Source organism: Flavobacterium cellulosilyticum (assembly GCF_004349355.1).
In the GTDB taxonomy this organism is placed as follows: domain Bacteria; phylum Bacteroidota; class Bacteroidia; order Flavobacteriales; family Flavobacteriaceae; genus Flavobacterium; species Flavobacterium cellulosilyticum.
Genome location: NZ_SMFK01000004.1, coordinates 113728 through 171398, shown reverse-complemented (window position 1 = coordinate 171398; position 57671 = coordinate 113728). Strand labels below are relative to the sequence as shown.

Below are 57671 nucleotides of genomic sequence, written 5' to 3'. Positions count from 1 at the left end.
TCATTATTGAAATGAAAATTACAGTGTACATACTATTAATCTTTGGATGCCTTGTTATGGGATGTAACGCTAAAAAGCCATTAATTACAGACAAAAAAGAAAATATCAAGACCATACAAAGTGATACAATTCGAATTGCTAATGATTCACTACAGTATGAAGTAATTATTATAGATCCAGGTTTTAGTACTTGGTTGGCTTCTCGCGCCTATTCTCGAGGCTATCTTTCTCAATCGTACATGGAAAATAAGAATAGATTATATATTATGGAGTGGAACAATCGCGTGCTACAACCTCAACTTTACAATCCTAATTTGTATGAAATGACTATTAATTATGATCCAAATATTGACTATGGCTATGAAGTGAACTATTTGATTTATAATTACATGATTTATTTTCAAAACACTTTCAAACAAACGCTGTATGGTTATGTTCCAACGAGATAATGTTTTACATTTGCTTTCATTTTAAAGCCAAGATGAAGAATTTAAAAAAACGTTGGGGAATTGATTCCAATTTACAATTTGTAATTATCTTTGTGGTTTTTGCCATAAACGGTTCTTTATCGGCAAAACTATCTGGATTTGTGATGAATTTTTTTGGTATAAATTATGAAAACACACATTGGATTCCTTATTATATCATTTTGTTACTTTTGGTTTTACCCGTATATCCCTTCTTATTAATGTTCTTTGGATATCTCTTTGGTCAATCAAAATTCTTTTTCCCGTTTTCCAAAAAAATGTTGAGAAGTATGGGATTGGGATTCTTTTTTAAAAAGTGATTTTTTGTAATTATTCATCTTTTTTTATCCAATAATTGTAAATCCATGTCAATGTAAAGGATGGTACAATATCTGTAAAGGGAAGGATCTCTTCAAGAAAAGAGAATGTTCCAGCTATTTTTCCAATATTTCCTTTATACATCCACATCATTAAGAAACCAGATAAAGGTGCCCAAACTACATCTGAAAATTCGCCTAAAAACGGAATAGTAAAGGACAACATTCCGATACCATCAAATAAAATTCCTAAAATAAGATCTCTTGTTTTAGTATCGACAGCTTCTAATTGACTCTTTTTTTTCATTTTAAATAATTTATTAAACTTAGATACAATTCCAATGCCAAAAATTATTTTAGATTGTAATATAAAGGTTCTGGATTGAAGTTATACATGCAACTTTTGTTTTAACACCTATATTTGAATGAATTCATTTGCCTATAAATACAAACGAATTGTATAGAAGGAATAATTTTCGATAAGAATAAAATAATATCAGATTTAGAAATTAAATGAATGCAGTCGTAACTTATTTTTTTTTTGCATAGCACTTTACTACCCACTAATTTGTCCGTCAACCATCACTAATTTTCTGTCAGCCATATTAGCGAGTTCTTCATTATGAGTTACAATCACAAAGGTTTGTCCAAATTCATCTCTTAATTTAAAAAATAATTGATGTAAAATTTCGGCTGAATGAGTATCCAGATTTCCCGAAGGCTCATCGGCAAATATGACAGCTGGCTTGTTAATCAATGCTCTTGCAACAGCTACACGTTGTTGTTCTCCACCAGAAAGTTCGTTTGGTTTATGATTTAAACGGTGCGAAAGTCCAAGGTAATCTAATAATCTTTTAGCTTCGACTTCAGTTTCATTTCGAGATTTATTAGCAATATAAGCAGGAATACAAACATTTTCTAAAGCAGTGAATTCAGGTAATAATTGATGAAATTGAAAAATAAAACCTAAATTCAGATTTCTAAATTTAGACATTGTTTTGTCATTCATCGTCAAAATATCTTGATTATTGATACGTAATTCTATTCCATTAACTTGATTTATCTCTCCATCCCTAGATTCAGAACTTGATTTATCTAATGTACCTAGGATTTGCAAAAGTGTCGTTTTTCCTGCCCCAGAAGCTCCAACTATTGAAACGATTTCTCCTTTTTGAATGTGTAAATCAACTCCTTTAAGAACGTGAAGTTGGTCGTAATATTTATGTATATTTTTTGCTTGTATCATGAATGGGAACTGTTTTTACAAAGAAACAAAGATTTTTGATGATTCCTAAAATTATCTTTTGTCTTTGAATTAATAAAGTTTTTCAACACTTGAAAATTGATGCAAAAAAGTAAATTTTTCCTTTTTAAGCTAACAAATATTTATGCTTAATTTTTGTCGCTCCACAGCTTTTGGGATTGATCCATGGATCCGTAATATTTGTATGGGTACGTTAGGCAACAAAAAAAGGAGTAAACACCTTAAGGCTATTTACTCCTTTTTATATCATTTATAAGAGGATATTTTAAGTGATCTCCCATAAGGCGGATGCTTATTTTAATACTACATCCATATATACTTTTCAAAACGGATAACAACTACCTCCTTTTTATTCTATTTACAATATCTAAGGTTTGTTTTGTTAATGATTCTATCCCCAAATAATCATTTCTTTCCATCAAGTCTTTAGTAATTAGATCACCACCTAACACTAATGCACTTGCGCCACTTTTAAACCAACTATCCAAATTTTCCTCCCTTACTTCTACACCGCCAGTAGGCATAAACAACAAATTTGGAAATATTTCTTTCATAGCCGTTAGGTATGTAGGCCCCAATAAACTTCCAGGATAAAGTTTTACCAATTGAGCGCCCAAATTATCTGCACGGATAAACTCAGTTGCAGTCAAACAAGCCGGCACCCAAAGCAAATCGTTTAGATTCGCCAATTTAGCAATAGCTTTTATTACGCCAGGGCTAGCAATAAAATCGGCTCCCAAATTAATAAATTCAGTTGCCTCTATCTTATTTCTAATCGTACCAGCACCCAAAAGTAATCCAGGCAATTCTTTATCCGCAAATTTTCGCAGTTGCAAAAAATTATCTAATGCCGTTTCGCTCCGATTTGAGTATTCTAGTACGCGAATACCTGAATTGTACAATGCTTTCATTATTTGCAAACTCTCGTCTGCATCTTCATGAAAAAAAAGAGGCAAAATACCTTGTTCAACAATTTGATTTAATGTCTTTTTCTTTCTGTCCATAATATTTAATTATTAATTACATTAATTAAACTATTTTTTATTGTTAACCTTCAGGGTTTATAACACGGTTGCCAATAATAAAATCAGCATAGAATTGAAACAGATCATTAATTTTTATGTTTAAATATTTAGTTATCACGCATAGTTTTTAGCAATATAAATCCGCTGATAACTATGTACTATTTTTACTAAAACTCAATACTACGCACAAATGATAAAAAGCGTAATTACAATCAAAACTATTGCCAGAGATTTCAATTAAACATTTTTTGCTCTAACACAAATGTTTTTTGAATTGGATCAATCCACTTAATAATAAGACACCAAAATAGTAATCTATTTCAATTTCATTTGAAAGACGATTTAATCCCTTTTCATTTAATTAAAGCGTTCAGGAGTCAGTTTAGAGAGCTTTGTAAAATTGATTTTTTTATTTTTAGATTATCCAAACTTATTATCAAATCTCCATCATTCGAACTTGATTCGCAGTTTCATGAGAAAGAACGTGTTAGCCAACATAAATATACGAAAAAAGGAGTAAAAACCAGATGGTTTTTACTCCTTTTTTAAGAAAGAACTTTTTAGTGTCCTCGATTATTTTTTATAATAGAAAACTAATATTACAATTTAGCTACTTGCTTTGTCAATTTAGATTTCAAATTAGATGCTTTATTATCATGAATGATATTTTTCTTAGCTAATTTATCAATCATAGATATTACACTTGATAATTTAGAAGTAGCATCTACTTTATCAGTTGCAATTCTTAATGCTTTGATTGCATTACGAGTAGTTTTATGTTGGTATCTGTTTAAAACTCTTCTTTTCTCGTTACTTCTAATTCTCTTTAATGCTGACTTATGATTTGCCATTTTATTATTTTTTTATCTTTATTATTTCTTTTTTGTAGTCCGTAAGGGAATCGAAATCTTGTTACCCTATCCCCTAGAAGTACGAACCAGTATCTTCTAAGTTTTATCAATCTAATCAAAAATTGAAATTTGTAGCCCGTAGCGGAATCGAACCGCTCTTACATGGATGAAAACCATGCGTCCTAACCGATAGACGAACGGGCCATTTTCCCTCTAAGTTCGGGATAACTTTAACTTGCATAAAAAATAGTAGCCCGTAGCGGAATCGAACCGCTCTTACATGGATGAAAACCATGCGTCCTAACCGATAGACGAACGGGCCCTGCTTCTCTAATGCGGATGCAAAAATACAACTATTTTTGAGACCTACAATAGTAGATATAAAAAAAGTTGTTTTTTTTTAATATGCTTTTGCAAATAACACCCTTCCAACTGACGCAGCTCCCGAAAACACACAGCTTCCTGCCTCTTCTAGCCTATCCAAAGGTATACATCGTATTGTTGCTTTCGTTAAATCTTTAATTTTTTCTTCAGTAGCTGCGGTACCATCCCAATGTGCTGAAACAAAGCCTCCTTCGGTATTTAAAACCGATTTAAACTCATCAAAATCATTAACTTCGGTTATATGAGTATTTCGATAATTTAAAGCTTTATCAAATAAATCTTGTTGAATTTGCGCTAACAATTCACTAATGTAAGTTATAATTCCGTCTTTAGAAACCACTTCTTTTGTCAAAGTATCTCTTCTAGCTACTTCAAAAGTTCCATTTTCTAAATCTTTTGGTCCAACTGCTATACGAACTGGCACTCCTTTTAATTCCCATTCAGCAAATTTGAATCCTGGTTTTTGAGTAGTTCTATTATCATATTTAACTGAAATATTCAATTTTTTAAATGTTTTTATTAAAACATCCACTTCGTTTGTAATTGCTTCTAATTGTTCATTCGTTTTATGAATAGGAACAATTACCACTTGAATTGGCGCTAAATTTGGAGGTAAAACCAATCCTTGATCATCAGAATGAGTCATCACTAAAGCCCCCATCAAACGAGTAGACACTCCCCAAGAAGTTCCCCAAACATATTCTTGTTTCCCTTCGGAATTTGCAAATTTTACATCAAATGCTTTTGCGAAATTTTGACCCAAAAAGTGCGACGTTCCTGCTTGAAGCGCTTTTCCATCTTGCATCAAGGCTTCAATACAATAAGTTTCTTCTGCACCAGCGAATCGCTCCGTTTCGGTTTTTAAACCTTTTATAACTGGCATTGCCATAAAGTTTTCGGCAAATTCAGCATACACATGCATCATTTTTTCGGACTCCTCAATTGCTTCCGCTTTTGTTGCGTGTGCTGTATGTCCTTCTTGCCATAAAAACTCTGCAGTTCTTAAAAACAAACGCGTTCTCATTTCCCAACGAACTACATTTGCCCATTGATTAATAAGCAATGGTAAATCTCTATAGGATTGCACCCATCCTTTATAAGTTGACCAAATAATAGCTTCACTTGTAGGACGGACAATTAATTCCTCTTCGAGTTTTGCATTTGGATCAACAATTAACTTCCCTGGATTATCAGGATCATTTTTTAACCTGTAATGAGTCACAATGGCACATTCTTTGGCAAAACCTTCCGCATTTTTCTCTTCGGCTTCAAACATACTTTTTGGAACAAATAAAGGAAAGTAGGCATTTTCATGTCCTGTTTCTTTAAACATTCTATCTAATTCTGCTTGCATTTTTTCCCAAATTGCATATCCGTATGGCTTGATAACCATACATCCTCTAACTCCTGAATTTTCAGCTAAATCGGCTTTCACAACCAGTTCATTATACCATTTTGAATAATCTTCTGTTCTTGTAGTAAGGTTCTTGCTCATATTGAATAATTTGGCATAAATTTTGTTCTTATAATTTTAACTAAATAGTTCCGCAAAACTAACTATTTTTGTAATGACCAACAATAAAAAACCTTATTGATATGAAAACTAATATTTATTTATCGCGACAAACTTCAATAGCACTACTAATTGGATTTATTAGTATCCTTCTATCATCATGTGGTTCTTATCAAAACAGTTCCTATTATGACAGCGATGGCATATACGGAAATAGCCCAAATGAAGTTCAAAAAAACTCAAGAATTCAAAACAATTCAAGTAATCAGTACAAAGAGTATTTTAGTTCTTTACAAAATGAAAATTTATCTAATGATAGTTTTACTGATGTAAATAATTATAATAATCAAAACTATTCTGACGAGAACAGTTATCAAGACTACCCTGCTTGGGGCAACAATCCAAGTTCAACATCAGTTTACATCTATTCTAATCCTTGGAACATGTCAAGTGCTTATGGATTTGGGTTTAATTACCCTTATTATGGCTATGGATTTAATAACTATCCCTATTATAGTTATGGATGGGGTTATCCAAGTTATGGCTGGAACTATCCAGGTTATTACTGGGGGTATTCGAATTACGGATGGGGCTATCCAAGCTATGGATATGGCTATTCAAATTATAGATACGGTTATCCAAGTTACGGAAACAACTACCAACACTCCTACAGTCCAGGTCGAAGAGGCGCATCCAATTCAAATGGCGTAAGCAGCAGTAGATATTCTCAAAACGGAATTTATTCAAATGGAGGAACCAATTATTCAACCTCTAGAAGAAGTAGTACAAACGACAGTTCAAATAGAACCAACGCTACTTATTCAACAAGAAATAATTCTCAAACTCAAAGCAACTCTGCTAATTCCAATGTCAGAACAAGATCAAATACAAGCTCTGACAATCGTAGAAACGATAGCTACACCCCATCAAGATCTTATGATAATTCCAGTTCTAGTAGCTCTAATTCAAGTAGCGGAAGATCATCCAGTAGCGGATCCTCAAGTGGTGGAGGTGGTAGATCCTCAGGCGGAGGTAGAAGATAATTAATACTGCAATAACTAAAATAAAACACAAACTAACTTGTTCTAAAGATGAAAAAATACATATTCCTATTGATTGCTGGTTTCACAATAAGTGTTTCTCAATCACAAGAAATTTCAGATGCAATTCGATATTCTCAAGATAATTTGAACGGTACGGCACGTTTTAGAGCTATGAGCGGTGCCTTTGGAGCCCTCGGAGGAGACTTATCGTCCTTAAATGTTAATCCAGCAGGTTCTTCTGTATTTAACAACAACCAAATTACCGCTACCTTAAGTAACTTTAATGTTAAAAATAATTCTAATTATTTCAACACAGCAACCTCTACAACTGACAATTCATTCGATTTGAATCAAACTGGTGGCGTGTTTGTCTTTAAAAATCAGAATCAAAATAGTGATTGGAAGAAGTTTTCAATAGCAATCAATTACGAAAACACAAATAATTTTAATAACTCCGTTTTTTCTGCCGGAGTAAATCCAACAAAATCTGTTGATAGTTATTTCTTGAGTTATGCAAATGCCAATCCGCAACAAAATCAACTTGGCATACCATTAGGAACAATTCGGAATAACAATTATGCAGATCTTAATTTTGCAGATCAACAAGCTTTTTTAGGATACGAAGGCTATATTATAAATGCAATCCCTTTAGCCTCAGATCCTTCAAATGATAAAAACCCAGACATAAGATCATACTCTTCTAATATTACTCCTGGCGTGAATTACTATCAAGAAAACAGCATCATGACTAATGGATATAACGGAAAATTATCTTTTAATGCAGCCACTTCATTTCAAGATAAATTATATTTTGGACTAAACTTAAATGCTCATTTTTTAGATTACAACAAATCTTCCAGTTTCTATGAAAGCAACAGCAATGCCTTGAGTAATTCAGATTACACAGTAAAAAGACTTCGTTTTGACAATCAATTATACACTTATGGCTCTGGTTTTTCTTTTCAATTAGGAGCTATTGCAAAAGTTTCTACTGAAATAAGATTGGGATTAGCCTATGAATCTTCTACTTGGTATAAATTGAATGATGAATTCACACAAAAGTTAGTTTCCGTAAGTGCCAATACTGGCGGGGAATTACCTTCAGACGTGGTAAATCCTAAAATTACAAATTATTATGAACTCTATAAATTACAAACACCAAGTAAAATAACAGGAAGTTTTGCTTATATTTTTGGAAAATCAGGGTTAATAAGTGTTGATTATTCAATAAAAGATTATGGCAGCACCAAATTTACTCCAGAAAACGACACTTATTTCAAAAGTTTAAATAATCAAATGAGTAGCACCCTTACAAATACAGGTGAATTACGAATTGGTGCTGAGTATAAAATAAAACAATGGAGTTTAAGAGGTGGGTATCGGTATGAAGAAAGTCCCTATAAAAATGCAACAACTATTGGCAATTTAAAAGGCTATTCTGGTGGTTTTGGATATAATTTCGGTTCTACCAAAGTAGATTTGGCCTATTCTTATGCACAAAGAAATTCCCAACAAGGATATTTTAGCCAAGGATTAACAGATGGTGCTAAAATTAACACAATAAACAATAACGTTTCTATGACATTGCTGTTTGAATTATAAAACTCCTACTAATTACTTAACCGTATAAATGCATAAAAACCATTTCTAAATTGAAATGGTTTTTATTTTAACACCTATTGTATAGCCCAGAAATAGCTGTTCATAAAAAAATCGTCAGGAAAATAAAACAAAACATCTCTTAAATCGCACCAAATGATGTTTAAAAAATAAAGTTTTATGCTTCTTAAAATAAAAATTGTAATTTTGCAAAATTCCTAAAATATCAGGATTTTAAATATATGAGAACCAAATCTTTAAAAAAAAATAAAATTAACGTAATTACTCTTGGATGTTCTAAAAATGTCTATGACAGCGAAGTGCTTATGGGCCAACTTAAAGCGAGCGGAAAAGACGTTGTACACGAACAAGAAGGAAACATTGTTGTTATTAACACTTGTGGATTTATAGATAATGCTAAGGCCGAATCTGTTAATACGATTTTGGAATATGCTGATAAAAAAGAAAGAGGTTTGGTTGACAAAGTTTTCGTTACAGGATGCTTATCCGAACGTTACAGACCTGATTTAGAAAAAGAAATTCCAAATGTAGACCAGTTTTTTGGAACAACTGAACTTCCTGCATTGTTAAAAGCTTTAGGAGCAGACTACAAACATGAATTACTTGGTGAAAGAATTACTACCACTCCAAAAAATTACGCTTACTTAAAAATTGCCGAAGGATGTGATAGACCTTGTAGTTTTTGTGCTATTCCAATTATGCGTGGAAAGCACGTTTCACAAACTATCGAAAAATTAGTAAAAGAATCCGAGGGTTTGGCTAGAAACGGTGTAAAAGAATTGATTCTAATTGCACAGGATTTGACTTACTACGGATTGGATATTTACAAAAAACGAAATCTTGCTGAATTATTAGAAGCTTTAGTTAAAGTAGAAGGAATTGAGTGGATTCGTTTGCATTACGCGTTCCCTACAGGTTTCCCGATGGATGTTTTAGATTTAATGAAACGCGAACCTAAGATTTGTAATTATATTGATATTCCATTACAACACATTTCAGATTCCATTTTGAAATCGATGAAACGTGGAACTACAAAAGCTAAAACAACTAAATTACTAAAAGAATTCCGTACGGCAGTTCCTGGAATGACTATTAGAACCACATTAATAGTAGGTTATCCTGGCGAAACTCAGGAAGACTTCGAAATAATGAGAGATTGGGTACAGGAAATGAAATTTGAACGTTTGGGTTGTTTTACCTATTCACATGAAGAAAACACAAGCGCGTATGATTTAGTTGATGATGTTCCTGAAGAAGTAAAACAAAATCGTGCCAATGAGATAATGGAAATCCAGTCTCAGATATCATGGGATTTGAATCAAGAAAAAATTGGACAAACATTCCGCTGTATTATTGATAGAAAAGAAGGTGAACATTTTGTTGGAAGAACTGAATTCGACAGTCCTGATGTTGATAATGAGGTACTTATAGATGCTTCAAAACATTATGTGAAAACAGGTGAATTTGTAATGGTAAAAATTACTGATGCAACAGAGTTTGATTTATATGCAGAACCAATTTAATTATAAACTTTAAAAATACTACACATGAATAGTAAACAAACATTTCTAGTATTTATATTATTTTTATTATCGATCACATCAATCAGTGCCCAATACGGTAATAACGGATATGGCGGCAATGGCTATGGCAGAAACGGCTATAATAACAGCATGAGTCAAATGAACCAAAGCCAGCCTGAAAAACCAAAAGAAATTCCTACTGAAGTAACCGTTCAAAAAGTTATGGACATAATGAAACCCGCAATTAATCTTGATGCACTCCAAGTAATTGCTATTTCGAATGTAATATCAGAAAGCATGCGAGAACAATCAATTTTATTAAAACAAAATTACAATCAGGAAGATCAAGAGAAAAATTTTAAGGCACTTTCAGAAACAACTGACAGAAATATCAATCAATTTTTAAACCCTGATCAAAAAGAAAAATATCTCGCTTTTAAGGAAGACATGAAAAATCCAAAAAAATTAAAAGAAAAAAGATCAAAATCTAAAGAAAAAAAGGACTAATCTACTTCTTCTACATCATTAAAAAATTAAAAATTGTGAAATATATATTTCTTAAACCTTTATTTTATTTTGTTCTGTTCGTAACAATTACATCATGTTCTACAAATCCTTATAAAAAAAGCGAGAAAATTTATGAGTCAAATTTAAATACACTGCAACAAACTATATCAGAGAAAGTACCTAGTGATCTAAAAGATGTCGTTATCCCGGAATCAACATACAATGAGTTGTACTTTAGACAATTAAAAACCTTCAAAGATACCTTATCAAAAATAGGGTCACAAACTTTAGTAAATGGAATTAATACCGAGTGGATTGGAACAGTTAATTTTAATTTAAGAAAACCAAATTTCATTATCATTCATCATACTGCACAAGATTCTTTAGGACAGACCATAAAAACATTTACATTACCTGCAACCCAAGTAAGTGCACATTATGTAATTGCTAAAGATGGTAAAGTAGTACATATGCTAAATGACTTTCTCCGCGCATGGCATGCTGGAAACGGAACATGGGGAAAAAATACTGATATTAATTCCGCTTCAATTGGGATAGAATTAGACAATAACGGATACGAAGCCTTTTCGGACAACCAAATAATAAGTCTTATAGCCTTATTAACAAAACTTAAAAAAGATTACAATATCCCCACTCAAAACATTATAGGTCATTCAGATATTGCACCAACTAGAAAAAAAGACCCAAGTGCTTTTTTTCCTTGGAAACTTTTAGCATTGAATGGATTTGGCGTTTGGCCCGATGAAATATTAGAACCAGCTCCAGTTAACTTTAATTTTGAACAAGGCCTAAGAATTATAGGATATAGTACAACAAATTTACCAGCAACTATTTTAGCTTTTAAGCTTCATTTTATTCAAACAGAAGTTGATTCTATTTTAGATTCAAAAACAATTAATACAATTTACAACATATATAAAAAACAGTAAAATGCCGGATCAATCATTTTAAATTCATTTCAACCTAAACTTTAATAAAATTATGAGTGATTTCTATAAAAGAATTCTTGAAAATAATAAGACATGGGTAGAAAATAATTTAGCAAACGATCCTCACTTTTTTGAATCATTAGCTAAAGGCCAAACTCCACCTTTATTGTGGATTGGTTGTTCAGACAGCAGAGTTCCTGCCAATGAACTTATTGGAGCAAAACCAGGCGAAGTATTTGTGCATAGAAACATTGCCAATATGGTAGTGCATACCGATATGAACATGTTAAGTGTGTTGGATTATGCTGTAAATATTCTAAAAGTGAAACACGTTATTGTTTGTGGACATTATGGCTGTGGCGGAGTACATGCTGCTATGAAAAACGATTCAATAGGTATTATTGATAATTGGATTCGTCATATCAAAGATGTTTACAGAATGCATCAAAAGGAATTAGACAGCATAACTGATGAGAAGGAGCGTTTCAATGCTTTTGTAGAAATCAATGTAAAAGAACAGGTTTTCGACCTATCTAAAACATCAATTGTGCAATCAGCTTGGAAAAGTGGCCAAGACTTAACTATTCACGGCTGGGTATATGGTTTAAATTCAGGATTTGTAACCGATTTAGAAGTAAACATTAGCTCCAATACTGATTTAGATGAAGTTTACCAACTAAAGTTTTAAGAAAATTTAAACTCAAATATTCTCAAAAATAAAAACTACCAAAATCTCTAGAGAAATTGGTAGTTTTTATTTAGAACACTTGTTAAATTAACTGACTTTTTTAGGCATTAGAATCCATAAACCATAGCCAAAGAAACTTGTGAAGCAGATTTAGTAGGAATCATATTAGAATCTAAAAACATTTTATCCTTACCACTATCTAATCTAAATTCAGGTATAAAAGTTAACCCACCAGATTTCAAGTTAGCTGATAAAGTTAAAGCTGTAACTGAAGTATCTCCTGAGTTTTCTTTATATTTAAAGTATTCACCACGTAAACCTAAACCAAAGTTTTCAGTAACAGCGTAAGATGGGTATAAAGCTATACCAGTATATCCAACTTTATCTCCATTTGAAAAATCAGCTGTGTTCAATCCTAACAAAAATTCATCAGTAAGTTGAAATGTTGCAGTTAGGTCAACAATTGTTCCACTTACAGAACCATCCATGAAGTTAAGATAAGCACTAATTCCTTCTGTAGGAGTCAAAGACAATTGGGCTCCAAAAGCATTTAATCCTTTTATCGGATCTGCATTATAAGAATTCCAAGAATCATTAAACATCCCTACCATTAAACCAACTTTATCCGATACCGCATAGTTCGCTTTTACTCCAGCATTTTGGAATGGACCGTTTGTAAATAAATAAGAAGTAGAATAGTGGAAATTAGCCAATGGAGAAATTACCTCATATCCAATAAAGGTACCCATATAACCAGCTGTAAAACTTAATTTATCAGTAGCTGCATAAGTAGCATATAGGTTTTGAATATGGAAAGAATTATACCCATTCCCTTCATTATAAGTGTTATCTGAATTAGGAATTGATTGAAATTGACCTCTTGGTCCAAAAGAAATTTCACCTACAAAAGAGGCTTTTCCTGTGGTTTTCTTTAATGCAATATCTAACATCCCTAAAGATACTGAGTTTTGATCAGTAGCAAAACTTGTTCCAATATTTGGCAACTTAGCAAAATCATATTTATAATAAACATCGGCAGACCCTGAAATCTCTAATGGTGTTGATGCTGGAGCAGTTTCTGCAGCGTCTTGAGCAAATGCAATACTTCCCGTTAGCGATAAAGCTAAAATAAAAATTACTTTTTTCATGTTTAATCAAATTTAGTTATTAATTGGTTTTTGTATTCTTGTTAGTATTATATTTCTACAAAATAAAAAATTCGAAATAGTGCTTTTTTAAACTTGTAAAGACATATAATCCTTCGGCGAATTTATTACCTTTTAATTTACCTGAATAATTAAAACTAACTTTTTTAACATTTTTTAGTACGAATTATCAATATGAAAAAATGAAATTAAAAAATATACAGATTACGCAAAATTAAAGCCATATTTTAAAAATACAATAATCAAATTTTTACCTTATACCCACTTTTTTAGATACTAAATTTAAAATATATTACCATTTAAAGTGTTAAAATCGATTAATTATTGCATTTAAAACAACACACCCCCTAATAAAAAAGCCTTCTATTGAAAAAATAGATAAATAACATTACACCAAAACAAGCCGTATTTTGATTAAAAACTCATAAAAAAAACCATAAAACATATTCCATGATATTCATTAGCAGAAACACCTAATTGTAAAAGTGCTTTTTACTTCTAATTATAGAAACAACTAAAAAAAATTGATATGTTAAATTAAATTTAAAATTGAGCTTGTTTTTATATTTTTAAATTTCTTAGTGCTTATCTTGCAATAATGAAATTAATTTCGAAAATATTAATCATAATTTTTATTACTTTTATTCTAACGCCTTCAGTACTTACGGTGATAGATAAAAGTAAAGACACTTCTGTTTTTTATAGTTTTTCCGAAGAAGACCTATCCAAAAAAGAATTGAAAAACTATATTTTTAATAGTTTCCATCATGAGATTTTGATTTTATCAAAAATGAATTCCAAAATTATTTTATCAGAGAATCTGTCTAAACACGAAAACATCTCTGCTACAATATTCATCCCACCTCCTGATAGAGTTTAAACATTTTACTATACTTAATCAATAAGTATATTTTTTCGCATTAACGATAAATGCGAAAGCATCTATGTTTAATTTTATTAGTTTTTTATGACAAAAAAAATAAATCTTTTTGCCAACCTTAAATCAGATTTCGCTTCTGGTTTAGTGGTTTTTTTGGTGGCTCTCCCACTATGTTTAGGCATTGCAATGGCATCGGGAGCCCCTCTTTTTTCAGGAATAATTTCAGGTGTTATCGGAGGTATTGTAGTTGGTTATTTAAGTAAATCTCACATAAGTGTTGCTGGACCTGCTGCTGGATTAACAGCTATTATCTTAACCGCAATAACGGATCTCGGTAGTTTTAATATCTTTTTAACAGCAGTGTTTATTTCAGGATTAATCCAATTAATTTTAGGCTTTTTAAAAGCCGGAACTATTTCAAACTATTTCCCATCTAATGTCATCGAAGGGATGCTGGCTGGAATTGGAATTATAATTATTTTAAAACAATTACCTCATGCTTTTGGGTATGATAGTGATTTTGAAGGAGACCAATCCTTTTTACAAGCAGACGGAAACAACACATTCGATTCTTTGCTAAACGTATTCAATTATATACAATTGGGTTCTATTATTATTACTTTGATTTCCATAGCTATATTAATTTCATGGGAAAAAGTTCCCTTTCTAAAAAAATTGAAATTAATCCCAGGAGCTCTAGTAGCGGTTGTTACTGGAATTGTATTGAATGAAATTTTTATGTCTTCCGGAAGTAATTTAGCAATCGCTAAAGAACACTTAGTATCACTACCTGTCCCTACTACTTTTGAAGAATTGAAACAAATAATTGTAACTCCAAACTTTGCAGGCATATTGAATCCTAAAGTATGGATAGTAGGTGCAACAATTGCAATTGTTGCCTCTATAGAAACCTTATTGTGTATCGAAGCTGCCGACAGAATGGATGCTCACAAAAGATACACCGATACAAACGTAGAATTAAAAGCCCAAGGTATTGGGAACATGATAAGTGCTTTAATAGGAGGATTACCAATGACATCTGTAGTTGTTAGAACATCTGCAAACAATAATGCTGGTGCTAAATCTAAAATGTCTGCAATTATTCATGGGGTATTGTTACTCATAAGTGTATTAGCCATTCCTGCAATGTTAAATAAAATACCTTTGGCTACCTTGGCAGCTATACTTCTAGTTGTTGGATACAAATTAGCCAAACCTGCAACATTTTTGCATTTTTGGAAATTTGGCAAATACCAATTCATACCTTTTATCGCGACTTTATTAGCAGTGGTTTTTACTGATTTACTAAAAGGAGTTTCACTAGGAATAGCAATTAGCATCCTATTTATTTTGAAAGGAAACATCAAAAAGGGATATTTTTTCAGAAAAGAGGAATACGAAGATGGCGATATAATACATATTGATTTAGCCCAGGAAGTTTCATTTTTGAACAAAGCTGCTATAAAACAAACATTAAACCATATTCCAGAAAACTCAAGAGTAATAATCAATGCAAAGGATACAATATATATTGCACACGATATTTTAGATTTAATCCACGAATTTAAAACCATAAAAGCAGTAGAGGACAATATAAAAGTAAAACTCAAAGGATTCAAAAAAGCGTATCAACTGGAGAATTCGGATGAATTAGCAAATCATGTCACTTTAGAACATGTTTATGATGCTGCCCAAAGAAAAATGATCGAAAAAAAAATAACAAAAGATGATTATTTCTCCAATTAACAAGTTTCAAATTGAGATATCTCAATTTTTTGATCGAGATCAAATAAAATTATTTTAACACTAAAAAAAAAGATGAGCGATTTTTATAAAAAAATACTAGACAATAATAAAAAATGGGTAGAAGAATCATTAAGCAAAGATCCTAATTATTTCGAAGATTTAGCAAAAGGTCAAACACCACCCTTATTATGGATTGGTTGTTCTGATAGCCGAGTACCTGCAAACGAAATTATTGGCACAAAACCAGGAGAAGTTTTTGTACATAGAAATATTGCAAATATGGTGGTACATTCAGATATGAATATGCTAAGTGTGTTAGATTATGCTGTGAATGTATTAAAGGTAAAACATGTTATAGTTTGCGGCCATTATGGTTGTGGAGGCGTGAAAGCAGCAATGCAAAACGATTCTATTGGTATTATAGACAACTGGATTAGACACATAAAGGATGTCTATCGATTACACCATACTTACCTAGACTCCATTATAGATGAAACTACACGATTCAATACATTTGTAGAACTTAATGTTAAGGAACAGGTTTTTGATCTCGCAAAAACTTCGATTGTGCAAGCTGCATGGAGAAACGGTCAAGACGTCTCTTTGCACGGCTGGATTTATGGACTAAACTCTGGGTTTGTAACCGATTTAAAAGTTAACATTAGTTCAAATAAAGAACTTGATAAAGTCTATCAATTAAAGTTTTAAACAACTTCATTTTAAATGGGAACTTACTCTATTAAAATATTTATTTATTCTATTTCTAAAAAGAAAACTACAGCAATATATCGCCAAGTAACTTTTCAAATTGAAGATAAACAGAAAAACGACTACATATTACGGTAAATTCTAATTTAAAACGGTAATACACTGCCAAATTAGAATCGAAAAGTAGGTTTTATGTAAAAATAAATTTAAAAATAAAGAATTTAAAAAAAGATTTTTTATATATTTAACAAATACAACAAATATTTAAAATACAAAATACTAAACCAAACGCTATTACTTTAACTTTCAAATAATTAAATATATGATAAGAAAAGCTACACTACAAGACTTGGATCAATTGACATTATTATTTGATAAATACCTCGTTTTTTACAAAAGACCATCCAATATTGAAAAACAGAAATTATTTTTAAAAGAAAGAATCGAAAACAACGAAGCTATAATTTATATCGCTTTTGACGAAAAAATAAAAGACAAAGCAATTGGATTTACTTTAATTTACATCACCTTTTCTTCTCTTTTACTAAATAAAATGATTATTCTAAATGATTTATATGTAGATTCCTCCATTCGTAAAAGTGGAGTTGGAGAAAAATTAATTCTTCAATCATTTAAATTGGCAAAGGAACTTGGAGTTGATTTAGTTCGATTACGAACTGCAAAAAACAATATAATTGCGCAATCTTTATATCTTAAAATGGGCTTCGAAAGAGATAAACTATCCTATACTTTTGACTATCTTATAAAATAATTAATTAGATTTTTTTATTAAACCCCTTATAGAATCGTCTATAAAGGAATATTGCCATGTTTTCGAATAGGAGTTACACTCACTTTATTTTCAAGCATACGGAATCCTTTTATTAGTTTTCTGCGCGTGTCTTGCGGTAAAATTACTTCATCAATAAATCCACGTTGGGTTGCATTGTAGGGATTGGCAAACAAATCAGCATATTCAGTTTCTTTTTCTAAGAGCTTGGCTGCAGGATCTTCGGCCTCACTGATTTCTTTTTTAAAGATGATTTCTGAGGCCCCTTTTGCTCCCATCACGGCAATTTCAGCTGTAGGCCAAGCATAATTTAAATCCGCACCAATGTGTTTAGAATTCATTACATCATAGGCTCCTCCATACGCTTTTCTAGTAATGACCGTAATTCTTGGCACAGTTGCTTCACTTAAAGCATATAATAATTTTGCTCCGTGAACAATGATTCCTTCCCATTCTTGATCAGTTCCTGGCAAAAAACCCGGAACATCTACCAAAACCAATAATGGTATATTGAAACAATCACAAAAACGGGTGAATCGTGCTGCTTTTTTGGAACTTTTCACATCCAATACGCCTGCTAAATAGAGTGGCTGATTAGCAATTACCCCAATACTTCTTCCAGCCAATCTTGCAAATCCAACTATAATATTTTCAGCATAATTCTTATGAATTTCAAAAAAAGAATCTTCGTCAATAATTCCTGAAATAACATCATGCATATCATACGGTTTATTCGCATTTTCAGGGATTATGGTTGCTAATTTCATTCTAATCTCCTCACCTAAAACATAAGGCAATGATAGTGGAATTTCCTTATTGCTTTGTGGCAAATAGCCTAACAAACGTTTTAAATCTTCTAAACATTCGACATCGTTTACAGAAGTAATATGAGCCACACCAGATTTAGTGGAATGCGCTTCAGCACCACCCAATTCTTCTGATGTAACGGTTTCATTGGTTACAGTTTTAACTACATTGGGTCCTGTTACGAACATATAACTACTACCTTCTACCATCATAGTAAAATCAGTCATTGCAGGTGAATAAACAGCTCCACCAGCACATGGTCCCATTATAGCTGAGATTTGCGGAATCACACCACTTGCCTGAACATTTCTGTAAAAAATATCCGCATACCCTCCCAAAGAACGAACACCTTCCTGAATTCGGGCACCACCAGAATCATTGAGTCCAATCATTGGAGCTCCCATTTTAACAGCCATTTCCATTACTTTGCAGATTTTTTCAGCATGCGTTTCAGATAAAGCGCCTCCAAAAACCGTAAAATCTTGAGCAAAAATGTAGACTAATCTACCGTTTATAGTACCATAACCTGTAATTACACCATCACCAAAATAGATTTCTTTTTCCATTCCAAAATCAGACGTACGATGCGTGACCAACATCCCGATTTCTTCAAAAGAACCTTCATCCATTAAATAATTAATGCGCTCTCTTGCTGTTAATTTCTTCTTATGGTGTTGTTTTTCGATTCTTTTTGCACCTCCGCCCAAAAGTGCCAAAGCTTTTTTTTCGTTTAATAAATTTATTTTATCCTCCATAACTTATTGTATTGGTAAACGTAAAATTTTTTGATCTTCAAAATACTGATTTAAGGCCAAAAGAGCAGCAATTTCAGCTTCTTTAGTCTTTTGAACTTTTACTATTTCTGGTGAATAGTGTTTTTTTACAAAATTGGTATCAAATTTACCAGAACGGAAAGCCTCATGTTCAAAAACAAATTTTCCAAAACCTAAGGTGGTTTCAACTCCTTCTATCTTAAAATTCTCAATGGCTTCTATCATGATTGCAATAGCTTCATCCCTTGTTGTACCGTATGCGATTAATTTAGACAACATTGGGTCATAATAAATTGGTATATCCATCCCTTGCTCAAAACCATTATCAACACGAATACCTTCTCCAACTGGCAATTGATAGACATCTAAATGTCCTACACTTGGCAAAAAATCATTCACAGTATCTTCAGCATAAACACGCAATTCGATTGCATGTCCATTTATTTGTATATCTTCTTGTCTAGTAGTTAATGCTTCACCTCTTGCTACTCGAATTTGCATTTCGACTAAGTCTAAACCTGTAATCAATTCCGTTACGGGATATTCGACCTGTAATCGAGTATTCATTTCTAAAAAATAAAAATTATTATTTTCATCGTACAAAAACTCGACCGTTCCAGCTCCAAGGTAATCACATGATTTGGCAACTAAAACAGCGGCTTCACCCATTTTTTTTCTGATTTCTGGAGTAACTATTAATGAAGGAGCTTCTTCAATAACTTTTTGATGACGCCTTTGGATACTGCATTCCCTTTCTAACAAATACAAAACGGTACCGTGAGAGTCAGCCATTATTTGAATTTCGATATGCCTTGATGACGCAATATATTTCTCTATAAAAACAGAACCATCGCCAAAGGCTGCCATAGCTTCACTGATAGCTCGATCCAATTGGGATTCGAAATCACTTTCTTTTTCAACAACTCGCATTCCTTTTCCACCACCACCTGCCGAGGCTTTTATTAATATAGGAAATCCTATAGATTTAGCCGTTTCCTTGGCTTCCTCAATATCCTGAATAGCATGATCTACACCAGGAACCATAGGAATATTGTATTTCAAAACTGCATTTTTAGCGGCAAGTTTACTCCCCATAATTCGTATGGCTTTCGATTTTGGGCCTATAAAAATGATGTTGTTTTTTTCTACTTCTTCAGCAAATTTAGCATTTTCACTTAAAAAACCATAACCGGGATGAATAGCATCCACGTTTAAGGCTTTGGCAACTTCAATAATTTTATTTCCCAATAAATACGATTGATTGGATGGAGATTCACCTATCCAAACAGCTTCGTCGGCAAATTTTACATGAGGCGCATTTCTATCGGCAGTCGAATAAATTGCAACGGTTTTAATTCCCATTTTCTGGGCAGTTTTCATTACTCTAATGGCAATTTCTCCTCTATTGGCAACTAATATTTTTTGCATACAACTATTCAAATTCAATTAATAAATCTCCTTTTATGACAGAATCTCCAACATTTACCGCGATAGATTTTATTATTCCATCACGCGGAGAATGGTAACTATTTTCCATTTTCATTGCAGTTAGAATCAAAAGAGGATCATTTTCTTTAACTGTTTGGCCAATAATCACGTTGATTTCAAGAATTAATCCAGGCATTGGTGCCTTTATGTCATTGATCTGCTTTGCCAATCCAGTTTCAAAACCCATCTCTTTTATTAATTGATCAAGAGGATCTGAAATCACAACATGATAGATGCTGCTATTTACCTTTATTGTATATTTTTTTTGATTAAAGTCTGAAACGACTATTTCAGCTTTATAAGGGAGATTTTGATGGAGAACATGAAATTGATTTATTTCAATAGGCACTGCATCTAATTGTGAGACACTATCCTTATTGAAATCAAACTCAAAAGCACCATTCACTTTTACTTTAAAATTCGCAGTCATAGTAGTAAATTTTATAGCTAAAAATAACTATAAAATTTTGATTAAATACTATATGCCTAATTATTATGTCTGAAAATTGATTTACATTTTAAAATTGATTATAAAACCAATAAGCCAAATTCCCTCAAAGTATTCACAGGTTTTGAATACCAAAACAATTCAAAATCTTCAAAATGAGTTTCAAAATCAGATTTTATTTCTTGAAAACTATAGACTTTTTCTGATGAAACAGCTATTTTACCGAGAGTTTCAGCTAACCATTCTCCTTCTTTTTCTCCAGATTGAATTGTGAAACTTTCTTTCTTATCATGAAAAGTCAAGCTCAACATTTGCCACGAATTTCCTTTTTTAGATTTAGTAAAGGCTTCCGCCAAAGGTTTCCCTCCTAACCAAACTATTTTTGCTGTTGGTTTTATATTAAAATCTGCCTCTTCATTTAGAGCGTTGGAAATATAGTCGGGATGTATTTTTGTTTTAGGAATTTTAAAGTCAAACCATTCTTGTAATTCATAATCAAAACAGATACCATGCATAAAATTAAAGAGGGATTTTTTTAGACCGAAACTAAATTTATCGTGATCAATTCCCGTTTTATCGGTAAAATTAATATCATTATTAGCAAAAGTTCCAATGATTTCGGTTTCTTTTATGGCTCCAAATTTCTCTGGAAACATCCCCACGGGACTGTGAGCTGTCATTGCAAATTGATGCCAAAAACCAGATTGCAAAACACCAACTTCAAACAATTGACGCACCATTTCCAAACTATCTACTGTTTCTTGAATAGTTTGCGTAGGATATCCGTACATCAAATAGGAATGTACCATAATTCCGGCTTCGGTGAAATTCCGAGTGACTTTTGCCACTTGTTCTACCGTTACGCCTTTATCAATTAATTGCAATAATCTGTCCGATGCTACCTCAAGACCACCAGAAACAGCGATGCAACCCGAAGCTTTTAGCAACAAACACAAATCGGCTGAGAAACTTTTTTCGAATCGAATGTTCGTCCACCACGTAACTGATAATTTCCGCCTAAGTATCTCGAGTGCTAAAGCGCGCATCAAAGCGGGTGGCGCGGCTTCATCTACATAATGAAAACCATTTTGTCCCGTTTGCGCTATCATTTCCTCCATTCGATCGCACAATAAATTGGCAGCAATGGGTTCGTAAATCTTGATATAATCTAGTGAAATATCGCAAAATGTACATTTTCCCCAATAACAACCGTGTGCCATGGTCAATTTATTCCAACGTCCGTCGCTCCACATGCGGTGCATTGGATTCACAATTTCGATAACTGAAATATATTTATCCAATAACAAATCAGAATAATCAGGAGTACCCACTTCGGATTGTTTGTAATCACTTCGAGTAGAATTGTTTTTGTAAACGACTTCTCCATTTTCGAGAAGAAATGTTCTTTTAAATTCAAAGGGTTTTTTGACCGCGTTAGAAGCGACAACATCTATAAGTAATTCTACTGGTAACTCTCCATCGTCTAAAGTAATATAATCGAAAAACTCAAAAACACGTGGATCGGAAAGCGACCGCAATTCGGTGTTGGGAAAACCTCCCCCCATTGCAATTTTGATAGTTGGATGATGCTGTTTAACCCACTGCGCGCAACGAAAAGCCGCATACAAATTCCCTGGAAAAGGAACTGAAATCAAAAATAATTCGGGTTGAATTGTTCCGATTCTTCCTTTCAAAAGCGAAAATAAAACAGCGTCTATATAAGTTGGTTCCTGTTGTAAAGCTACGTACAATTCGTCAAACGAATTCGCACTACGTCCCAAACGTTCCGCATAGCGGCTGAAACCGAAATTAGCATCGACACATTCGACAATAAAATCCGAAATATCTTCGAGGTACAAAGTCGCCAAATGTTTAGCTTTGTCCTGCGTCCCCATACTTCCAAAAGCCCAATCCAGTTCTTCGAGTTGTATGAAACGAGAAGCTTCTGGCAAGTAATCTTCTTGACAAATTTGAAGTGCCAATGTGGGATTTTTTCCTTGCAAAAAAGCAATTACCGAATCGATGGTTTTAATGTATTCTTCTTGGAGAGCAAGAATTCGTTTACAGTTGTCGGTTGTTGGTTGTTGGTTGTTGGACTGAAATAAATTGATTAAACCTTCTTTTGAAAACAATTTCAAAATCACTTCGATACCTAAATCGGCTTGAGTTGCCGAAATATTTTTGGTGTTCAAAAACCCTTTGATATAAGCGGTTGCTGGATACGGCGTATTCAGCTGGGTAAAAGGTGGCGTGATGAGAAATACTTGGGTTTTCAAATGAATTGTTTTATGCAAAAATAGGCTCAAAAAACTACTTTTAGCCTTTTATTAATTAAAAAGAATAGAATCAAAACTTATGCTCACTTTTTCGAATAGCCAATAACGCTACAAAAGTAATCACAGCTGCCGCTGATAAATAGTAACCTACATAACCAATTCCATAACTTGTAGCCAACCAAATGGCGATCAAAGGAGCAAAAGAAGCACCTAGAATTCCTGCCAAATTAAAAGTTAATGAAGCTCCAGAATAACGTACTTCGGTTGGGAATAATTCGGATAAAAATGTACCCAAAGGTCCATAAGTCAATCCCATTAATCCCATTCCCAAACAGATAAAAAAAGTGATTAAAAAAGTGCTTCCAGAATCCAAAAAATAAGAAAAACTGAGTCCAAACAAACCAATAGCTACTGAAACAAGTAACAAAATCAATCTTCGGCCAAAACGATCCGCCAAAACTGCCGAAAGTGGAATTCCTATTACAAAAAACAAAATAGCAAAAAGTTCAATAATTAAAAAATCGCGACGGCTAAACCCAAGATGTGTTGTTGCCCAACTCAAACTAAATACGGTCATTAAATAGAAAGTTACAAAGGTAGCTACTGCAGCAAAAGTTCCAAAAATCAATTCCCATTTATAAGATTTTAAAATAGAAAATAAGGGTACTTTTACTTCTTTTTTTGTTTCTTTGGCATTGACAAACGAAGGCGTTTCGGTGATTTTTAACCGAATATAAAAACCAACTCCAACCAATAAAGAACTCGCAATAAAAGGAATTCTCCAACCGTAATCAAAAAATTGTTCATTAGTCAAGATATCACTTAAAAGCAAAAAGGTTCCTCCTGAAAGTAGCAACCCTATTGGCGCTCCTAATTGTGGGAACATGCCATACCACGCGCGTTTACCGGGAGGTGCATTCTCGATAGCCAATAAAACAGCACCACCCCATTCGCCTCCCAAACCGAGACCTTGACCAAACCGACACAACATTAATAACAAAGGAGCAACAATACCAATACTCTGATAAGTGGGCAATAATCCGATACAAACCGTTGAAATTCCCATCGTCAACAAGGCGGCAACGAGAGTAGCTTTTCGGCCAATTTTATCTCCAAAATGGCCAAAAATGGCCGAACCAATAGGTCTGGCAAAAAAGGCAATCGAAAAAGTTGCCAAGGATTCTATTACTGAAGTGGTTGGATCTGAACCCGGAAAAAACAATTGCGGAAACACTAACACGGCAGCATTGGCATAAATATAAAAATCAAAAAACTCAATGGTTGTGCCAATTAAGCTTCCAAAAAGAACGTGTCTTAAAGAATTCACTTTTCTAGGATGCGAATTATCTATCATTACAAACAATTAAATTATTCGATAAAAATGAGGCGTTTTTTCCAAACTAACAAATAATTAGTTCCAATATTTTTTTAGTAATTTAGCATCAAATAAACTTCAATATGCCAACCGACTGTATCAGCTATCAAAATTCTGGGTATTTCACTCCTTTGATGAATGATTATTTAGACCAAAAATCAAACTTGAGATTACTTTATAATCGCTTTCCGACTCTTGAAAACTTTGACGATCAAATCTTAGAAAAAAAACTCAATTTCAATGGCTATGACAATGGAAAAAGTAAAAGATCCCTTTTAGTTACGGTTTTAGAAAAGCAATATTCGTTAATAAAGACTTCAACTGAAACTTTAAACAATATTAATCTTCTTAACGATTCGAACACTTTTACAATAACTACAGGGCATCAACTAAATTTGTTTACAGGTCCTTTGTATTTTTTATACAAAATCATTTCGACCATTAATTTAACTAAGGAATTAAAATCAAAATATCCTGAATCTAATTTTGTACCCATTTACTGGATGGCAACCGAAGATCACGATTTTGAAGAAATCAATTATTTTATTTTCAAAGGTCGAAAATTTCGCTGGAATAAGGAAAGCTCGGGCCCCGTTGGGCGATTATCAACCGAAGGTTTAGCAGATTTTTTTAAATTATACCAACAAGATTTAGGCTCTGGAAAAAACGCAGATACAATTAAAAAACTTTTCCAAGAATCCTATTTAAACCACACTAATTTAGCAGATGCTACTCGCTTTTTGGCAAACGAACTTTTTAGCGAACAGGGATTGGTCATTCTTGACGCTGATGATCATGATTTGAAAACAACATTTATACCCTATATCAAGAACGAATTACTATCACAAACTTCCTATAAAGAAGTAACTAAAACTATTGAAAATTTAAAAGAATACCCTATCCAAGTCAATCCTCGTGAAATCAATTTGTTTTACTTAGAAGATAATTTGCGGGAACGTATTATTTTTGAAAACGGTACATACAAAGTAAACAACACTACTATCGAGTACGCTGAAACTGAAATTCTATCCTTGTTAGATACGAATCCTGAAAAATTCAGTCCAAATGTGATTATGCGTCCCTTGTACCAAGAAGTAATTTTACCTAATTTATGTTACATTGGTGGAGGTGGCGAACTAGCTTATTGGCTGGAATTAAAATCATTTTTTGACACTGTAAATGTTACTTTCCCAATACTATTGCTTAGAAATTCAGCTGTATTGGTTTCAGAAAAACAAGCCAAAAAAGCAGATAAATTAGGATTGTCTTGGGCTAATTTATTCTCCAAACAAAATGATTTAATTAATAATAAAGTAAAATTATTAGACGAATATTCCATAGACTTATCGATTCAAAAGGATTTTTTAAAAAACCAGTTTCATTATTTACATACTTTAGCTCAAAAAACAGATCCTTCATTTTCTGGAGCTGTAAAAGCGCAAGAAGCAAAACAAATAAAAGGATTAGAACAACTTGAAAAACGATTATTAAAAGCACAAAAACGCAAACATTCCGAAGAATTGGAACGCTTAACCATTTTACAAAATGAATTGTTTCCCAATAAAAGTTTGCAGGAAAGACAAGCCAATTTTTCAGAATTTTATTTAGAATATGGCGAACAGTTGATACCTAACTTAATTAATAAACTTCACCCTTTAGAAGTTAATTTTGATATTATTACACTTTAGAATTAAAGTTTATTGTTAAATTTTTTATCCAATAAAATTTAACAATAAAAAAAACTACTTTTGCACACAATTTAAAAAACACAAAAATGGCTTCAAATAGAACTTTTACAATGCTTAAACCTGATGCAGTTGCTAACGGACACATCGGAAATATATTAGCAATGATTACAAACGGTGGTTTTAAAATCGTTTCACTAAAATTAACACAATTAACAGTAGCTGATGCAAAAGCATTTTATGCCGTTCATGCGGAAAGACCTTTCTACAATGGTTTAGTAGAATTTATGTCAAGCGGACCTCTTGTTGCCGCTATTTTAGAAAAGGAAAATGCAGTGGAAGATTTTAGAACTTTAATTGGAGCTACAAATCCAGCTGATGCTGCTGAAGGTACTATCCGTATCGCCTATGCTACTTCAATTGGAGAAAATGCAGTTCACGGTTCAGATAGCGACGAAAATGCTGCAATCGAAGGAGCTTTCCATTTTTCAGGTAGAGAGCAGTTTTAGATTGCAGATTGTTGATTAACGATTTTTGAATTTAGATTTAAAAGTATAAAACAGAAAATCCCGTTTCAAAAACGGGATTTTTTTATATGCAATCACAAAAATCTGCAATCTGTAATCGTTAATCAACAATCGAAAATCATTACCTCAAGACGACATCCTTCACCAGATCTCGTTTCAATTCTTCATTTATCATCGCTATTATTTTAGACTTTCCGTGACTTAATTCCTCGCGAAGTACAGCCGAAGAAAGCTCTACATACAAAATACTCCCTTTCAAAACCACATTTTTGGTGTAATGATTTACTCCGTTTCCCATCAAGTTTTTCCACGCTTCTTTTACATCTATTTGATCCATACCGGGTTGCAATTTATTGACTTGAATTATTTGTTTCAATACATCGCCCACGCTACTTTGATTATTTAGTCTTTTTGCCATCTCCTGTTATTTTTATTGGTGCTGCTTTTTTATAAAAATACTCTTTGTTTTCAGCATTTCTAAAAGCCATTTTATCTTTTTCTAATTCTACTAATTCTTCTGTCCATTTTGCAAATTTAGTCGAATAATCAAAGAAAACTTTGTCATCTGTAAACCTTATTTTCACATTTTCGTAAGTATCATTTACAATAAAAGTGCCATCCAGTTGAGGCATTACCTTCTTACGAATTCCAACAAAATTCTTTTCTATTGAGAAAAAATCATAACTCTCATTAATAGTATAACCCTTTTCTTGACCTTCTTTAAAAGCCACTTTTTCAATTTCCCAATACCCATTTATTTTGGGTATATCTTCCCTATTTACCTTTTGCTGACAAGCAACAAAAAGAAACGATACGAATAAAATACTTATACATTTTTTCATTTGATACTATTTTTTAAGGGAGCTTAATCCTGCTTTTCACTACAATCTTTTTATTTTGAACCCCAAAATAAAAAGGATTTCCATTGCAATCAGGGCTAGCATATTTGGAAAAAAGGGACTTTTTTATAAACAACAAAGTTACTCTTAAAAACTTCAAAGAAAACAAAAAACAAAAAAAGCTATTCAACTTTTTAAACTATTTTTGGTCATACCTATATTAAAACCGCAAAAAATGTCAAAAGTAACAATCCCCCTATTGATTGTTTTATTGTTTGCAAATTGCAGTTCTGAATCAACAAATCTTACACCAACCCTGTTAATGCAATGTATTTTCCACCATTGTCTGGTAACATTTGGGAAACGAAATCAATCACCGATTTAGGATAGAAACAAACTGCCGTTCAACCACCGTTAGATTATTTAGCACTGAAAAACTCTAAAGGTTTCATCTTACTTGTCAATGGAAAGATTGTAATGGAAAATTATTTCAACGGACATTCGGCAACAACTGGATAGTATTGGGCAAGTGCCGCTAAAACATTGACATCAACCATGACTGGAATTGCACAGCAGGAAGGCATAATAAACATTAATAACAAATTTTATCAGTATATTGGAACGGGCTGGAAGAATGAAACAATAGTACCAGAAAATCAAATTACCTGCAAAAATCTACTCACAATGACTTCGGGTTTAGAACACACAGTCGATGATGTAACTCCAGCAAAACTCATTTACAAAGCCGATACAGGAACGCGATGGGTTTATCATAATGTGTATCTTAAATTGCAAGATGTTATTGCGAATGCTTCAGGACAATCATGGTCCAATTATTTCAATTCAAAGCTTAGAGACAAAAAAGGAATGAGCGTGGCATGGTTTCAAGTTGATAATAATAGTGTTTACTTTAGCAACACCCGCAGTGCGGATCGTTTTGGTTAATTGATGCTCAACATAGGAAAAAGGGAAAGCAATGTGATATTGAATGAAGATTATTTCAACCAAGCAACAAATTCTTCGCAAACTATCAATTTAGGATATGGCTATTTGTGGTGGTTAAGTACAAAATAAAATTATCATCTCCTGCAAACACAACTTCAATTTAATGGTAGTATAATCCCATCTAGACCCAATGATATGTTTATGGCACTAGGCAAAACGATAAAAAAATCTATGTAATTCCAAGTAAGAAAATGGTAGCCATTAGAATGGGTGATGCAGCCGATGAAACCAACTTTGCATTATCGAGATTTGATAATGGCTTATGGACAAAAATCAACGCATTGTATCAATAATTATTTACGTTCATTTCTTCCTTTCATGAAGCCTAAAATAAACAATATCGTACCTGTCGTTAATAAGAAAACATATACTAGTTGATTTCCATCTCTAAAGAAGTTTGATAAAACGAGTGCTACAACACTAATAAAATAGAGGTAAATAGGCTTAATTTTATTGTAAAAATCCATTATAATAATTATTTAAAAAAACTGTCAACAAATTCATATTTATTAAAAACCTGCAAATCTTCGATTCCTTCTCCAACACCAATATATTTCACTGGTATTTGAAATTGGTCTGAAATACCAATAACAACCCCCCCTTTTGCAGTTCCATCTAATTTTGTCACCGCAAGTGAAGTAACTTCAGTCGCTGCTGTAAACTGTTTGGCTTGTTCAAAAGCATTTTGACCTGTTGAACCATCAAGAACCAATAAAACATCGTGAGGAGCATCGACAACCACTTTTTGCATCACACGTTTCACTTTAGTTAACTCGTTCATCAAATTAATCTTGTTGTGTAAACGTCCTGCAGTATCAATAATTACAATATCAGCATCTTGAGCTACTGCTGACTGTAAGGTATCAAAAGCTACAGAAGCAGGATCACTACCCATATTTTGTCTTACAATTGGCACTCCTACTCTATCTGCCCAAATTTGTAACTGATCAATCGCTGCGGCACGAAAGGTATCTGCAGCTCCAAGAACTACTTTGTATCCTTGTTTTTTAAATTGATACGCCAATTTTCCTATCGTAGTTGTTTTTCCAACACCATTTACCCCTACAACCATCAAAACATAAGGCTTAGTAGTAATTGGAATCACAAACTCAGTTGCTTCACCAGTATTAGTTTCTGAAAGCAAACTAGCTATTTCTTCTTGTAGAATATTATTAAGTTCATCAGTACCAAGATATTTATCTGCAGCAACGCGAGCTTCAATTCTTGTAATTATTTTCAGAGTAGTATTAACTCCAACATCAGAAGAAACAAGTATTTCTTCTAAATTATCTAAAACCTCATCATCCACTTTAGATTTTCCAGCAACTGCTTTAGTTAATTTAGAAAAGAAAGTTGTTTTTGATTTCTCTAGCCCTTTGTCTAAAGATTCCTTTTTTTCGGATGAAAATAATTTTTTAAAAAAACTCATTGGAATGTTGATTGCAGATTAACGATTTTTGACATAAGTACCAGCAAACTGGTGAAGCAAATAACTTCTAAAAAATCTAATTGACAAATATATAAAATAAAAAAGCTACTTCCGAAAGAAAGTAGCTATTCTATATAATGCTAATGTTAATTATTTCTTTTTCAAGAATTCATCAACTGCTTCAGGAGTCATAATAGACTCTACAAATGTATAAGCACCTGTTTTTGGAGATTTCACCATTTTGATGGCTTTTGATAATCTCTTAGAAGATGTTTGTAACGATGCTACGGTTTTCTTTGCCATGATTCAAATGTTATTTAAATTTTAATAAATCTAAAATGTTACCATTTTAAATAGTAATAAAAATTTTTAATTATTTAATTTCTTTGTGAACTGTTACTTTTTTCAAGATTGGATTAAATTTTTTAATCTCTAATCTGTCTGGAGTATTTTTTTTGTTCTTCGTTGTAATGTATCTAGACGTTCCAGCAACACCTGAAGTTTTGTGCTCTGTACATTCTAAAATTACCTGGATTCTATTTCCTTTACTTTTTGCCATTTTGCTTTATATTTATTTTGGAAAAAGATTATTTAATAAATCCTTCTGACTGCGCTTTTTTCAAAACTGCAGCGATTCCATTTTTATTGATTGTTTTTACTGTAGATGCTGCTACTCTTAGAGTAATCCATCTATCTTCTTCAGGAAGATAAAAACGCTTTTTAACTAAGTTTACAGAAAACTTTCTCTTAGTTTTATTCATAGCGTGAGAAACGTTATTTCCTACCATCGCTCTTTTACCTGTAAGGACACAAACTCTTGACATTATTGTTATCTTTTATCGTTATTCAAAATCAGGGTGCAAAGAAAAGAAAAATAAACGGATGAAACAAAAAAATATTACACATTTTTTAAAATTTCTTTACGAAGCATTTCCAAGCTTTTTATCAGCGCTCTATCTATCACTTTTTCACGGGGTTGGCCAAAATCGAATTCTTCAACAATTACTTCATCAGGAGTGGCTAATGCAATAAAAACCGAACCAAGTTCCGCATTGGAGTCTCCTTTTGAGGGCCCTGCATTTCCTGTAGTCGCAATTGCATAGTCCGTTTTCATTATCTTTTTAATATTAATCGCCATTTCTTTTGCAACTTCCGCACTTACAACGGAATATTTTTCAATTAACGCAGCTGAAAGCCCCAATATAGATATCTTAGTTTCTGTTGCATACGAAACCACACTGCCCTTAAAATAGCTTGATGCCCCGGAAACCGAAGTCAATACTTGGGCAATTTTTCCACCTGTACAACTTTCGGCAGTAGACAGTGTTTTGTTTTGTTGCTTAAGCAACTTGCCAATAACCGTTTCTATGGTTTCGTCATCATCAAAACCAACAATAATATCCCCTATGATTTTAGACAACGAAACCACTTTTTCTTCGATTGCCGTCTCTAAAAAACCCTTATCTATTCCCCTTGCCGAAAGTCGCAAACGCACTCGTCCTGGACTCGGCAAATAAGCTAATTTTATAAACTCTGGCAATTCATTTTCCCATTCTTCAATACGCTCCGCAACCATACTTTCGCCTTGACCATAGGTCAATATTGTTTTATGAAGAATGTAGGGACGTTTATATTCCCGAACAACTTTAGGTATAATTTCGTTTTCGACTAAATATTTCATTTCAAAAGGAACACCTGGAAGCGAAACAAACACGGTATTTTCTTTTTTCATCCACATACCTGGCGCCGTACCCACTTGGTTGTGAAGCACTGTACATTTTGATGGTACTAAGGCCTGATCGATGTTTATTTGAGTTATGGTCCGCTTGTAGAATCCTTCAATTAATTGTGTAACATGTTTTAGGACATCAGTATTAACAACTAATTCATCTTCAAAATAATCACAAAAAGTTTTCTTGGTAACATCATCCTTCGTTGGCCCTAAACCTCCTGTAATAATTACTAAGTCTACTATATTTTGCAAGCTTGAAAAAGTATTCAATATGTGCTGTTTGTTATCACTTATAGACACCATTTCATAAATCTCAACCCCAATTTTATCCAAAGATTTAGCGATAAAAGCAGAATTCGTATCTACAATTTGGCCTATTAAAATTTCGTCACCGATAGTTATAATAGCTGCTTTCATTTTATTTCGTTCTATAAAAAATATTAAATAATTTTATGCTAATTGAGATGAAGTCAAAAATTAAATAGACTTATTTTAAAATAAAAAAGAGCTACCAAAAGGAGCTCTTTTTTATTTTAAAAAAACCACAAAGAATTGATTAAAATCACTTATAAATCAAAATCTTTTTTTAATTCCTTTACAGCGTCATCAATTTGCGTTTTGACACTTTTGAAAGTTTCTTTTATTTCTTTCTTTTCACCTTCAGCTTTTGTCCAAGCCTCTACTTGAAGAATTTCTTCAAAAGCCATTTTTAAACCAAGCAAATCTAGAGAAGGCTTTATTTTATGAGCATAGGAGTAAGCATGCTTGTGATCCATTTTTTTAATTCCTTCTTTAATTTCTCCTAAATCTTCCGGAATTTCTGTAACGAACAAAGTTACGATTTGAAGTACAAATTCTGGGTCGTTATCTGAAAGTGCGTACACTTTTGCTAAGTTGTAATGTAATGCCATTATTTTATTTGTATACTAAATAGTTTATTTCCTTCTAAAAATCCTTCTAAAACGTCTTCTGGTTTTACAGCCTCAACCCCCTCTGGCGTTCCCGTAAAAATTATATCTCCAATTTTTAACGTAAAATACTGAGAAACATAAGAAATGATTTCATCAATTTTCCACAGCATCTGAGTGGAATTTCCCTTTTGAACTGTTTTATTTTTATTAATTAATTCAAATGTAAGATTTTCCAATGAATTAAACTTTGTTTTGGGTAAAAATTCGCCTATTACCGCAGAACCATCAAACGATTTGGCTTTCTCCCATGGCAAGCCTTTTGCTTTTAACTCGTTTTGAATATCACGGGCTGTAAAATCTATACCAACACTTATTTCGTCATAATACTTATGCGCAAACTTGGCGTCTATATATTTTCCGACTTTATTAATTTTAACAATTATTTCGATTTCATGATGAATATCATTCGAAAATTCCGGAATCACAAAAGGATGTTGTTTCAATAATATCGCAGAATCCGGTTTTATGAAAACAACAGGCTCAGATGGCCTCTCATTTTTTAATTCCTCTATATGATTAACATAATTCCTTCCTATACAGATAATCTTCATAAATTCAGTATTCAGTGATCAGTTGCAGTGATCAGTCTGTAAACTGAACACCGAACACTGAACACTATTTCGTATTCAATTTTCTCAATTTAATAGAAGTTAAAACTTTCTTGGTATACAAAGGAAAATCAGCATTCTGAATCCAACTGAAATAGCCCGGCTCCGACTCCAAAACGGTTTCTACCTTGACACCTTTATGTTTTCCAAATGCAAAAATCTCATTATCTTCCTTATCAAAAGCTATCATTCCAGCAAAATCAGCGATTTTTTTTCTGGTAGTAAATTCTGATAATGATTTGATGTCATTTTCTAAATCTGGATATCGATCCAATTGTGCTTTTATAATTTCATAAGTGGCCATTGTGTCTGCTTCTGCTGAATGCGCATTTTCAAGACTTTGACCACAATAAAATTTTAATGCTGCACTCAATGTTCGTTCTTCTTTTTTGTGAAAAATAGTTTGAACATCTACAGAAACTCGATTTTTCATATCAAAATCAACTCCTGCCCGAAGCATTTCTTCGGCCAATAAAGGAATGTCAAATCGATCCGAATTATAGCCCCCTAAATCAGAATCCTTAATCATATTGTATACTTGCGAAGCCAATTCATTAAAAGTGGGTTCGTTTGCTACTTTTTCGTCACTGATTCCGTGAATTGCAGTTGATTGAGGCGGAATTGGAATCGTAGGATTCACTAACCAAGTTTTACTTTCTTTATTTCCGTTTGGAAAAACTTTGAAGATGGCTATTTCAACAATTCGATCTTTTGCGACATCAATTCCAGTTGTTTCAAGGTCGAAAAAGCAAATTGGTTTATTTAATTTAAGCTCCATTTTTAAATTTTAGAATGACAAATATATCTTTTTGAACTTACCGTTCATCGATTGGTCTTAAAAGTTTTACATTAAATGAAAAATCCGACAGCTAAAACGAGTCGGATTTTAAAAATAATTTATTCTTAAAAATTTCTATCTACATCAAATGCTTCTAGATATTCAGCAACTCTTTTAACAAAACTTCCTCCAAGCGCACCATCAACAACACGATGATCATAACTGTGAGACAAGAACATTTTTTGACGAATACCAATAAAATCACCTTCTGGAGTTTCAATAACTGCTGGCACTTTTCGAATGATACCTAAGGCAAGAATCCCCACTTGAGGCTGATTGATGATCGGCGTACCAAAAACACTTCCAAAAGTACCTACATTAGTAACTGTATAGGTTCCTCCTTGCGTATCATCTGGTTTTAATTTTCCGGTTTTTGCACGATTCCCTAAGTCATTTACCGCTTTTGCCATTCCTACCAGATTCAATTGATCCGCATTTTTGATTACAGGTACAATTAGGTTACCATTAGATAATGAAGCTGCCATACCAAGATTTATATTTTTCTTTTTGATAATAAAATCACCATCAACAGCAATATTCATCATTGGAAAATCTTTTAAGGCTTTTGCAACAGCTTCCATAAAAATAGGTGTATAAGTCAATTTTTCGCCTTCTCTTATCTCGAAAGACTCTTTAACCTTTTCACGCCATTTTACGATATTAGTCACATCTACCTCAATAAAGGATTGAACATGTGCCGATGTTTGAATGGAAGCTACCATATAACCCGAAATCAACTTTCGCATCCTGTCCATTTCAATGATTTCATCACCACCATTTACAGAAACTGGCATTGTTAGAACGGAAGCTTTTTGAACTTCGGCAATTTTGGGTCCATTAATTTCTTGTTTAATTTCGACTTTAGGTTCTTTTCTATTTGCTATATAAGTTAATATATCTTCCTTAGTAACTCTTCCGTCTTTACCTGTCCCAGAAATATTTTCTAATTCAGTTATAGAAACACCTTCTTCTTTAGCAATGTTTTTTACTAAGGGAGAAAAGAATTTTTCGGAATCCGAGAAATTAACTTGACTTACTATAGTCTCTTTTACAGATTCTATTGTTTTTTCAATTTCGGCTACTTCAACAGGAACATCCGCTTCTACTTTTGGTGTTGTTAGCATTGAACCACTATCCGTTTCAATTATAGCAATGGTTTGCCCCACTTGAACAAGATCATCTTTTCCAAACAATTGTTCCACCAAAATACCTGAAACTTCGCTAGGCACTTCACTATCCACTTTGTCAGTTGCAATTTCAAGTACTGCTTCATCAGCTTCAATTTTGTCACCAACTTGTTTCAACCAATTTGTAATGGTCGCTTCTGCAACGCTTTCCCCCATTTTCGGAAGCTTTAATTCAAATCTTGCCATATTGTTATTTAAAAAGGTGGTTAAGGTTTTCTTCTTGCAAAATTAGTGATTATTTTTAGTTTTACCCCTGAATTACTCAATTTTACATGAATCTTAATAACCTTATTTATAAATTATATTTCTTAAATCTTGATAATTTCTCCTCTATCAAAACTACTATTACTACCTATCATAAAACCTGATTCTTGTAGATAGATTTTAAATGTAAAACCTTTATTCTTCTCTGCTTCCAGTGTTTTTATTATTGTTTTGAAATCCATAAAATGTTGATCAAAAACAATTTCTGTTAATTCGTTGTTAGAGAATTGTTTCAGATCTTCTTGTCTTTTTATAGGTTTTCTAACTACTTTATTTAATTTTTCTATTACAAATTCATTATCCGAAAATACTATATAATTATCAGCGGAGGATTTAGATTTTGGTTTGCCTTCAAACATTTTTACAAAAGAAAAAAACACAATTCCGATTTTCATAAATACAGAAAAGAAATAAGACACTTTGAAATGTTTTTTATAAAAGAAATTCATTGCCTCTTGAAACCTTTTCATATAAGTTCCATCTTTAATGGTGCTTTCCCCTTTAAAATGGACTACTGAAGTTTCGTGAAAATAATAATTTGATTTTCCGCTTTTTAATGCCATATAAGACAAATCAATATCATCCGAATACATAAAACAATCCTCGTCAAAACCACCAATATCAGTATACAACTCTCGTTTCATACACATAAATGCACCAACAAGAATATCTACCTTTCCAGATTCATTTTCCGATAGTTGTTGAGCGTAGTATTTGCCGAATGTTTTTGGAAAGACTTTATACACGCCTGTAATTTTTGTAAAAGCCACAAATGGAGTTGGCACACCTCGCTTGCTTTCTGGGAGAAAATTCCCTGTTCCATCAATGAGTTTGCAACCAATTATTCCTAGGTTATTTTGTTTTTTGGCGAAAGCCAAAACTTTTTCGAAAGTATCTTCGGCGACAACCGTATCTGGATTTAAAATGCAAATGTATTCTCCTTGAGCTACTGCAACTCCAATATTATTGCCTTTTGGAAAACCTGAATTTTCCTTATTCTCGATCAGTCTTACATTCGGAAATCGTAGTTTCATCATTTCGCAGCTATCATCTTGGGAATTATTGTCGATTACAATAATTTCAGCATCTATAGTTAAAAGTGCTTTTTGAACACTTAAAACGCATAGTTCTAAAAAATAGCGGACATTGTAATTAAGGATGATGACAGATAGTTGCAATGTTTACTTTTTTAGTTTTTTTGGATTTTGCTTTGTATTAAAAACTCTCAATATCACAATACTATCCTTTTCAACAGAATAAACAATTTTAAAGCTCCAGACAACCACAAATCTTACTTTTTCTATATTGATTATTGGTTCAACAGGAAATTTATATGGGAAATTTGGCAGGGAAATAGCCAAATCATAAATTGAATTGAATACTAAAACAGCATTTTGCGGGCTTTCTTTTTTAATATATTTATAGATCGCTTCTAATTCATTTAATGCGTTTTTTCTCCAGATAACATTCATTATCTCAAAATTTTTCTTTTCACTTCTTCGCTTGAATAAGTCTCCAATTTTCCTTCAGATAGTAAATTCAAAGCGCTATTAATATCATTAACATATTCATTTTCATAAATTGGATTTCCATTCACATCAAAACCCACTACATTTTCTTTATCAAGAAGCCTTGAAATTTTATATAGAATTTTATCATCAGTAAGATTTAAAATTCTTTGAGTTAAGTTAATTTTTAATGCTTCTGAATTCATGATTTTTTAATTAATAATCAAATTTACTCATTTTATTTGAACACTCAAAACACAAAGTTCGAAAAAGTAGCGGACATTGTAATTAAGGATGATGACGGATAGTTGCAAAAGGCTACTATAATTGAAAATCATTATCTTACATTGATTTCTTACTCCATTCAGTTAACGAATGTCTAATGCAAAAAAAAAGCTGTTTCAATGCGAAACAGCTTAATTCAATATTTATTTTATGGAAATTTAGTTCCCTGATTCTTTTTTAGCGTCTTCTAACATTTTGTCATTTGCAGTGATGGCAAATTCCACACGACGATTTTTACTTCTTCCTTCGGGAGTATCATTCGAAGCAATAGGATCTGCAATCCCTAATCCTGTTATTCCAAATCTACTCGCTACTAAACCTGAAGAAGCCAAATAATTTTTTACTGAAGCTGCTCTTTCTCCTGAAAGTTTCAAATTATAATCAGCAGAACCTGTACTATCGGTATAACCAAAAATGGTGATATTTGTGTCTGGATATTCTTTAAAAACAGGTACTAGTTTATTCAAATTCGCTTTTGCAGTAGCTGTCAAAGTGGATTTATTAGTCTCAAATCGCACCGCATTTTCATTCAAAACTAATTTGATTCCTTCTCCTACGCGTTCTACTTCAGCACCAGGAAGCACCTCGTCGATCTGTCTGGCTTGTTTGTCCATTTTATTACCAATAACACCACCGGCAACTCCTCCAACAACTCCTCCAAGAACAGCTCCCACAGCACCATTTCCTCCTTTTCCAAGGTTATTACCTAGAATTGCTCCAATTATCGCTCCACCTGCCGCACCAATACCAGCACCTCTTTGTGTTTTATTGGTGTTCTTTAACGATTCACAACTTGTAAAAAGAGAACCCACTGACAGCATTAATGCCATTATTATTATCGAAATATTTTTCATATCTTTTAGTATTATAGTTTTTAATTGGTTCTGTTGAATTGGTACACTACATCTGTCATTTTACCTCCTACATTAATTTTATCAATCAATTGAAAGGAATCTGCTGTTTGATTAACTAAATATAAAATATAACCTTCTCTCACTTTTTTAGCTTTTTCACCAGCATTTAAAATTTTCAAAACAAATTGACCATCTTTATTTACAAACCACGTAATTGGGGAACTAAATGTTATACAATCCGACTTTGTCAAAGCCATATTTCCCTTGTTATTATTAGAAATAAATTTCCAGGTACTTCCTTCAAAACATTTAGAATCGGCTAGTTGAAAAGTATTTACTTTAATATATTCTGAACCAGGATAGTAAACAGAATTGATTACCCAGTTGCCTTTTATTGCGACTTGAGCCTTTCTATCTAATTTCTTATCTGTAATAGAAGAAGTTTTGCAAGCAAAGAGCAAAATTGCCACTATCATCAATGTAATTGTTTTTTTCATTTTTTTTGGTTTTTTTAAGATTAAACTTAGACAAAGATACAATGCTGTTTGGAAAATTTGTTTCAAAATATTAGTATTTTGTATCATAATTTACATTTCCGACATTTTGTCACCCTTACGTTATTTGGTATCTTATTTGACTAAATGAAATTGAAAAATTTAAAACTTATCATATGACAACTGGAAAAATTAACGTTTCGGTGGAAAACATCTTTCCCTTAATTAAAAAATTCTTATACAGCGATCACGAAATATTTTTGCGTGAGTTGATTTCGAATGGAACAGATGCCACATTAAAATTAAAACACCTGACAAGTATTGGTGAAGCTAAAGTAGAATATGGCAATCCAATTATCGAAGTGAAAATCGATAAAGAAGGCAAGAAATTGCATATCATCGATCAAGGGTTAGGAATGACCACTGATGAAGTAGAAAAATACATCAATCAAGTTGCTTTTTCTGGAGCGGAAGAGTTTTTAGAAAAATACAAAGATTCTGCAAAAGATTCAGGAATTATAGGTCATTTTGGATTAGGGTTTTATTCTGCTTTTATGGTAGCCTCTAAAGTAGAAATCATAACAAAATCGTTCAAAGACGAACCTGCAGCACATTGGATTTGTGATGGAAGTCCAGAATTCACTTTAGAACCAGCTGACAAAACAACACGTGGTACTGAAATTATCTTACATATTGCCGAGGATTCATTAGAGTTTTTAGAAGAATTCAAAATCAAAGAATTGTTGAATAAGTATAATAAATTTATGCCTATTCCAATTAAATTTGGTATTAGAACCGAGAAAATCGAACAAAAGAAAGGTGAATTTGTTGAATCAGAAAACAAAGACGAAATTTTTACTGAAGTAGAAGTTGACAACATCATCAATAACCCAAATCCAGCTTGGACTAAACAACCAACGGATTTATCGGATGCTGATTATAAAGATTTCTACCGCGAATTGTATCCAATGCAGTTCGAAGAGCCTTTGTTTCACATTCATTTAAATGTTGATTATCCATTTAACTTGACTGGAATTTTGTATTTCCCAAAATTAGGGAACGACATGCAAATCCAAAAGGACAGAATTCAATTGTTCCAAAACCAAGTTTATGTTACCGATAATGTAGAAGGAATTGTTCCTGAATTTTTAATGATGCTTCGTGGTGTGGTTGATTCACCAGACATTCCTTTGAATGTTTCTCGTTCAGGCTTGCAAGCCGATGGTGCGGTAAAGAAAATTTCGAATTACATCACTCGCAAAGTAGCTGATAAATTAAAATCATTATTCAACGAAAACCGTGCTGATTTTGAAGCAAAATGGAACGACATTAAAATTGTTTTAGAATACGGAATGCTTTCTGAAGATAAATTCTACGAAAAATCAAGTGCTTTCGTTTTGTATCCAACGGTTGATGACAAATACTTCACACTTGAAGAATTGAAAGAAACCTTAAAAGAAAAACAAACGGACAAAGACGGAAAACTAGTTGTTTTATACGCAGGAAACAAAGAAGCACAACACTCTTACATCGAAATTGCGCAAGAAAAAGGATATGAAGTATTGATTTTAGACTCTCCAATTATCTCGCATTTAATTCAAAAAATTGAAGGTGATAATAAGGATTTAACTTTCGTTCGCGTCGATTCAGACCATATTGACAACTTGATCAAAAAGGAGGAAACTACCATTTCTAAATTGTCTGATGAAGAAAAAGAAAGTTTAAAAACTTCTTTGGAAACGTATATTCCAAAAGCGTATACCGTACAACTAGAATCAATGGACAGTCAGGCAGCCCCTTTCATCATCACGCAACCAGAATTCATGCGTAGAATGAAAGAAATGAGTCAATCCGGCGGTGGCGGAATGTTCGGAATGGGAAATATGCCAGAAATGTACAATTTGGTGGTAAATACTAATTCTGTTTTAGCTACCAATATCTTGAATACTCAAGACAAAACCGCTCAAGAAAGTTTGGTGAAACAAGCTTTAGACTTGGCAAAATTATCTCAAAACCTTTTGAAAGGAGAAGAATTGACTGCTTTCGTTAAGAGAAGTTTTGATTTGATAAAGTAAGTATCAAGCAAATAGAATTAAGTATCAGGACCTGCAAGTGAAAACTTGCAGGTCTTTTTTGTTTAGGAGCAGTATAAATCTTTTCCAGAAGAACCTTCCCTCCTGCTCTCGCCTTTATCTCTTCGCTACGCTACGAGGATATCGGTTCGATCAGGGCTATTTAGTTCGTTTTGTTTTCAAAATGACTATCAATATCCTAGCCGGCTCAAGCGTCCAGCTTGTGCAAACAAATAATATCAAAAATAAATACAAATCAGAATGGGTACGAGTATGACGCTTGCGCTAGCTAAACGAATTTAGTGCTATTGACTTTTTTTTCGTACTTTGGTATAGCCGAAAAAACACATTTTCATGAGTTGAAAACGACTTGATAAGAGTAAGAATTGAATTTAAGATGATAAAAAATGAGAAAAATAATTTTAATAATTCTAATTTTACTTTGCACCTTCAGTTGCAAGAAAAAAATTATGCCTGAAAACACACTCGCAAAAGAGGATAGCTTAAAAGTTAAAAAAGATGCTCAAACAAAAATAATAGCAAAGGATACCACTACATCAAATTATTGGTATAATGAGAATTATGATGGTGAAAATTTAATACAAAAAGGAATTACTCATCCTGAACAATTTATCAAAAATGCACTTCGTGAAAAACCAGAATTGATCCCTTTGAAAGCAGTTTTGGGCGGTACAATGCAGTTTAGAACTATTAAGCTATTAAGTAGCGAATGGTTGATTGCTGCCTTTGACGATGGACACAATCAAGGAAGAGGCATTTATAGATACCTTTTAAATAACAAAGAAGAATTGGAATTTGAATTACTGATTTCACTTGGACCAGAATAAATTAAATTCAGCGGACAATAACTAGAACCTAAACCCAATTGCATAATTTTTATTATCGACATTAGAAAATGCGTTCTGAATCCGAAAAGTCGTATTTCCTTTTTTATTCGTATTTTAGTAAATCTAAAATACTCCGTTTCAAACCCTGCATACGGAATAAAGTGGTAATTTTAGAATCTACAAAAACAGGAGTACTATGAAGTATAAAGTAGGCATCGTTTTATCGGGTGGCGGTGCTAGAGGTATTGCACATTTAGGAATTCTAAAGGCGTTAGAAGAATTTGGAACCAAACCTTCAGTTATTTCAGGAACCAGCGCAGGGGCTATTGCGGGAGCTTTTTACGCGAGAGGCTTTTCATTTGAAGAAATTCTTATCATTCTTAAAAAAGGACATTTTTTTAATTACTCCAATTTACTAATAAAAAAACAAGGTTTTTTTTCGATGAAAGGATTTGAAAAAATATATTCTAATTATTTTCCAACTAATTCTTTTTCTGACTTAAACATTCCTCTTTATGTGGCTGCAACTGATGTTTTAAAAGGAGAAATAGTGTACTTTTCATCTGGAGACATTTCACAATCATTGATGGCTTCGAGTTGCTTTCCTGTAATATTTCAACCTGTAAAGTACATGGAAACTTATTTTGTAGATGGTGGTGTTCTGGACAACTTTCCAATAAAACCTTTGTTAAATCAGTGCGAAATAATTATTGGAATCTATGTTAACTCAATTAAGAAAGAGATTAATGAAATTCATATGAATAACATTATCGACAGAAGTTTTCATTTGGCTTTATACAATTCTGTAAAAAATAAAATTAAAAAATGTGATTTATTCATTGAACCTCCTGATATGAGTCAGTTCGGCATGTTTGATTTAAGAAAAACAAATGAAATTTTTGATTACGGTTATAAGTATGGACTATCTCTTGAAGACAAAATAAAAGAGCTCATGGTCAACAAAAATACAATTTAGTCATTGTTAGACGAGCGAAACGCTGGTATCCAACGTCCATAAGTTAAGCGTAAAAATCCTGTAACTTGTCAATTCGACAAAGGAGAAATAGGTCAATAGTTGCTCATTTTAGTTGCTTTCATTATTATGAAAATGACACGAAATCCATAGCCCTGATGGAAGCGGCATCTCCAGATTTAAAAAACAAGGCTTTTTTAAGCCTTAGTTTTTTAAATCTGGAATACAGCGAACAGCAGGAGGATTCGTTCATGAAATCTTCAATCTTTCTGCTTCTAAAAACAAATCCCGCCTTAGTAGACGGGATTTTGAATGATAGGAAACTAAAAATGCTTTAATTATTTTCTAAATCTAGAATTAAGTTAGCAATAAGAGCTGTCCATCCTGTTTGATGCGAAGCTCCAAGGCCTTTGCCATTGTCTCCGTCAAAAAATTCATAAAACAAATGCTCGTTTCTAAAAGCTTCGTCTTTCGCAAAATGGTTTTCAGGATCATCAGCATGATATTGAAATTTGCCATCAGCATTTCGTTCAAATAGTTTGATTAATCTTTTGCTCAATTCGTTCGCAATTTCATTAAGGTTTAGTTTTTTTCCGGAGCCTGTTGGGAATTCATATACATAACTGGGTCCGTAATAGGTAAAATATTTACGTAATGACTGAATAATCATATAATTCAAAGGCATCCAGATAGGACCGCGCCAGTTCGAGTTACCGCCAAACATACCCGAACGGCTTTCGCCAGGTTCATATTGAATTTGATGACTACCATGGTGTTCAAATACAAAAGGGTTTTCTTTATGAAATTTAGATAACGAACGAATACCATAATCGGAAAGAAACTCGTCTTCGTCTAACAAACGTTTCAAAAGGTGTTCTAATCTATGCCCGCGCATGATAGAAAATAGATAATTTCCATCAGCATTGGCTTCTTCAATATTAGAAATTAAGGAGGCAAGGTCTGGGCGTGTTCGAACAATGTCGGCAGCTCTAACTTTAAATCTCTTTAATTCTGCAAACAAATCCATGTGGATAATTTCGACTGCAAATAATGGAATGATACCAACTAAGGAGCGAACCCTCAAACGATCCGTTATTCCACTTGACATTTCGACAACATCATAATAAAAATTGTCTTTGTCGTCCCACAGGGAAATATTTTTTTTTCCAATATGGTGCATTGCCCAAGCAATATTTAGAAAATGCCTAAAGAATTTAGCAGCTGATTCTTCATGAATTTTGTTAGTTTTAGATAATTCGAGAGACATGTGTAACATATTCAAAGAGAACATCGCCATCCAGCTTGTTGCATCTGCTTGTTGCATTCTTGTGATTCCTTCGGGCATGTGATTGCGGTCGAAAACACCAATGTTGTCCAATCCTAAAAATCCGCCTTCAAATAAATCAGTACCGCTTTTATCTTTTTGGTTTACCCACCAAGTAAAATTGATAAGGAGTTTTTGAAATGCTTTTTCTAAAAAGGGGGTATCTGGTTTGCCTGTTCTTTGTTTGTCTTTTTCATAAACGGTCCAGACGGCCCAGGAATGAACAGGAGGATTCACATCGCTAAAATTCCATTCATAAGCTGGAATTTGTCCGTTAGGGTGCATATATCGTTCTTGAAGCACTAAAAGGAGTTGTTCTTTGGCAAAATAGGGGTCGATTTCGACAAAGGATACCATGTGAAAAGCAAGGTCCCAAGCGGCATACCAAGGATATTCCCATTTGTCTGGCATAGAAATCACGTGGCGATTGGTGAGGTGTTGCCAACCAAGGTTTCTCATGTCTGTCCGGTTGGGTTGTTCTTCACCAGGACCACCAAAAAGCCATTTAAAAACATCATTATAATAGAATTGCTTGGTCCATAACAAACCTGAAAAGGCTTTTTTAGCAATGGCCTGTTGTGCTTCGGGAATGTCTTTTTTAATTATATCACCATAAAAGGATTCGCATTCTTTGATCCTTTGTTCAAAAACCGCATCAAAATCATCCCAAGGAGTTTCTAATATGTTTTTACTAAGGCGCACTTTTATGCTTTTCTCTTCCCCTGGTTCTAGTTCTAAAATGTGCCAAATAGCCAGTTTAGATCCGTTTTTCTCGGGATTTACTGTTGGTTTTCCGTTTACAACATGGTCATTGATACCATCTTTAACGTATTTAATTTCGTTAGGAGCATTATAAACACGCTTGTTATTCGTTTCATTTTCGCAAAACAACTGCGCTCCATGCTCATGATAAAAATAGTACCGTCCATTTCTAGGACTTTTAGATTGTACGCAATTGTCCTTGATGGCTTTAATTGTCGGACGGTTGTATCGCTTGTTGTGTTTCCAGAAATTCCTAAACCAAAGATGTGGAAGTACATGAATATCGGCCGTTTTTTTTCCTCGATTTACCACTGTGATTTTCATCAGTATATCATCAATATCGGCTTTTGCATATTCGATAAAACAATCAAAATATGCCTTATCGTTAAAACTGTTGGAGTCCAGTAATTCAAATTCCGTTTCCTCACGACTTCGTTGGTTATTTTTTACTAAATCATCATAAGGAAATTCATTCTGTGGGTATTTATACAGGTATTTGCTATAGGAATGGGAAGGCGTTGAAACTTGATGAAAATAAAGTTCTTTTACATCTTCCCCATGATTTCCTTGATTGTTTGTAAGGCCAAATAAGCGTTCTTTTAAAATAGGATCTTTTCCGTTCCAAAAGGCTGGAGCCAAACACAATATCTCGCGGGAGTCACAAAAACCACCAATACCTTCTTCTCCCCATCTGTATGCATTACTACGCGCTTTGTCATGATCAATAAATTCCCATGCATTACCGTGTTCGCTGTAATCTTCTCTAACAGTGCCCCATTGTCTTTCGGCCAAATAAGGGCCCCATTTTTTCCAATTTTTGTAGGTATCAGAGACAGCTAATCTTTCTGTTTCCGAAATTGTATGAGCCATATAAAGTGTACTAATTAGTTGTATAAAAATCCTAAGACCTGCTATTTAAAATCGCTTTTTTTAAAGTTTTTTTATGATTGGTCAGTAGTAAAAATAATTAAAAAAATCACAATTGCTTATACAATAGAAAAGTATTACTTAATTATTGGTATTGCATGAAATCTTTACATATTTCAAAAAAAACAAGGTGTTTTGTTGATGAACTAGTATTGTACTAAATAAAATAATCAACAAAAAAACGAGCCATTTTCACTAAAACGGTAAATATTATCTAATTTTTAATTGAAAATAAAATTGGAATTACAGAAAAAAGGACATTAGAAACAGCCACCATTGACAAACACAATTATAATACATTTTAGATTTGAAACGATCATAATCATCTTTTTAGAATTGGAAGATTAAGAACTTTTTTAATAACTACAAAAGATAAAATGCAATTAAAAAAAAGAAAATCCTCAGAGTAAAACAAATATTTACAAAAAACCAGCCCAATCATTCCAAAGAAAGGTAATTATGAGCTTCAGGAAAACCTTGCGAGTCTTTTCGGCCAAAAAAGACAGACGATTTGAATAAAAAATAACGAACTTTGGATTTTTAAAACAAAACAATTCAATGACTTTACACATAGAAACTCCTGCTTTACTTTTCTCAGCAACTTCGCTGATATTATTGGCTTATACCAATCGATTTTTAACAGTCGCTACTATCGTAAGAGGACTTAAAAAAGTGTATAAAGAAAAAAGAAGTCAGATGATCTTATTGGAAATCAAAAACCTAAATTTACGAATAAGCCTCATTCGTTATATGCAACTATTTGGTGTTTTGAGCTTATTTCTGTCTGTTTTTACAATGCTTTTGCTTTTTGTAGACCAACAATTAGGCGGTATTTATCTTTTTGGATTGAGTTTACTTTCCTTGCTTATCTCCTTAGGGTTGTCTTTTTGGGAAATTAACATTTCAGTCGACGCTCTGCGTATGCATTTGAGTGATGTAATGGAAAAAAAAGAACCTGAATCAAATGAATAAAACACATTTAAAAACCAGAAATTATTTTTATTTCCATCATTTTTTTATTTTTTTGTTGCGCGTTCCAATCGGTCGTTTATAGAAACACCAAGCCCCACCTCGGGCATTTTCTGTGCAATTATTACATCTAAATTCATTTTATCTAATTGATGTAAGCTTTCGTATAAATTTTTAGCCGCTTCAATTAAATCTCCTTTTTCAGATAATACAATAGTAGTAATTTGACTGTCTATTGCTAATTTTCCGTCTAATAATAAAACACCTATTCTCTTTCCTATAAAAGACGAAATTAATTCTGCAACATTTTCGGTCAAGTAAGTAGCTGTTTTGGGAGCATAATGCTTGGTCAACATACCTGGAGCATCTGGTGTAGTGTCATTTTTAGTAATAAAAAAAACCTCCCCAACTACCGCTTCAATATCCTCGACAGCAACAGATCCATATCGGTACAGAATCGTTTTTCCCTCTTGAAACCCAACGATTGTAGATTCAATTCCTCTTTCACAAATGCCACCGTCTAAAACCATTTTCAATTCATCAGGAAAATAATTGGCAACATGTTGGGCTTGTGTTGGACTAATGCATCCAAAAGGATTGGCACTTGGTGCCGCCAAAGGAAAATCTAAGATTTCCAGTAAGGCTAATGCAATGGGATGATCTGGTATCCGAACTGCCACGGTATCTTTACCTGCGGTTACCAAATCAGAGATGTTTTCCTTTTTCTTCAAAACCAAAGTCAAAGGTCCTGGCCAAAAAGCATTGGCCAATTTATAGGCGTTTTCTGGAACATCAATTGCTACCTCTTTTAAATATTCCAGAGATTTAATATGAACGATTAATGGATTAAAAAAAGGTCTTTTTTTCATTTCAAAAATTCCTTTTATGGCTTTTTCACTGTATATATTTCCAGCTAAACCATAAACCGTTTCTGTAGGAATGGCAACAAGTTCTTCTTTATTTAATAATTCTGCTGCTTGATGAATATCTGCATTCACTTTAATCATAGCGGATTTCTTTAGGATTTTGAATCTCTTTTTACGGCGACAAATTTACTTATAAAAACAATTGAATTCAAAATCAATTTCAATAGCAATATCAATGGCAATTTCAATGGCAATTTCAATGGCAATTTCAATGGCAATTTCAATGACAATTTCAATGGCAATATCAATGGCAATATTAAATGGTTACATAAAAAATACTCTCAAAAACTACAATTGGAATGGAAATAAAAATCACCTCATTTTATCATTCCGTAGTAATACCAACAAACGTGAGCAACTAAAAGAGATTCCTGCGAAAACCAAACGAAGTGTTTCTGCTAAGCCAATGACAAATAAAACCAACCAGGACAGCTATGAAACTAATTAAAAACACTTTATAAAATGAAGCTTAAAAAATAAATTAGATTCTCTTTTAAACTAAAATTGTAATTTAGAGTCAAAGAATAACGAAAAATCTTAATTATGGACAAGAACACTCTTTGGTCATTGCGACTTGGTAATTCTGCAAAACAAGCAAATGCTATCGAAAATATGGGTTTGAACGATTTTTTGAATCTATCTTTTGATACTAAATTCGATTCGAATGTCCCTGCTTTTTTAGAAAAAAGTCCAAAATCTATAAATGAATTAAAGGAAGTTAGGAAAAAACTAGTAGCCTCAAATCCGGACGCAAAAAAAGATTTACTAAAAGTAGAACGCCAAACTACTGAAGAAATGAAGGTATGGTGGATTGATAAAATGGAAAAAACTGAATTTCCGCTTCGCGAAAAAATGACTTGTTTTTGGCACAATCATTATGTTGCTACTTTTCAAAAAGTCAAAGTCAATTATTGGGTTTTTCAGCACAATCAAATTTTAAGAGAAAATGCTTTTGGTAATTTTAAAACCTTGACAAAAAAAATCATTCAAACCAATGCAATGGTTCGATATCTTGACAATGTTGATAATCGAAAAGATAAATTAAACGAAAACTTAAGCCGAGAATTACTGGAACTATTCACGCTCGGTATAGGAAACTATACTGAAGAAGATATTAAAAATGGAGCCAAAGGTCTTGCTGGTCTTGGTATTGGAGAAGACAAGGCTATTTACCGAAAGTTTTTTGAAGATAATGAAAGCTTTAGTTACTTAGGAAAAAAAGGTGTTTTGAAAGTAGATGAAATGGTCGATACTATATTTGACCAACCGAACATTCCTTATTTAATCACTCGAAAAATACTAAAGTGGTTCATTTATGATACTCCAAAAGAGGAATTGGTTCGCTATTATGGTGACTATTTTAAGAAAAATAATTTTGAAATCAAACCCCTTTTGACAAAGATTTTCACTGAGGAATATCCTAAAAACAATGCAGGTTCCAAAATAAAAAGTCCCTTAGAATATATTTTGCAATTAAAAAACGAACTCAATATTGAAACCACCAATGGCAGGGCAATATCCTACTTTTTAAAACAACAAGGAATGGACTTATTCAACCAACCTAACGTAAAAGGTTGGGATGGCGGAAATGCTTGGCTCACCTCGCAAGTATTCCTACAACGCAATACGATTGCAGATTTACTTTGTAATGGTAAAAATTTTGACCGAAGAGGCAAAATTGATGAAATGGACTCGATGATGAATAAAAAATCAAATCGTGTATTGAATGTAAAATTAAATTGGAACAGTGAAGGAGACAACAAGGACATCATTTCTGAACTGGCTAACCGCTCCTTGTTTACCATAGATGCAAATGAACAAAAAGATTTTGAGCAACTATTGAAATATGATTTTGACCCTAAAACAGCAGGTTCAGAATATGCAGTGATGCGACTGTTTAATTATATGGTAAAAACGCCCGAATACCAACTTATTTAAGTATACAACTATGGACAGAAGGAAATTTTTAACACTAACGGGAACTTTGACTGGAGGCTCACTCCTATTACCTGATTTTTTGTATTCATTTGGTTCGCAAAACAATTTAGTTTTGGGAGAACAATGTGTAGTTTTTGTTCAATTGAATGGTGGAAATGATGGATTAAACACCTTTATTCCATTCGAAGATGCATTGTATTATGACTTGCGTCCAAAGATTTCCATTTCAAAAAATGAAGTCCTTTCCTCCTCCAAAGGTATGGCATTTCATCCAGCTTTGACTGGCTTTGCAAGTATGCAGCAAAGTGGTGATTTAGCTGTTATTCAAAATGTAGGTTATCCTGAGCCGGTTCGTTCTCATTTTCGAAGTCAGGAAATTTGGCAAACTGCTCCAACAAATCAAGAATATTTAAATAACGGTTGGCTGGGGCGTTATCTTGATTTACAATGCAAGGAACATCAACCCACTGCGGGGATTAACCTTGATTCTATTGACAATTTAGCATTGAAAGGCGAAGAACCCAATTCGATTACGGTAAAAGATCCCAACCGATTTATTACCAAAAACAAACTCGAGAATAACATCCAATTAACTGATAATCCACAGTTAGATTTTGTTAGAAAAATTGCCAGTTCGGTGATAGAAGGTTCGGATGAAATACAAAAAGCATTAGCAAAATCAGCCCCTTCAGATGTCGTTTATCCAAAAACAGCTTTGGCAAAAAACCTAGAATGGATTTCGAAATTGATAAAAGGAAATCTAAATTCAAAAGTATATTATACGTCGTTAGGCGGTTTTGACACCCACGACAATCAACTTGCAATACATAAAAACAGATTAACAGAATTGAACGACGCTATATTTAGTTTTTACCAAGATTTGAAAAAAAGCCAACAATTACAAAATGTAACCATAGTAGTTTTCTCTGAATTTGGACGTCGTGTGAAAGACAACGGAAAAGGAACAGACCACGGAACCGCTGCTCCCATGTTTATTATTGGAGGTAATAATCGTGGGAAAATTATCGGAAACAATCCCAACCTTTCAGACTTAGACAAAGGTGATTTAAAACATGAAATCGATTTTAGAAGTGTTTATGCTTCCCTTTTAGAAAACAAATTGGCATTTGATTCTAAAAATATTGGTATTAAAAATAAAGCCCTTCAAGGATTATTTTAAAAGTTCTTACTCTATTTATTCCTCCTAAATGCTATATTTGAAATAAAATACGGAATGATGTTTGAAATTACTTTAACAGAATGGGTTGGTTACTTGGCTTCATTGGTTCTGATGATCTCTTTTTTAATGAAAAACATTACTACCTTAAGAATCATAAATTCAATTGGAGCCATTCTATTTGTTGTTTATGGCATTATGTTAACTACCTCTTGGCCTATCATCATTACCAATGCATTTATTTTAGGTATTAATAGCTATTATTTAACAAAACATTTTATAGGCAAACAAGAGGTCTATTAATTTTGTTTAAAGAAAGGAAAGTAACTTCAAAATTTTATTTTTGTGACATGAATTCACTTTTTAAATCGGAGCCAATCTATTTCAATGTGCCAGATGCAATACTAATTTATTATCCCCATTTTTTTGAAGAAAAAGAAGCTAATTTAATTTTTGAACAATTAAAAAAGAAAATCCCTTGGCAACAAGACAGTATCAAAATATTTGGAAAAACACATCTTCAGCCTCGACTAACAGCTTTATTTGGTAATATAGATAAAACCTATTCCTATTCGAACATTACAATGACTCCAACTCCTTGGAACGAACTTTTATCTAATATAAAACAGAAAGTTGAAGCTATTTCGAACTCAAATTTTACCAGTGTTTTGCTTAATTATTATCGAGATGGAAAAGATAGTAATGGATGGCATGCTGATAACGAAAAAGAATTAGGCATTAATCCAATTATTGCTTCATTGAGCTTTGGAGCAGTAAGAAATTTTCAATTGAAACACAATTCTGATAAAAATCAAAAAATTAATATCTCATTGGAACATGGCAGTTTGTTAATTATGCAAGGAACAACACAGCATTTTTGGAAACATCAAATTCCGAAAACTATGAAACCGATAGACGAAAGAATAAATCTCACTTTTCGAGAAATCAAATAATTGAATTTAATATCCTTTGGATGTATTTACAAGTTTTAGAAGGGAACTCTTTTTTATTGCTGATAATCAAATTTAAAGCAATAAAAGTTCAAAATTGATTAAAAACTCCATTCTAAAAACAAGCTTCAGCAAAAAAAAGGGTTTTCTATAAAAAAAATGTCTTTTTGATTTCAAGTGATTCTTTTTTTTATTAATATTGGAGTATATTATAAATACAAAACTAATATTCACTAACCCACATATTTGAATTAATTTTCACCTAATGAAAAAGAGTAGCCGCATAGAATTGACCTGGGAACAAACAGAAAAACTTGTTACATTTGCTTTGGAGGAAAAAAACCCTTTTGAAATCATCAAAAAAGAGTTTGGGTTGGCCGAAAAAGAAGTTCTTGAAATCATGAAAAAAAAGATGCCAACTGAAAAATTTGAAATGTGGAAAAAGAAAGCTGCTGCAAATAAACCAAAACCAAAACCGCAAAAAATAGACGATTTTGACGAAGATTTAGATGGTAAATATTACATAAAAAATAAACTCGATTAATATTATTTTAAACTCCTGCTGAACAGGAGTTTTTTTTGTTTTCTACTTTTATAAAATTAATTGGACTGTAACAATATTCTGTTTATAAAGTCTAATTGATTATTTAACCAATAATCCCCCAATGAAAAAAATATTTTTTGCCTTTTTAGTCCTATCAGTTCTTTCAAGTTGTAAATCAGCCAGTCAAAAATCCACTAATTATTCAAGCTCCAAACAAGCGATTCAAGTAAACATCAATCTTACGGATATAAAAAATGACAAAGTTCTTGTTACGGTAAAAGCTCCTTTAATAAGCACAGATAATACTACTTTTAGTTTTCCAAGAATGGTACCCGGAACCTATTCTGATGATAATTTCGGAAAATATATTGATGATTTTAAAGCATATAACAAAAAAGGAGTTCAATTAAATGCCAAAAAAATAGATGCTAATTCTTGGGTAATATCTAATTCGAAAACATTAGATAAAATAACCTATTTAGTTAATGATACCTTTGATACTGAAAAAAAAAGGGGGTTTGGTAAAGACGATATTTTCTCCCCTAGCGGATCAAATATAGATGCTGGAAAAAATATAGTATTGAACACCCATTGTTTTATTGGCTATTTTAAAGATTATGTTGCAAATCCTTATAAAGTAAACATATCGCATCCAGCAGAATTATGGGGAGCAACTTCAATGATTGACGCCGATGCATCAGCGACAAATGATTTGTTTTTAATGCCTCATTATGCTGAATTGGTCGAAAATCCAATACTCTATTCAAAACCTAATTATACAACCTTTACAGTTGATGATATGGAAATATTAATTGCCGTATATTCTCCAACTGGAAAAATCACTGCCGAAAGTATTACACCATCAATGAAAAGTATGATTACTGCTCAAAAACATTTCTTAGGCAACATGAATACCACAAAAAAATACAGTATTTTATTGTACTTGTCTACGTTAAAAAATGACGCTAATGGTTTCGGTGCATTAGAACATCCTACATCAACAACTGTTGTTTTTCCAGAAACAATGTCTCAAGAAGCATTAATAGAAAATATGAAAGACGTGGTTTCGCACGAATTTTTCCATATTGTAACTCCACTAACAATACATTCTCAAGAAATTCAAAATTTCGATTACAACATTCCAAAAATGTCGAAACATCTGTGGATGTACGAAGGAGTAACAGAATACTTTTCTAATCTTTTTCAAATTAACCAAGGATTAATCAGCGAAGAGGAATTCTATGATAGAATTGTAAAAAAAATAGAGCAGGCCGACAAAATGGATGATAAAATGCCCTTTACAACAATGAGTGCAAATGTGCTCAAAAACCCCTATAAAGATCAATACTTGAACGTGTATGAAAAAGGAGCTTTGATAGGTATGTGCATCGATATAATTATTAGAGAAAAAAGTAACGGAGAGAGAGGAATTCTTGATTTAATGCAAAAACTTTCGAAAGAATATGGTGTTTCAAAAGCATTCAACGATGATGAACTTTTTCAAAAAATTACGGATTTAACGTATCCCGAAGTTGGAACGTTTTTAAACACTTATGTTTCAGGACCAACGCCAATCCCCTATTCCACCTATTTAGCAAAAGTTGGTGTAGCAAAAACCCCAATAAAAACCCCTGGAAAAATATTCGTAAAAGATAGGAAACAACTGATTTCCATTACCAATGGTAAAACTGAAATCATTGTTAATTATAAAATGGTACTAAATAATTTTTTTACAAACTTAGGTCTAGTAGGTGGTGATATTATCATGGCTATAAATAATAAAGAGTATACACCAGAAAAAGTCAATGAAATCCTGTATGATTGTGATAAATGGAAAGAAAATGACCCAATTACATTAAAAATAAAACGTAACGGCTTAGAAAAAATCATCAACGGAACCGTAAAACTTCCTTATGAAGAGATTGAAGGCCTTAAAGCAGTGGACTTGTCAAAATCTGTTCTAAAAGAAGCTTGGTTAAAAGGATAACCCAATAAAGTATTTATAAAATTCCAATTGAGAAATAAATTGGATATTTTTTTTATAAATCCTTTTGATAATTTTCTAACTTATCCAAACTATTTCCTTTATTTGCAAAAAAATTAAAATAACAATGAAAAAATCCATTATTGCTTTCGTTACGCTATTACTTCTTTTTTCTTGTAACAAGAAAGATTCAAAAACAAATTTACATCTTACTGGAAACATTAAAGGATTAAAAAAAGGAACCTTAATTATACAAAGAGTAGTTGACACTAATTTGGTAGCCTTTGACACCATAAAAATTGATGGTTCATCAACTTTTGAAACTGATTTGACCTTAGATTCCCCTGAAATGCTTTATTTATTTTTAGATCGCGGCGTAACAAATTCATTGGACAACAACATACAATTTTTTGCTGAACCTGGTAAAATGAATGTTGAAACCAATCTTGATTCTTATACAGTTAGTGCAAAAATAACAGGTTCTAAAAATCAAGATTTATATCAAGAGTATAAAAAAATTGATTCTCGTTTTAGAAATGAAAACTTGGATTTGATTGCGTTAAAATTTAAAGCAATTAAAAGTAATAACAAAATACTATTGGACAGTCTAAATACAAAACAAGATAACAATACCAAACGTAAATATTTATTTGCTACTAATTTTGCCATAAACAATAGTAATCAGGAAATTGCTCCTTTTATCGCCTTGTCGGAGATTTATGATATCAATGTTAAGTATTTGGACACCATTCAAAAAACAATGTCGCCAAAAGTCGCCCAATCGCTTTATGGAAAAAAATTAACTGAGTATGTTACTAAAATAAAGACTCAAAAATAATCCTATTTTCATTTAATAGTAAACCCGTCCCGATACAATCGGGACGGGTTTTTTTATATAAATTAAAAATCTCCTTTCTAATTAATTTAACGAGCGATTGCAGCAATTACGGCAAAAACTATTATTAGTCCATACAAACACATAATTGAAATCATCATGATTCCAATAAACTTGTAATGTGATTTTAAATACTTGAATGAAGTCGAAAGCAATTCTGAGTCTATATTCAGGAAAGCTTTTTTGGCATTTGATGCAAATTTATACAAGTAATAAACTGGGAAAAAATAAAGAGCAGCTATAAGCAAATAAAAAATAGATATTACAATTCCAATTCCTGAACCAAACATTCCCATTCCAGGCATCATATGCCCAATTACACCAAAAATTGTTCCTGCAAAAACGGCTAAAACCACCATCAATCCAACTCCAATAAATCCAAGAATTGATAAAAAATAAGCCCATTTAGCAGTCTCTTTTAAAAACCCTTTAGCGGATTCATTCAATTGTAATTCGAAATTATCTATCAAAGATTCTTCTGACGGTTCAAGGCTATTTTCCATATCTGATTTATTTAAGTTATACTCCAAATCTAATGAAAATAATGTGAATTCCTACTTAATTTTAAAATTCATAATTGAAATGCAATTTATAAAACTTGTTCCAAATAGGTATAAAACAAAAAAACCGTAAGCGATTAACTTACGGTTTCTGTTTGAGCCGGCGGAGGGACTCGAACCCACGACCTGCTGATTACAAATCAGCTGCTCTAGCCAACTGAGCTACGCTGGCGACTCATTACGGGTGCAAATATAAGACTGATTTTTATTTTTCAAAACAATTTCAGACTTTTTTATTCACTTTTTTTTACTGTAATTCGTTAATTTTAGCAATTAACTGATTTGCAGTTTGTTCCAATTCAATATTGATTTGTTTGAAATGGGCTTTTTTATCTTCTACTTTCTTTGCGTTTACTTTTGTGATCAAAGTATCAAATGCAGCGATAGCTTCATCAATTAAAGCATTAGTTTCTGTTGTTGGTTTTCCAGTTGTAGAAATTTCAAACAAGTAAACTGCTTCTATAATATCTCCTAAAACGTAGTTGATGTCTTTTTTTAAATTCTTAACGTTTGCCATTTTTATTTATATTTTAATTTGCGATTGCAAAAGTACACATAATCTTTCTATTACCGACTATGAAATATAAATTTCTAAAATTGAAGCTTCACCGTTGATACTGAAAGTCTTCAAAGCAGCAGGTATTAAAATAGTATCTCCTTTTTTAAATTGAATTAAAGAATTGTTGTACTCCATTTCAAAACTACCTTCAGCACACATAAAAACAGTAAAGGAATCTCCTGATTTACTTAAAGTCAATTTCCCATCAAGGGGAATAATATTAGTTGTAAAATAAGGACAATCTACAATGCTATTAGATTGATTAACCTCTTTTGAATACGATTTATAAGTATCTACTTTGTTATAATTTATAGCGTCCAAAGCTAAGTCTATATGCAATTCTCTGGTATTTCCTTGCGCATCTTTTCGATTAAAATCATACAAACGATACGTGATATCCGAAGTTTGTTGAATTTCAGCAATCAAAATTCCCGCTCCTATGGCGTGAACAGTTCCAGTTTCTAAGAAAAAAACATCACCTGATTTTGCTTTAACGGTATCTAGAATAGAAATCAAAGTATCGTCCTCAAGATGTTTTACATATTCTTTTGGACTGGAATCATCCTTAAATCCTACAATAATTCGAGAACCTTCATCCGCTTGAAGCACATACCACATCTCCGTTTTCCCAAAGGAATTGTGGCGTTTTTTAGCTAACTCATCATTTGGATGCACTTGTATAGATAAATCTTCACGTGCATCTAAATATTTAAAAAGCAACGGAAATTGTTTTCCAAAACGCGCGTAAACTGCCGTTCCAAGTAGATCATTTGGATTTTCATCAATCAGTTCTGTCAATGATTTACCTTTATATTCACCGTTTGCTATTACGCTAATATCACCTTCAACAGTTGATAATTCCCAACTTTCACCAGTAATATCAGAAGTAATTGGTTTATTAAAAACCGATTTTAATTTAGTTCCTCCCCAAATTCTTTCTTTTAAAATGGGGTCAAATTGTAATGGATATAGTTTCATGTCTTTTTTTTATATTCAAGTTAGCTAAATTTATTCAATCAACTCTATAATTATTTTTTGAAGTTATTCTACTATTTTTTTGATCTTTGCTAATGCGTTTAAAATATGATTCTCAGCGACAAAACTATCAAAAATCAATTGAATAACTCCATTTCTGTCAACAATATAAGTTACTCTCCCAGGAATTAACCCAAAGAAATTGGGTTTAACCCCAAAAAGTGTTTTGATTTTTTTTTCGGTATCTGAAAGCAAAATAAAAGGCAGTTGATACTTTTTGATGAAATTTTGATGGGAGTCTAAATCATCACTGCTAATACCGATCACTTCAGCTCCTAAATCTTTGAAATCTTCATATTGATCTCGAAATCCACAAGCTTGTTTCGTGCAACCTGGTGTATCGTCTTTTGGATAAAAATAAAAAACAGCAGGTTTCACTCCTACAATAGACGA

60 protein-coding genes and 3 tRNA genes (1 of these 63 running past the window's edge) are annotated in these 57671 nt (G+C 32.6%); 27 read left to right on the top strand and 36 right to left on the bottom strand.

Going from position 1 to position 57671, the window contains the following annotated elements; genetic code table 11:
* Positions 1 to 11: 11 nt before the first annotated feature.
* Complete coding sequence (locus tag E0F76_RS09030) at positions 12 to 449, top strand: DUF6146 family protein (protein WP_132004500.1); 438 nt, start codon at positions 12 to 14, stop codon at positions 447 to 449.
* Positions 450 to 481: 32 nt separating this feature from the next.
* Entirely contained in the window at positions 482 to 787 is a 306-nt protein-coding gene (locus E0F76_RS09025; RefSeq protein WP_132004497.1) for a DUF6787 family protein, read from the top strand.
* Between the two features lie 10 nt (positions 788 to 797).
* Here E0F76_RS09025 and E0F76_RS09020 read toward each other — a convergent pair whose 3' ends face one another.
* From E0F76_RS09020 to proS, 7 genes are all read right to left on the bottom strand, one after another.
* Positions 798 to 1091 (bottom strand): hypothetical protein, encoded by a 294-nt coding sequence (locus E0F76_RS09020; protein WP_132004494.1) that lies wholly within the window; start codon positions 1089 to 1091, stop codon positions 798 to 800.
* Between the two features lie 249 nt (positions 1092 to 1340).
* Entirely contained in the window at positions 1341 to 2030 is a 690-nt protein-coding gene (locus E0F76_RS09015; RefSeq protein WP_132004491.1) for an ABC transporter ATP-binding protein, read from the bottom strand.
* A 356-nt stretch (positions 2031 to 2386) separates the two neighbouring features.
* The gene (locus E0F76_RS09010) at positions 2387 to 3052 is read right to left on the bottom strand and encodes a beta/alpha barrel domain-containing protein (RefSeq protein WP_132004488.1); all 666 of its coding nucleotides are present in this window, start codon (positions 3050 to 3052) and stop codon (positions 2387 to 2389) included.
* 620 nt (positions 3053 to 3672) lie between these two features.
* The gene (gene rpsT / locus E0F76_RS09005; RefSeq protein WP_132004485.1) at positions 3673 to 3924 is read right to left on the bottom strand and encodes a 30S ribosomal protein S20; all 252 of its coding nucleotides are present in this window, start codon (positions 3922 to 3924) and stop codon (positions 3673 to 3675) included.
* Positions 3925 to 4056: 132 nt separating this feature from the next.
* Positions 4057 to 4128: transfer RNA gene (locus E0F76_RS09000), tRNA-Glu, on the bottom strand.
* A 46-nt stretch (positions 4129 to 4174) separates the two neighbouring features.
* Positions 4175 to 4246, bottom strand: a tRNA-Glu gene (locus E0F76_RS08995).
* Between the two features lie 78 nt (positions 4247 to 4324).
* Entirely contained in the window at positions 4325 to 5803 is a 1479-nt protein-coding gene (gene proS / locus E0F76_RS08990) for a proline--tRNA ligase (protein WP_132004482.1), read from the bottom strand.
* A gap of 101 nt (positions 5804 to 5904) precedes the next feature.
* Here proS and E0F76_RS08985 point away from each other — a divergent pair, with 101 nt between their 5' ends.
* The 6 genes from E0F76_RS08985 to can (E0F76_RS08960) all read left to right on the top strand — a co-directional run bounded on the left by E0F76_RS08985 (position 5905) and on the right by can (E0F76_RS08960) (position 12152).
* Positions 5905 to 6864 carry a hypothetical protein gene (locus E0F76_RS08985; protein WP_132004479.1) on the top strand — a complete coding sequence of 320 codons (960 nt, stop codon included), beginning with the start codon at positions 5905 to 5907 and terminating at the stop codon, positions 6862 to 6864.
* Positions 6865 to 6912: 48 nt separating this feature from the next.
* The gene (locus E0F76_RS08980; protein WP_132004476.1) at positions 6913 to 8466 is read left to right on the top strand and encodes an OmpP1/FadL family transporter; all 1554 of its coding nucleotides are present in this window, start codon (positions 6913 to 6915) and stop codon (positions 8464 to 8466) included.
* 239 nt (positions 8467 to 8705) lie between these two features.
* The gene (gene rimO / locus E0F76_RS08975; RefSeq protein ID WP_132004473.1) at positions 8706 to 10007 is read left to right on the top strand and encodes a 30S ribosomal protein S12 methylthiotransferase RimO; all 1302 of its coding nucleotides are present in this window, start codon (positions 8706 to 8708) and stop codon (positions 10005 to 10007) included.
* Between the two features lie 24 nt (positions 10008 to 10031).
* On the top strand, positions 10032 to 10514 hold the full coding sequence (locus E0F76_RS08970) for a hypothetical protein (protein ID WP_132004470.1): 483 nt from the start codon (positions 10032 to 10034) through the stop codon (positions 10512 to 10514).
* Positions 10515 to 10558: 44 nt separating this feature from the next.
* Positions 10559 to 11464: an N-acetylmuramoyl-L-alanine amidase gene (locus tag E0F76_RS08965; RefSeq protein WP_132004762.1), complete on the top strand. Its 906-nt coding sequence runs from the start codon at positions 10559 to 10561 to the stop codon at positions 11462 to 11464.
* 52 nt (positions 11465 to 11516) lie between these two features.
* Complete coding sequence (gene can / locus E0F76_RS08960) at positions 11517 to 12152, top strand: carbonate dehydratase (RefSeq protein WP_132004467.1); 636 nt, start codon at positions 11517 to 11519, stop codon at positions 12150 to 12152.
* Positions 12153 to 12259: 107 nt separating this feature from the next.
* Here the strand turns inward: can (E0F76_RS08960) and E0F76_RS08955 are convergent, their stop codons facing one another.
* Positions 12260 to 13300 (bottom strand): porin, encoded by a 1041-nt coding sequence (locus E0F76_RS08955; protein ID WP_132004464.1) that lies wholly within the window; start codon positions 13298 to 13300, stop codon positions 12260 to 12262.
* Between the two features lie 616 nt (positions 13301 to 13916).
* Between E0F76_RS08955 and E0F76_RS08950 the strand changes: the two genes are divergently transcribed.
* The 4 genes from E0F76_RS08950 (at position 13917) to E0F76_RS08935 (ending at position 17424) form a co-directional block, all read left to right on the top strand.
* The gene (locus E0F76_RS08950) at positions 13917 to 14198 is read left to right on the top strand and encodes a hypothetical protein (protein WP_132004461.1); all 282 of its coding nucleotides are present in this window, start codon (positions 13917 to 13919) and stop codon (positions 14196 to 14198) included.
* 87 nt (positions 14199 to 14285) lie between these two features.
* Entirely contained in the window at positions 14286 to 15944 is a 1659-nt protein-coding gene (locus tag E0F76_RS08945; protein ID WP_132004458.1) for a SulP family inorganic anion transporter, read from the top strand.
* 72 nt (positions 15945 to 16016) lie between these two features.
* Positions 16017 to 16652 carry a carbonate dehydratase gene (gene can / locus E0F76_RS08940; protein WP_132004455.1) on the top strand — a complete coding sequence of 212 codons (636 nt, stop codon included), beginning with the start codon at positions 16017 to 16019 and terminating at the stop codon, positions 16650 to 16652.
* Between the two features lie 322 nt (positions 16653 to 16974).
* Positions 16975 to 17424, top strand: coding sequence for a GNAT family N-acetyltransferase (locus E0F76_RS08935; protein ID WP_132004452.1), 450 nt, complete (start codon positions 16975 to 16977; stop codon positions 17422 to 17424).
* Positions 17425 to 17462: 38 nt separating this feature from the next.
* Here the strand turns inward: E0F76_RS08935 and E0F76_RS08930 are convergent, their stop codons facing one another.
* From E0F76_RS08930 to E0F76_RS08910, 5 genes are all read right to left on the bottom strand, one after another.
* Positions 17463 to 19004 (bottom strand): acyl-CoA carboxylase subunit beta, encoded by a 1542-nt coding sequence (locus E0F76_RS08930; RefSeq protein WP_132004449.1) that lies wholly within the window; start codon positions 19002 to 19004, stop codon positions 17463 to 17465.
* A 3-nt stretch (positions 19005 to 19007) separates the two neighbouring features.
* The gene (locus tag E0F76_RS08925; protein WP_132004446.1) at positions 19008 to 20450 is read right to left on the bottom strand and encodes an acetyl-CoA carboxylase biotin carboxylase subunit; all 1443 of its coding nucleotides are present in this window, start codon (positions 20448 to 20450) and stop codon (positions 19008 to 19010) included.
* A gap of 4 nt (positions 20451 to 20454) precedes the next feature.
* On the bottom strand, positions 20455 to 20940 hold the full coding sequence (locus E0F76_RS08920; protein ID WP_132004443.1) for an acetyl-CoA carboxylase biotin carboxyl carrier protein subunit: 486 nt from the start codon (positions 20938 to 20940) through the stop codon (positions 20455 to 20457).
* A 98-nt stretch (positions 20941 to 21038) separates the two neighbouring features.
* Positions 21039 to 23234 carry a B12-binding domain-containing radical SAM protein gene (locus tag E0F76_RS08915; protein ID WP_132004440.1) on the bottom strand — a complete coding sequence of 732 codons (2196 nt, stop codon included), beginning with the start codon at positions 23232 to 23234 and terminating at the stop codon, positions 21039 to 21041.
* Positions 23235 to 23304: 70 nt separating this feature from the next.
* Positions 23305 to 24588, bottom strand: coding sequence for an MFS transporter (locus E0F76_RS08910; RefSeq protein ID WP_132004437.1), 1284 nt, complete (start codon positions 24586 to 24588; stop codon positions 23305 to 23307).
* A 104-nt stretch (positions 24589 to 24692) separates the two neighbouring features.
* On the opposite strand from E0F76_RS08910, the gene bshC reads away from it, so the two are divergent.
* Both bshC and E0F76_RS08900 read left to right on the top strand, forming a co-directional pair.
* Positions 24693 to 26297 carry a bacillithiol biosynthesis cysteine-adding enzyme BshC gene (gene bshC, locus E0F76_RS08905; protein WP_132004434.1) on the top strand — a complete coding sequence of 535 codons (1605 nt, stop codon included), beginning with the start codon at positions 24693 to 24695 and terminating at the stop codon, positions 26295 to 26297.
* An 86-nt stretch (positions 26298 to 26383) separates the two neighbouring features.
* The gene (locus E0F76_RS08900; RefSeq protein ID WP_132004431.1) at positions 26384 to 26803 is read left to right on the top strand and encodes a nucleoside-diphosphate kinase; all 420 of its coding nucleotides are present in this window, start codon (positions 26384 to 26386) and stop codon (positions 26801 to 26803) included.
* Positions 26804 to 26942: 139 nt separating this feature from the next.
* Here the strand turns inward: E0F76_RS08900 and E0F76_RS08895 are convergent, their stop codons facing one another.
* Positions 26943 to 27239, bottom strand: a complete 297-nt coding sequence (locus tag E0F76_RS08895; RefSeq protein WP_132004428.1) for a DUF721 domain-containing protein — start codon at positions 27237 to 27239, stop codon at positions 26943 to 26945.
* Positions 27220 to 27663, bottom strand: coding sequence for a hypothetical protein (locus E0F76_RS08890; protein ID WP_132004425.1), 444 nt, complete (start codon positions 27661 to 27663; stop codon positions 27220 to 27222). The genes E0F76_RS08895 and E0F76_RS08890 overlap by 20 nt, the downstream gene beginning before the upstream one ends.
* Before the next feature lie 540 nt (positions 27664 to 28203).
* On the opposite strand from E0F76_RS08890, the gene E0F76_RS19975 reads away from it, so the two are divergent.
* Complete coding sequence (locus E0F76_RS19975; protein WP_342773072.1) at positions 28204 to 28605, top strand: serine hydrolase; 402 nt, start codon at positions 28204 to 28206, stop codon at positions 28603 to 28605.
* Positions 28606 to 29140: 535 nt separating this feature from the next.
* On the opposite strand, the gene ftsY is transcribed toward E0F76_RS19975, so the two are convergent.
* From ftsY to E0F76_RS08815, 14 genes are all read right to left on the bottom strand, one after another.
* Positions 29141 to 30094 carry a signal recognition particle-docking protein FtsY gene (ftsY, locus tag E0F76_RS08880; protein ID WP_132004421.1) on the bottom strand — a complete coding sequence of 318 codons (954 nt, stop codon included), beginning with the start codon at positions 30092 to 30094 and terminating at the stop codon, positions 29141 to 29143.
* Between the two features lie 150 nt (positions 30095 to 30244).
* Positions 30245 to 30397: a DUF4295 domain-containing protein gene (locus E0F76_RS08875; protein WP_082014152.1), complete on the bottom strand. Its 153-nt coding sequence runs from the start codon at positions 30395 to 30397 to the stop codon at positions 30245 to 30247.
* A gap of 70 nt (positions 30398 to 30467) precedes the next feature.
* The gene (gene rpmG / locus E0F76_RS08870) at positions 30468 to 30653 is read right to left on the bottom strand and encodes a 50S ribosomal protein L33 (RefSeq protein WP_132004419.1); all 186 of its coding nucleotides are present in this window, start codon (positions 30651 to 30653) and stop codon (positions 30468 to 30470) included.
* A gap of 28 nt (positions 30654 to 30681) precedes the next feature.
* A complete protein-coding gene (gene rpmB / locus E0F76_RS08865) occupies positions 30682 to 30918 on the bottom strand; it encodes a 50S ribosomal protein L28 (protein ID WP_132004416.1) in 237 nt (78 codons plus the stop codon).
* A gap of 74 nt (positions 30919 to 30992) precedes the next feature.
* Positions 30993 to 32243 carry a CinA family nicotinamide mononucleotide deamidase-related protein gene (locus E0F76_RS08860; protein ID WP_132004413.1) on the bottom strand — a complete coding sequence of 417 codons (1251 nt, stop codon included), beginning with the start codon at positions 32241 to 32243 and terminating at the stop codon, positions 30993 to 30995.
* A 149-nt stretch (positions 32244 to 32392) separates the two neighbouring features.
* Positions 32393 to 32737, bottom strand: a complete 345-nt coding sequence (locus E0F76_RS08855; RefSeq protein ID WP_132004410.1) for an Hpt domain-containing protein — start codon at positions 32735 to 32737, stop codon at positions 32393 to 32395.
* Positions 32737 to 33348 (bottom strand): fumarylacetoacetate hydrolase family protein, encoded by a 612-nt coding sequence (locus E0F76_RS08850; protein WP_132004407.1) that lies wholly within the window; start codon positions 33346 to 33348, stop codon positions 32737 to 32739. Before E0F76_RS08850 ends, E0F76_RS08855 begins: the two co-directional genes overlap by 1 nt.
* A 64-nt stretch (positions 33349 to 33412) precedes the next feature.
* Positions 33413 to 34183 (bottom strand): 3'-5' exonuclease, encoded by a 771-nt coding sequence (locus tag E0F76_RS08845; protein ID WP_132004404.1) that lies wholly within the window; start codon positions 34181 to 34183, stop codon positions 33413 to 33415.
* 125 nt (positions 34184 to 34308) lie between these two features.
* A complete protein-coding gene (locus tag E0F76_RS08840; RefSeq protein WP_132004401.1) occupies positions 34309 to 35616 on the bottom strand; it encodes a dihydrolipoamide acetyltransferase family protein in 1308 nt (435 codons plus the stop codon).
* Positions 35617 to 35738: 122 nt separating this feature from the next.
* The gene (locus E0F76_RS08835) at positions 35739 to 36872 is read right to left on the bottom strand and encodes a glycosyltransferase family 2 protein (RefSeq protein ID WP_132004398.1); all 1134 of its coding nucleotides are present in this window, start codon (positions 36870 to 36872) and stop codon (positions 35739 to 35741) included.
* 3 nt (positions 36873 to 36875) lie between these two features.
* Positions 36876 to 37166, bottom strand: coding sequence for a type II toxin-antitoxin system RelE/ParE family toxin (locus tag E0F76_RS08830; RefSeq protein WP_132004395.1), 291 nt, complete (start codon positions 37164 to 37166; stop codon positions 36876 to 36878).
* On the bottom strand, positions 37166 to 37408 hold the full coding sequence (locus tag E0F76_RS08825) for a hypothetical protein (protein ID WP_132004392.1): 243 nt from the start codon (positions 37406 to 37408) through the stop codon (positions 37166 to 37168). Before E0F76_RS08825 ends, E0F76_RS08830 begins: the two co-directional genes overlap by 1 nt.
* A 237-nt stretch (positions 37409 to 37645) precedes the next feature.
* Positions 37646 to 38341: an OmpA family protein gene (locus E0F76_RS08820; protein ID WP_132004389.1), complete on the bottom strand. Its 696-nt coding sequence runs from the start codon at positions 38339 to 38341 to the stop codon at positions 37646 to 37648.
* Between the two features lie 20 nt (positions 38342 to 38361).
* Positions 38362 to 38838, bottom strand: a complete 477-nt coding sequence (locus tag E0F76_RS08815) for a lipocalin family protein (protein WP_132004386.1) — start codon at positions 38836 to 38838, stop codon at positions 38362 to 38364.
* Between the two features lie 173 nt (positions 38839 to 39011).
* Between E0F76_RS08815 and htpG the strand changes: the two genes are divergently transcribed.
* From htpG to E0F76_RS08800, 3 genes are all read left to right on the top strand, one after another.
* Positions 39012 to 40910, top strand: coding sequence for a molecular chaperone HtpG (gene htpG / locus E0F76_RS08810; protein ID WP_132004383.1), 1899 nt, complete (start codon positions 39012 to 39014; stop codon positions 40908 to 40910).
* A 404-nt stretch (positions 40911 to 41314) separates the two neighbouring features.
* Positions 41315 to 41755, top strand: a complete 441-nt coding sequence (locus E0F76_RS08805) for a hypothetical protein (RefSeq protein ID WP_132004381.1) — start codon at positions 41315 to 41317, stop codon at positions 41753 to 41755.
* Positions 41756 to 41951: 196 nt separating this feature from the next.
* Positions 41952 to 42731: a patatin-like phospholipase family protein gene (locus tag E0F76_RS08800; RefSeq protein ID WP_132004379.1), complete on the top strand. Its 780-nt coding sequence runs from the start codon at positions 41952 to 41954 to the stop codon at positions 42729 to 42731.
* A gap of 331 nt (positions 42732 to 43062) precedes the next feature.
* Here the strand turns inward: E0F76_RS08800 and E0F76_RS08795 are convergent, their stop codons facing one another.
* Entirely contained in the window at positions 43063 to 45684 is a 2622-nt protein-coding gene (locus tag E0F76_RS08795) for an MGH1-like glycoside hydrolase domain-containing protein (RefSeq protein WP_132004377.1), read from the bottom strand.
* Positions 45685 to 46299: 615 nt separating this feature from the next.
* On the opposite strand from E0F76_RS08795, the gene E0F76_RS08790 reads away from it, so the two are divergent.
* Positions 46300 to 46713, top strand: a complete 414-nt coding sequence (locus E0F76_RS08790) for a DUF2721 domain-containing protein (protein ID WP_132004375.1) — start codon at positions 46300 to 46302, stop codon at positions 46711 to 46713.
* Positions 46714 to 46757: 44 nt separating this feature from the next.
* Here E0F76_RS08790 and E0F76_RS08785 read toward each other — a convergent pair whose 3' ends face one another.
* Positions 46758 to 47717, bottom strand: a complete 960-nt coding sequence (locus tag E0F76_RS08785; RefSeq protein ID WP_132004373.1) for an L-threonylcarbamoyladenylate synthase — start codon at positions 47715 to 47717, stop codon at positions 46758 to 46760.
* Positions 47718 to 47811: 94 nt separating this feature from the next.
* Between E0F76_RS08785 and E0F76_RS08780 the strand changes: the two genes are divergently transcribed.
* From E0F76_RS08780 to E0F76_RS08745, 8 genes are all read left to right on the top strand, one after another.
* Complete coding sequence (locus E0F76_RS08780; RefSeq protein WP_165932669.1) at positions 47812 to 48084, top strand: hypothetical protein; 273 nt, start codon at positions 47812 to 47814, stop codon at positions 48082 to 48084.
* 95 nt (positions 48085 to 48179) lie between these two features.
* Positions 48180 to 49574 (top strand): DUF1800 domain-containing protein, encoded by a 1395-nt coding sequence (locus E0F76_RS08775; RefSeq protein WP_132004369.1) that lies wholly within the window; start codon positions 48180 to 48182, stop codon positions 49572 to 49574.
* A gap of 10 nt (positions 49575 to 49584) precedes the next feature.
* Positions 49585 to 50754, top strand: a complete 1170-nt coding sequence (locus tag E0F76_RS08770) for a DUF1501 domain-containing protein (protein WP_132004367.1) — start codon at positions 49585 to 49587, stop codon at positions 50752 to 50754.
* A 54-nt stretch (positions 50755 to 50808) separates the two neighbouring features.
* Positions 50809 to 51054, top strand: coding sequence for a uroporphyrinogen decarboxylase (locus E0F76_RS08765; protein WP_165932668.1), 246 nt, complete (start codon positions 50809 to 50811; stop codon positions 51052 to 51054).
* 47 nt (positions 51055 to 51101) lie between these two features.
* Positions 51102 to 51704: an alpha-ketoglutarate-dependent dioxygenase AlkB family protein gene (locus E0F76_RS08760; RefSeq protein WP_132004365.1), complete on the top strand. Its 603-nt coding sequence runs from the start codon at positions 51102 to 51104 to the stop codon at positions 51702 to 51704.
* Between the two features lie 262 nt (positions 51705 to 51966).
* Positions 51967 to 52245: a DUF2805 domain-containing protein gene (locus tag E0F76_RS08755; protein ID WP_132004363.1), complete on the top strand. Its 279-nt coding sequence runs from the start codon at positions 51967 to 51969 to the stop codon at positions 52243 to 52245.
* 121 nt (positions 52246 to 52366) lie between these two features.
* Positions 52367 to 54232 carry a M61 family metallopeptidase gene (locus E0F76_RS08750; RefSeq protein ID WP_132004361.1) on the top strand — a complete coding sequence of 622 codons (1866 nt, stop codon included), beginning with the start codon at positions 52367 to 52369 and terminating at the stop codon, positions 54230 to 54232.
* Positions 54233 to 54356: 124 nt separating this feature from the next.
* Positions 54357 to 55067: a DUF4369 domain-containing protein gene (locus tag E0F76_RS08745; protein WP_132004359.1), complete on the top strand. Its 711-nt coding sequence runs from the start codon at positions 54357 to 54359 to the stop codon at positions 55065 to 55067.
* Positions 55068 to 55153: 86 nt separating this feature from the next.
* On the opposite strand, the gene E0F76_RS08740 is transcribed toward E0F76_RS08745, so the two are convergent.
* From E0F76_RS08740 to E0F76_RS08720, 5 genes are all read right to left on the bottom strand, one after another.
* On the bottom strand, positions 55154 to 55627 hold the full coding sequence (locus E0F76_RS08740; protein WP_132004356.1) for a hypothetical protein: 474 nt from the start codon (positions 55625 to 55627) through the stop codon (positions 55154 to 55156).
* Between the two features lie 155 nt (positions 55628 to 55782).
* Positions 55783 to 55856 (bottom strand) — tRNA-Thr (locus E0F76_RS08735).
* 75 nt (positions 55857 to 55931) lie between these two features.
* Positions 55932 to 56201 (bottom strand): hypothetical protein, encoded by a 270-nt coding sequence (locus E0F76_RS08730; protein ID WP_132004353.1) that lies wholly within the window; start codon positions 56199 to 56201, stop codon positions 55932 to 55934.
* A gap of 57 nt (positions 56202 to 56258) precedes the next feature.
* Entirely contained in the window at positions 56259 to 57221 is a 963-nt protein-coding gene (locus E0F76_RS08725) for a type I phosphomannose isomerase catalytic subunit (protein ID WP_132004350.1), read from the bottom strand.
* Between the two features lie 63 nt (positions 57222 to 57284).
* On the bottom strand, positions 57285 to 57671 hold the 3' portion of the coding sequence (locus tag E0F76_RS08720; protein ID WP_132004347.1) for a peroxiredoxin. 72 nt of this gene lie beyond the right edge of the window; only the last 387 of its 459 coding nucleotides appear in the window; its start codon lies beyond the right edge, outside the window; it ends in the stop codon at positions 57285 to 57287.

What these genes read in the sequence shown, in the direction of transcription:
- E0F76_RS08925 (WP_132004446.1), bottom strand. Translation starts at nt 20,450, where the DNA reads ATGCAAAAAATATTAGTTGCCAATAGAGGAGAAATTGCCATTAGAGTA.
- E0F76_RS08895 (WP_132004428.1), bottom strand. Translation starts at nt 27,239, where the DNA reads ATGGCAAAAAGACTAAATAATCAAAGTAGCGTGGGCGATGTATTGAAA.
- E0F76_RS09030 (WP_132004500.1), top strand. Translation starts at nt 12, where the DNA reads ATGAAAATTACAGTGTACATACTATTAATCTTTGGATGCCTTGTTATG.
- rpmB (WP_132004416.1), bottom strand. Translation starts at nt 30,918, where the DNA reads ATGTCAAGAGTTTGTGTCCTTACAGGTAAAAGAGCGATGGTAGGAAAT.
- E0F76_RS08910 (WP_132004437.1), bottom strand. Translation starts at nt 24,588, where the DNA reads ATGATAGATAATTCGCATCCTAGAAAAGTGAATTCTTTAAGACACGTT.
- E0F76_RS09025 (WP_132004497.1), top strand. Translation starts at nt 482, where the DNA reads ATGAAGAATTTAAAAAAACGTTGGGGAATTGATTCCAATTTACAATTT.
- E0F76_RS08950 (WP_132004461.1), top strand. Translation starts at nt 13,917, where the DNA reads ATGAAATTAATTTCGAAAATATTAATCATAATTTTTATTACTTTTATT.
- ftsY (WP_132004421.1), bottom strand. Translation starts at nt 30,094, where the DNA reads ATGAGTTTTTTTAAAAAATTATTTTCATCCGAAAAAAAGGAATCTTTA.
- E0F76_RS08770 (WP_132004367.1), top strand. Translation starts at nt 49,585, where the DNA reads ATGGACAGAAGGAAATTTTTAACACTAACGGGAACTTTGACTGGAGGC.
- E0F76_RS08860 (WP_132004413.1), bottom strand. Translation starts at nt 32,243, where the DNA reads ATGAAAGCAGCTATTATAACTATCGGTGACGAAATTTTAATAGGCCAA.
- E0F76_RS08985 (WP_132004479.1), top strand. Translation starts at nt 5,905, where the DNA reads ATGAAAACTAATATTTATTTATCGCGACAAACTTCAATAGCACTACTA.
- E0F76_RS08830 (WP_132004395.1), bottom strand. Translation starts at nt 37,166, where the DNA reads ATGAATGTTATCTGGAGAAAAAACGCATTAAATGAATTAGAAGCGATC.
- can (WP_132004467.1), top strand. Translation starts at nt 11,517, where the DNA reads ATGAGTGATTTCTATAAAAGAATTCTTGAAAATAATAAGACATGGGTA.
- E0F76_RS08980 (WP_132004476.1), top strand. Translation starts at nt 6,913, where the DNA reads ATGAAAAAATACATATTCCTATTGATTGCTGGTTTCACAATAAGTGTT.
- E0F76_RS08790 (WP_132004375.1), top strand. Translation starts at nt 46,300, where the DNA reads ATGACTTTACACATAGAAACTCCTGCTTTACTTTTCTCAGCAACTTCG.
- E0F76_RS08825 (WP_132004392.1), bottom strand. Translation starts at nt 37,408, where the DNA reads ATGAATTCAGAAGCATTAAAAATTAACTTAACTCAAAGAATTTTAAAT.
- E0F76_RS08820 (WP_132004389.1), bottom strand. Translation starts at nt 38,341, where the DNA reads ATGAAAAATATTTCGATAATAATAATGGCATTAATGCTGTCAGTGGGT.
- E0F76_RS08875 (WP_082014152.1), bottom strand. Translation starts at nt 30,397, where the DNA reads ATGGCAAAGAAAACCGTAGCATCGTTACAAACATCTTCTAAGAGATTA.
- E0F76_RS08765 (WP_165932668.1), top strand. Translation starts at nt 50,809, where the DNA reads ATGATGTTTGAAATTACTTTAACAGAATGGGTTGGTTACTTGGCTTCA.
- E0F76_RS08795 (WP_132004377.1), bottom strand. Translation starts at nt 45,684, where the DNA reads ATGGCTCATACAATTTCGGAAACAGAAAGATTAGCTGTCTCTGATACC.
- bshC (WP_132004434.1), top strand. Translation starts at nt 24,693, where the DNA reads ATGCCAACCGACTGTATCAGCTATCAAAATTCTGGGTATTTCACTCCT.
- E0F76_RS08900 (WP_132004431.1), top strand. Translation starts at nt 26,384, where the DNA reads ATGGCTTCAAATAGAACTTTTACAATGCTTAAACCTGATGCAGTTGCT.
- proS (WP_132004482.1), bottom strand. Translation starts at nt 5,803, where the DNA reads ATGAGCAAGAACCTTACTACAAGAACAGAAGATTATTCAAAATGGTAT.
- E0F76_RS08930 (WP_132004449.1), bottom strand. Translation starts at nt 19,004, where the DNA reads ATGGAGGATAAAATAAATTTATTAAACGAAAAAAAAGCTTTGGCACTT.
- E0F76_RS08945 (WP_132004458.1), top strand. Translation starts at nt 14,286, where the DNA reads ATGACAAAAAAAATAAATCTTTTTGCCAACCTTAAATCAGATTTCGCT.
- E0F76_RS08760 (WP_132004365.1), top strand. Translation starts at nt 51,102, where the DNA reads ATGAATTCACTTTTTAAATCGGAGCCAATCTATTTCAATGTGCCAGAT.
- E0F76_RS08920 (WP_132004443.1), bottom strand. Translation starts at nt 20,940, where the DNA reads ATGACTGCGAATTTTAAAGTAAAAGTGAATGGTGCTTTTGAGTTTGAT.
- E0F76_RS09020 (WP_132004494.1), bottom strand. Translation starts at nt 1,091, where the DNA reads ATGAAAAAAAAGAGTCAATTAGAAGCTGTCGATACTAAAACAAGAGAT.
- E0F76_RS08815 (WP_132004386.1), bottom strand. Translation starts at nt 38,838, where the DNA reads ATGAAAAAAACAATTACATTGATGATAGTGGCAATTTTGCTCTTTGCT.
- rpmG (WP_132004419.1), bottom strand. Translation starts at nt 30,653, where the DNA reads ATGGCAAAAAGTAAAGGAAATAGAATCCAGGTAATTTTAGAATGTACA.
- E0F76_RS09010 (WP_132004488.1), bottom strand. Translation starts at nt 3,052, where the DNA reads ATGGACAGAAAGAAAAAGACATTAAATCAAATTGTTGAACAAGGTATT.
- rimO (WP_132004473.1), top strand. Translation starts at nt 8,706, where the DNA reads ATGAGAACCAAATCTTTAAAAAAAAATAAAATTAACGTAATTACTCTT.
- E0F76_RS08730 (WP_132004353.1), bottom strand. Translation starts at nt 56,201, where the DNA reads ATGGCAAACGTTAAGAATTTAAAAAAAGACATCAACTACGTTTTAGGA.
- E0F76_RS08970 (WP_132004470.1), top strand. Translation starts at nt 10,032, where the DNA reads ATGAATAGTAAACAAACATTTCTAGTATTTATATTATTTTTATTATCG.
- E0F76_RS08805 (WP_132004381.1), top strand. Translation starts at nt 41,315, where the DNA reads ATGAGAAAAATAATTTTAATAATTCTAATTTTACTTTGCACCTTCAGT.
- rpsT (WP_132004485.1), bottom strand. Translation starts at nt 3,924, where the DNA reads ATGGCAAATCATAAGTCAGCATTAAAGAGAATTAGAAGTAACGAGAAA.
- E0F76_RS08840 (WP_132004401.1), bottom strand. Translation starts at nt 35,616, where the DNA reads ATGGCAAGATTTGAATTAAAGCTTCCGAAAATGGGGGAAAGCGTTGCA.
- E0F76_RS08775 (WP_132004369.1), top strand. Translation starts at nt 48,180, where the DNA reads ATGGACAAGAACACTCTTTGGTCATTGCGACTTGGTAATTCTGCAAAA.
- E0F76_RS08845 (WP_132004404.1), bottom strand. Translation starts at nt 34,183, where the DNA reads ATGGAGCTTAAATTAAATAAACCAATTTGCTTTTTCGACCTTGAAACA.
- E0F76_RS08750 (WP_132004361.1), top strand. Translation starts at nt 52,367, where the DNA reads ATGAAAAAAATATTTTTTGCCTTTTTAGTCCTATCAGTTCTTTCAAGT.
- E0F76_RS08890 (WP_132004425.1), bottom strand. Translation starts at nt 27,663, where the DNA reads ATGAAAAAATGTATAAGTATTTTATTCGTATCGTTTCTTTTTGTTGCT.
- E0F76_RS08785 (WP_132004373.1), bottom strand. Translation starts at nt 47,717, where the DNA reads ATGATTAAAGTGAATGCAGATATTCATCAAGCAGCAGAATTATTAAAT.
- can (WP_132004455.1), top strand. Translation starts at nt 16,017, where the DNA reads ATGAGCGATTTTTATAAAAAAATACTAGACAATAATAAAAAATGGGTA.
- E0F76_RS08855 (WP_132004410.1), bottom strand. Translation starts at nt 32,737, where the DNA reads ATGGCATTACATTACAACTTAGCAAAAGTGTACGCACTTTCAGATAAC.
- E0F76_RS08955 (WP_132004464.1), bottom strand. Translation starts at nt 13,300, where the DNA reads ATGAAAAAAGTAATTTTTATTTTAGCTTTATCGCTAACGGGAAGTATT.
- E0F76_RS08780 (WP_165932669.1), top strand. Translation starts at nt 47,812, where the DNA reads ATGGCAATTTCAATGGCAATTTCAATGGCAATTTCAATGGCAATTTCA.
- htpG (WP_132004383.1), top strand. Translation starts at nt 39,012, where the DNA reads ATGACAACTGGAAAAATTAACGTTTCGGTGGAAAACATCTTTCCCTTA.
- E0F76_RS08850 (WP_132004407.1), bottom strand. Translation starts at nt 33,348, where the DNA reads ATGAAGATTATCTGTATAGGAAGGAATTATGTTAATCATATAGAGGAA.
- E0F76_RS08745 (WP_132004359.1), top strand. Translation starts at nt 54,357, where the DNA reads ATGAAAAAATCCATTATTGCTTTCGTTACGCTATTACTTCTTTTTTCT.
- E0F76_RS09015 (WP_132004491.1), bottom strand. Translation starts at nt 2,030, where the DNA reads ATGATACAAGCAAAAAATATACATAAATATTACGACCAACTTCACGTT.
- E0F76_RS08935 (WP_132004452.1), top strand. Translation starts at nt 16,975, where the DNA reads ATGATAAGAAAAGCTACACTACAAGACTTGGATCAATTGACATTATTA.
- E0F76_RS08800 (WP_132004379.1), top strand. Translation starts at nt 41,952, where the DNA reads ATGAAGTATAAAGTAGGCATCGTTTTATCGGGTGGCGGTGCTAGAGGT.
- E0F76_RS08740 (WP_132004356.1), bottom strand. Translation starts at nt 55,627, where the DNA reads ATGGAAAATAGCCTTGAACCGTCAGAAGAATCTTTGATAGATAATTTC.
- E0F76_RS08755 (WP_132004363.1), top strand. Translation starts at nt 51,967, where the DNA reads ATGAAAAAGAGTAGCCGCATAGAATTGACCTGGGAACAAACAGAAAAA.
- E0F76_RS08725 (WP_132004350.1), bottom strand. Translation starts at nt 57,221, where the DNA reads ATGAAACTATATCCATTACAATTTGACCCCATTTTAAAAGAAAGAATT.